Here is a 57671-nt window from a genome sequence, read left to right on the forward strand (position 1 = left end):
AGGCGGGCTTCTTCCAGGGCCGGGACGGCAAGGGCGACTGGCGGGTGGAGTCGTCCGAGTACGACCCGCGCGTCTGGGGTTACGACTACACCGAGACCAACGGCTGGGGTTACGCCTTCACCGCGCCCCAGGACTCCCGGGGCCTCGCCAACCTCTACGGCGGCCGGAAGAAACTCGCCGACAAGCTGGACGAGTACTTCGCCACACCGGAGACCGCCTCGCCCGAGTTCGTCGGCCACTACGGCGGCATCATCCACGAGATGACCGAGGCCCGGGACGTACGGATGGGCATGTACGGGCACTCCAACCAGGTCGCCCATCACGCCACCTACATGTACGACGCGGCCGGACAGCCCTGGAAGACGCAGGAGAAGGTCCGCGAGGTGCTCTCCCGCCTCTACACCGGCAGCGAGATCGGCCAGGGCTACCACGGCGACGAGGACAACGGCGAGCAGTCCGCCTGGTACCTCTTCTCCGCGCTCGGGTTCTACCCGCTGGTGATGGGCAGCGGCGAATACGCCATCGGTTCCCCGCTGTTCACCAAGGCGACCGTGCAGATGGAGAACGGCCGCAAGCTGGTCATCGAGGCGCCGAAGAACAGCGCGAAGAACGTGTACGTCCAGGGGCTCAGGGTCAACGGCCGTACGTGGAAGTCGACTTCGTTGCCGCACTCGGAGATCGCGAAGGGTGGGACGCTGGAATTCGAGATGGGCCCGAAGCCGTCCTCCTGGGGCACCGGCAAGAATGCCGCGCCGGTGTCGATCACCCAGGACGACGAGGTGCCGACGCCCCGGGCCGACACCATCGAGGGCGAGGGCCCGCTCTTCGACAACACATCGTCGACGAAGGGCACGATCACGTCGGTGGACCTGCCGACTGGCAAGGCCGTCAAGGCGGTGCAGTACACCCTGACGTCCGACGACCGCACCGGGGCTCCGGCGGGCTGGAAGCTCCAGGGTTCCTCGGACGGCACCACCTGGAAGACCCTCGACGAACGCTCCGGTCAAACCTTCGCCTGGGACAAGCAGACCCGTCCCTTCTCGGTGAAGGCACCGGGGTCCTATGAGCACTACCGGTTGGTGCTGGACGGGGAAGGGACGTTGGCGGAGGTGGAGTTGCTGGCGTGAGGTGAGCGAGCACCCCGAGAGCCGCCGCCCCGGGTTGCCGGGGCGGCGGTTTCGTGACCTGACATCAGCTGCCGCTTGATCGACGCCGGCGCTCCTGCGGTTCCGCTGCGTGTGCCGGTCCAGGACCGCAGCCACCGGACGCATCCGGCGCCGCGCGCGCCGCACTGCGCCCGGTCTCACTCCACGTCCGCGATGCTGATCCACGTCTTCCCGGCCCGTTCACCGGCTCCGGCGAAGGCCTGCTGGGCCTGGGTCAGCGGGTATCGCGCCTCGATGACGGCGCCGGGCCGGGACCGGTGGAGTTCCGCGACGGCTTCGGTGAAGTCCCGCGGGTGGTCGTAGATCATGGACCCCCGGACCACGAGCTGCCGGCGCACCACGTCCTCGACGGTGAGCGGCAGAGGATCGGAGTTGAGGCCGATCAGCACCACGGTGGCGCCGGGGGCCGCCCGGTCCAGGGCCGGGCCGAGTGCGGGAGCGTGGCCGGAGGTCTCGAAGATCCGGGTGAAACCGGTGCGGCCGTCGTCGGGCAGCGCGCCCAGCCGCCGAGCACGGGCGGCCCGCGGCGGATGCGGCTCGACGACCAGCGGCCGGGCGCCGAGACGGGCCAGGATGAGGCAGACGAGCAGACCCTGGGCCCCGGCGCCCACGACGAGGCAGCGGTCCCTCGCGGTGGTGCCGCTGCGCCGCACCGCGGACCGGGCCACGGTGTAGGGCTCGGCGCAGGCGAGGTCGGCGCCGGACAGGCCGTCCGGGACGGGGTGGGCGAAACGCGCCGGAACGGCGGCACGCTCGGCGAGGACCCCCGGGGCGTTGAGGCCGACGATGGTCCGGTGCGGGCATGCCGAGGTCAGACCGCTGAGGCAGTCGGCGCACTTGAGGCAGGCGTAGTTGGGTTCGATCACCACCCGCTGTCCGATCCGGCGGTCCCGCACCGCGGACCCGCAGGCGACGACGCGTCCGAAGCCCTCGTGTCCCATCACCCACGGGGTGGCGGGCGGGATCCGGCTGCCGCGGAAGACGGCGAGGTCGCTGCCGCACAGCCCGACGCCGGCCATCTCGACGATGACGTCGTGCGGACCGCAGTCGGGCTCGGGCCAGTCCCCCACCGTCTCGACACGGGACGTCCCTGTCAGAACAGCTGCTCTCATCAGACCCTCCTTCGGTCCATTGAGTGGATCTTATGGTCCGCTGTGCGGTTCAACAAGGGATGAGTGAGGCGTCCCCGGCGAAGAAAAAGGCCGCCGCACGTCCTCGGTCGGACGTGCGGCGGCCAGGCATTTTCCATCGACCGCTACGACCCCGGGCCGCCCGTGGGCAGCGATGGGACGGCCGGGGACGGCCACGGACGGCTCAGACGGTCGATCGCACGGCTTCGGGCCGTGTCTCGGAGTGCGCCTCGGTCCGGCCGCCGCCCATGCGCAGGGCGACCACCAGGGAGATCAAGCAGCCGAGCGTGAAGTAGCCCGCGACGAGGTACCAGCCGCCGCCCGCCCACAGCACCAGCGAGCTGAGGACGAAGGGGGTGAAGCCGCCACCGACGACGCTGGCGAGCTGGTAGCCGACACCGGCACCGCTGTAGCGGTACTCCGGTCCGAACATCTCCGTGAACAGGGACTGCTGCACGGCGACGGCCATGTCGTGGGCGCCGTTCACCAGGAGCACCGCACACACGATGATCAGGACCATCGAGCCGGACTCCAGGGCCCAGAAGAAGGGGACCGACCCGGCCACACCCAGCACCGCGCCCCATACGTAGACAGACCTGCGGCTGTAGCGGTCCGCGAGGTAGGCGAAGGCCGGGATGGTGACGATCGCCAGGCCGCCCACGGCGAGGTTGATGTTGAGGAGGTTGTCACGGTTCAGTCCGAACTCGGCCGTGCCGTAGCTGAGGGCGAAGTTGGTGACCCCGTAGAAGGTGAACAGCTCCACCAGGCGCAGGCCGATGATGGCGAAGAACCCCTTGGGGTTGGAACGGATCGCGGCGATCAGCGGCATGCGCGGCTTGTCGTCCTTCGCGAGGCCCGCGACCTCGCTGGTGAAGACCTCGGACTCCTCCACCTTGGCCCGGACGACCAGGCCTATGACCACGATGACGGCACTGACCAGGAAGGGCACCCTCCAGCCCCAGGAACGGAAGGCCTCGTCCGACAGCGAACCGGACATCACCTTGGTGATCATGGTGGCCAGCAGCAGGCCCACCGAGGCACCCACCTGGACACCGCTGCTGTAGAGGGAACGCCACTTCGCGGGCGCGTTCTCCACCGCCATCAGCGCCGCCCCGCCCCACTCGCCGCCGACGGCGAAGCCCTGGGCGGCACGCAGCACCACCAGCAGGAAGGGCGCCCAGAGTCCGGCCTGGGCGTGGGTGGGCAGCACTCCGATCAGCGTGCTGGCCAGGCCCATGATCAGCATGGTGAGGACCAGCATCTTCTTGCGGCCCAGCCGGTCGCCGAAGTGCCCGAAGACGATGCCGCCCAGTGGCCGGAAGAGGAAGCCGACGCCGAACGTGGCCCACGCGGCCAGGGTCCCGACGGCGGGGCTGACGTCCGGGAAGAACAGTTCGTTGAAGAGCAGACCGGCGACGATTCCGTAGAGGAAGAAGTCGTACCAGTCCACGACCGCTCCCATGAAGCTCGCGATCGCCGCTCTCCGCGCCGCGCCTGCGCCTGCGGCCCCGGACTTGGCTGCCGGGCTTGGGATGCTGTTCAACTCACACACTCCATTGGATGCTGCGTCTCACCGGCCTGGCCAGAGCAGACCGCGCTCACAGTGCGGCTCGGCCGGGGAAACGGACGACGGGGACGAAAAGCGGTGAACGGTTGGCCGGGGCGGCTGCCCTCGGGCGGATGCGGCCCGCGATGGACCGGCGGTGTGGCGACGGGACTCCGGGGGTGGGGAGCCGGCCGTCGGACGGGTTGGGGTCCCCCGCTCGAACGGAGCCGAGAGCCGGGGGAGGGAAGGGTCACGCCGTGGTACAGGCGGTGCCCCTCGACCAGTCAGGTCCATGTGACGGATCGCATGAACCGAGTAGCGGGAAGATAAGGCCCTCCACAGGCGCCAGGCAAGAGTTACCGCGGGATTTCGTCGGTGCTTCAGGTACCGGCGGTCCGCACAACGGACTACCGTCGTATCCGAGCGGGCCACGATCCGGCCCGCCGGGCGGCGTTGTCCTGCGCCGCCCGGACACAGGGTGATCAGCGGGAGGGCGTCACGTGGACAGCGGGGCGACGGGGGCCGATGCGGAGCGCGAGCCGAACGGCACGGGCGTGCGGAGCGTACGGCGCGCCCTGGACATCCTCAATCTGCTGAGCGAGGAGCGGCCGGCCATCACCTTGCGGGAGATCACCGACGCCACCGGTCTGCCGAAGACCACGGTGCTGCGCCTGGTCCAGACGCTGGAGGAGAGCGGCCTGCTGTGGTCGGACAACGGCGGGTTCATCGCCGGCCCCGGCCTGTGGCGCTGGGCCTACCTCGCGCGCAGCCAGTGGGAGATCCCGCGTGAGACGCGCAAGGTCATGCGGGACCTCGCGGACCGGCTGGGCGAGACGGTCAACATCTTCGTCGCCCGCGACCTCCACCGCGTCTGCGTCGCCCACGAGGACAGCCCGCACCCCTTGCGGCACGTGGTCGACATCGGTGACGAACAGCCGCTGTGGGCCGGCGCGTCCTCGAAGATCCTGCTGCGCGACGCCCCCGACGCCCTGCTGCGCCGCGTCGCGCTCGCCTCGCCGCACGGCGAGGGGCACGTGGAGCAGCTGCGCACCTCGGCGCAGGAGGCCGCGCGGCGCGGCCACGCGGTGAGCAACAGCGAGTGGGACGAGGGGCTCACCGCCGTCGCGGTCCCGATCGCCGGGCCCAAAGGCGCCGTCATCGCCTCGCTGTCCGTGAGCGGACCCGACCACCGCTTCTCCTACGAGGCGATCGAGCGCTTCGCCGCGGACCTGAAGGAAGCGGCGCGACTGATCTGGGAACAGGGCTTCAACCACCCCCTCGGCCCCGGGCGCCGCGGCGACAGGGCGTAGGGGCCGCCTGACACGAGGCCGCACGCGCCCAGGTCACAGGCGCGGCGCGGGACAGGACGAACCCACGCGGCCCCGCGCGGCACAGCGCGGGACGACATCGCGCGGCCCGGCGCGGGACGGCGCACGACAAGACGAACCCACGCGGCACGGCGCGAGAGCACCGCGCGGCCCGGCGCGGGACGGGACGGCATCGCGCGGCCCGGCGCGGGACGGCGCGGGACGGGACCAATTCGCGCGGCACGGTACGGCGGCGCGGCACGCACGCACCCCGTCCGCTCGCCGTGCCATCGCCGTCCACGGCGAGCGCGGGACCCGGCCGGCGCGGCGCACTGCCGCCGACGGCCACCATGGGGGCCACCGCGAGATCGCAGCGCTCGGTCATCCAGCGAGCCTCGGGCCGAGGGCCTGGTCTTCCGGTCTTCGATCTTCTCGGTGGCCCAGTGATCCAGTGGTCCCAGTGGTCCATCCCGTGGGACGAATGCTCCGCTCAGCGGAACAATTTGCCACCCAGGCCTTGCCCTGACACCGCGCTCCGCGTACTTTCCCTCCAACTCGGACCAATAGGTCCAGCATGCGGACCGTACAGGCTCCACCAGGGAGGTTGGCAATGAGCCGAAGTGACAGATCCGGTCCAGGCCCGGGCGCGGCCATCGGCAGTTTCGTCGGCGCCGTCGCCGACTGGTACGACTTCTTCCTCTACGGCATCGTCGCCGGTCTGCTCTTCGACGAGTTGTTCTTCCCCGCGGCCGACCCGGCCGTCGGAACCCTGGCCGCCTGGTCCACCTTCGGCGTCGGCTTCCTCTTCCGTCCGCTGGGCGGCATCGTCTTCGGTCACTTCGGCGACCGGCTGGGCCGCAAGAAGATGCTGATTCTCACCATGGTGATCATGGGGCTCTCCTCCACCCTGATCGGAGTGCTGCCCACCTACGCCGAAGCCGGCGTCTGGGCCCCCGCCCTGCTCGTCACCCTGCGCGCCACTCAGGGCTTCGCGGTCGGCGGGGAATGGGGCGGAGCCGCGCTGATGGCGGTCGAGAGCGCCCCCGCCAAGTGGCGTTCCCTCTACAGCAGCGGTGTCCAGGTGGGAGCCTCCGTCGGACTGCTGCTGGCGACCGCCGCCGTCAAGTACACGTCCGTCCGCATGTCCGACGAGGCCTTCCACGACTGGGGCTGGCGTGTGCCCTTCCTCGTCAGCGGCGTCATCGTCGTCATCGGACTGATCGTCCGGGCCCTGGTCGACGAGTCGCCCGTCTTCGGCGCGCAGGTCGCCGCCCGCCCCGCGGCGGGGCGAAGACGGCCGCCGCTCCTCACCGCCGTCAGGGAACACCCGGCGGGCTTCCTCGCCATCATCGGTCTGCGCCTGGTCGAACTGCTCACCTTTTACTGTGTGACCACGTTCGCCCTGAGCTACGGCACCCGGGAGTACGGCCTCGACCGCGACGCACTGCTCGACATCAACCTGGTCGTAGGTGCGCTGGCCATCGTCACCATCCCCCTCTTCGCCTATCTCGCGGACCGGTACACCCGCCGCTCCGTCTATCTGTGGGGCGCGGGCATCGGTGTCCTGTGCGCGCTCCCCTTCTTCGTGGCGCTGCGCTCGGGCTCGATGGTCCTGCTCCTGGTGGCGGCGATCCTGCTGGTCAACGGTGCCCACGATATGGCGGTGGCGGTCCAGCAGCCCTTGTTCACCGATATGTTCGGCCCCGAGTTCCGCTACAGCGGCGCGGGTGTCGGCTATCAACTGGCCAGTGTCATCGGCGGCGGCTTCACCCCGCTCATCGCCGGAACCCTGGTGCTGTGGGCGGGCGGCGACTGGGTCCTGGTCGCCCTGTATCTCCTGATCGGCTGCGGCATCTCCTTCACGGTCGCCCTCAACCTCCATTCCGGCCCGCCGAGTTACCCGGACATCCGGAAGACACCGGCCCGGGAGGGCACCCGGGTCTGACCGATCCCTCGTCGCCCAACGGATCCTCATCGCCCCGCGATCCCTCGTCGCACCACGAAGCCCTCGTCACGATCTCGGCGCGGGCGGCGAGGGGCGGGCGGGCCGACTCCGTCCCCGCACCGCGACGTGTGTCCAGCACCTTCTGGTGCCGGACGCACTCATGCACTCATGTCCGGTTCAGTCCCGGACCGCCGACCGCGCCAACGGCGCCAACCGCGTTCCGGGCCCGCGGGGCGTCAGCCGGGCCGGCGGGATATCAACCCGGCCGGCAGGGCAGGCTCGTGGACGCACCACCGCCGGAGCCGGAGACGACGTACCCGAAGGTCGTGCTCCTGCCCGGATCCAGCGAGCCGTTTCAGTCGGCGTTGTGCACCATCACCGCCTGTCCCTGGGTGGTGTGTCTGCCGCCCCAGAGATTGGTGATCGACTGGCCGGCGGGCAGACCGAAGTCCACCATCCAGCCGAGCATCGGTACGTCACCGGTGTTGGTGACGGTGACCTCGGCCTGGTAGCCGCCGTTCCAGCTGCCCGTCGCCCTGCGGGTGGCGGTGCAGGCACCCGGCGGGGACTCGGTTGGGTTGCCCGGGTCGTGAATGCCCGTGACCTCGCCGTTGCCGCCGTCGAAGACGACGTCGGAGCAGGAGTAGAAGGTCTCCGTGCTGTCGGAGCGCTGCCACACCATGTAGATGACATGGCGCCCTGACTTGCCGTCAGGAAGCCTGCCGGTCCAGGAGTAGTTGGCCTCGACGCTGGCCGGGTTGACGGGTTTGATCTCGCCGGTGTCGGTCAGTGCGTCCCGCCAGCACAGGAACGTACGGCTGCCCGGCTTCATCGGGGTGCCGTGGGCCTCCGCCCGGCCGCCCGCCGTGAACACCAGGCCGAGCGCGGGGACGGTGGTGACCAGGGCGAGCAGGACGAGGAGCAGGGCGCTGTGCCGGGTGGACAGTAATCCCAACCTTGTCGAGAGCATGACAAGTCCTGCCCTTCGGTCGGTGGACGTTGCGAGAGCGGGCGAGCGTGAGGCGGGAGCGTCCGGGGCGGGTTCCGGTCCACCGTGATGGGAGCGCTCCCACCTCACTTCTGTGCGAACGTAGCGCGCGACGCGGAAGCTGTAAACGCTCGGCGCGGGGGCATTCCGGACATGCCTCGAATGCGGCGCCCAGCCCAGGGGCCTCTGCGCGCCTCCAGTTCGTCGCGATGCCTTCGGGACGCCTCGAGACTCCGCGGGATCCCTTCGGATTCCCCGATCCTTTCTCCGGATCCTTCGACGAGCGGACGACTGTGACGCACGACGAGCGACGGCAGTGACGCGCGAACCTGAGGCGTAACCGAAGTCCGAGCAGACGGTGACAACCCATATGGCGGGTTTGTTCAGGTATGCGATTCTGGTGTGTGGGTGCCCCGCTGCTCATGGGGTGCGGTCCGGCGCCGCCGGGTCCGGCGTCCGCGCCGTCGCCGCCTGCGTTCCGGGGGCCTCCACCTGCCGGCACCTGCGGCATGGACGGGAGGTAGGTGCGGAAATGCCCCATCACGGCGGTGCCCGGACCGCGGTCTCGGGGCTGCGGGCGTTCGGGGCCGGGGCGGAAGACACCGGTCCGCCCTCCGTGGCGTCGGAGCCCGCCGCACGGGAGCGGGTCCTTGCGTACGCCGGGGCGGCACTGGCCGCCGTCTACGCACACTGCGACGGCGGCGAGGAGCTCCGGCTGGTCGAGACGGCCGGAGGCGCCCGTACCCGGTACGGGCTGCCGGAACGGTTCACGCTGTCCGGTGACTCGCCCGTGGCCGACGCGTTCCGCGTCGGCGGGCCGCTGTGGCTGAGCCCCGCGGCCCTCGCCTCCCACCACGAGGGTGAGCGGGCGACGCTCTGGGCCGGCATGTCTCTCGGGGTGCTGCCGCTCATCGCGGAGGTGGCGGCGAGCGAAGCGCTGGGCTGCCTCGTCGTCGTGGGGGACGACGCCGAGGGCTTCGGGGACGAGCAGCGCAGCTTCCTCGAACGGTACGCGGCCGCGATCGCCGACAAGCTCCGGGGCGAGACCGCGCCGTCGAGGCCGACGCCCCTGCTGGACCCGGCACTGCAGGCCCTGCGCGTCGGTTCGTTCGTCCTGGTGCCGGACACCGGCCTGATCGAGGCGGACACCACCCTGCTCGAACTGCTCGGCATCTCGGAGGACGACTTCGACGGCAAGACGGACACACTGCTCGCGCAGACCGTCCCGGAGGACCTGCCCGCGCTGATGTCGGTGGTGGAGCCGTCTGCGCAGGCCGCCGGCCGCCGGGAGCTGGAGTTCCGGATCCGCCGGAACACCGGTGAACTGTGCTGGCTGCGGATGGGCTGCCGGGTGGTCAAGGGCAGTGACGCCGTGCCCGAGCAGGTGCTGGGCGTGGTGACCGCGGCCTCCGTGCTCCGCAAGAGCGCCGACGACGTCTCCAAGCTGCAGTGGCTGACCACCGCGCTCGACGACGCCACGTCGGTCCGGGACGTCAGCCGGGTGGTGGTCGCGGCCCTGCGCGAGCCGCTGGCAGCCGACCGGGTGGCCCTCGCCGAACTGCAGGACGACCGGCTGGCGGTCACCGTCCTCGATCCGCCGCAGGCCGGCGCCTGGCCGCAGCTGTGGCGCACGGAGTGGCGTTCGGAGTGGCCCGAAGCCCCCGTCAGCGCTCTGCCCACGCTTCAGGCGGCGCTGAGGGACGGGCGGATGGGCCTGTGGCCCGCGGGCGCCCCGCTCGAACCCGGGCTCGCGGGCGTGGGCCCCGGCGGGCTCGCCGTACTGCCGTTGCCGGCCAAGGGCCGGGTCGCCGGTGTGTGCCTGGTCGGCTGGGACCAACCGCATGACTTCGTTCCGGAGGAGAGGTCGCTGCTCACGGCGACGGCGGGGCTGGTCGGGCAGGCGCTGAAGCGTGCGCACGCGTACGACGCCGAGCAGGAGCTCGCCACGATGCTGCAGCGCAGTCTGCTGCCGCGTCGTCTGCCCGAACTGCCCGGGGGAACCGCGGTCGCCCGCTATCTGCCCGCCAAACGGGGGCTTCAGGTGGGCGGTGACTGGTACGACGTCATCGCGCTCTCCGAGGGGCGGGTGGCCCTGGTCATCGGTGATGTGCAGGGGCACAGCGCCGGCGCCGCGACGATCATGGGCCAGATGCGCACCGCCGTCCGGGCCTACGCCGTGGAGGGCCATCCGCCGGACGTCGTCGTCTCGCACGCCAACCGCCTGCTCGTCGGCATGGAGACCGACCTCTTCGCCACCTGCTGCTACGTCGAACTGGACATGGAAGAGGGCAACGCGCTGTTCGTCCGGGCCGGCCACCTGGCACCGCTGATGCGCCACCCCGACGGAAGCTCCGAGGAGATCCAGGTCGAGGGCGGGCTGCCGCTCGGCGTACTGGAGGAGGCGGACTTCCCGCTGACCGCGGTGGCGCTGACCCCGGGTACGGTCCTCGCCCTGGTGACCGACGGTCTGGTGGAGTCCGCGGGGCTGCACCTGGACGAGGGCATGCGCCGTACGCGCGTCGCGCTGGCCGTGGCCGACCCCACGGACCCCGGGCGGATGGCCGACGAACTGCTGGGCGACGAGGGCCGTCGTGAGGACGACGTGGCGGTGCTACTGCTGCGCTACGACGGGATGAAGGTCCGGCCGGTCCGGGCCGGCTGGGTGGTCTGGCGGCTGCCCGACGCCGTGATGCACGCCCGCCGTTTCACCGCGCGCACCCTGCGTTCCTGGCGGATCGCGGAGGCGGCCGATTCGGTGCTGCTCGTCGTCTCGGAGCTGGTCACCAACGCCCTGGTGCACACCCAGGGGGCGGTGCGCCTCGATCTCACGCTCGCCGCGGACCGGGTGCGGGTCACCGTGAGCGACTCCTCGCCGCGGGCACCCGCCAAGCCGGTGATCGTGGACTGGGAGGCGACCGGTGGCCGGGGTCTGCTCCTGGTGGAGGCGATGTCGGCGTCCTGGGGCACGGTGCCGGTCGGCGGAGGCAAGCAGGTGTGGAGCGAGATCGTCGTACCGCCCCGCGAGCCCGGTCCCGTCGAGGCGGACGACCTCCCCGCGGGCCTGGCGCCCGGACCGGGCGACGCCGCGCCGCCCGGGTTCCGGGCCGGGCCGGGCACCGCGCCGCCGGGGCCCCGGGCCGAGTCGCGCGAAACCGGGCTGCCGGGCCCGCGGGACGATCCCCACGCACCCGGTCCGGCCGGTGACCCGGTCCGGGACAAGAGGCGCCGTGCCGGCCGGAGAGAGCGAGGGGGTCCGCGATGGGGATCCTGAACACCCTGTGGACCCTCAGGCGCAGCGCGCTCGCCGCCGTGTGCGCGGGCCTCCTGGCCGTGACCCTGGCCGGTTGCCAGGAGGACGGGGCGGCGGGGGGCGGGAACGGCATCACCGTCGGGCTGCTGATGCCCAACCGGGGAACCCCCCGCTGGGAGGCCTCCGACCGGCCCCTGATCGAGAAGAGGGTGAAGGAGCTGTGTGACGACTGCTCCTTCGTGTACGCCAACGCCGAGAACGACGTGACCAGTCAGCAGCGGCAGATGACGTCCATGATCACCAAGGGGGTCGAGGTCCTCATCCTCACCGCCACCGACCCCAAGGCGCTCCGCTCGTCGGTCCAGGCGGCGGACAACGCGGGCGTCCCGGTCGTCGCCTACGACCGGCTCGCCGAAGGCCCGATCTCGGGCTTCGTCAGCTTCGACGGTGCGCAGGTCGGCAGGCTCCAGGGCGAGGCGCTGCTCAGAGCCATGGGAGAGCAGGCGCACGACGGTCAGATCGTCATGATGAACGGCGATCCGACCTCCCCCAACGCGGCCTGGTTCGCCGACGGGGCCCGGTCCGTCCTCCAGGGCCAGGTGAAGATCGGCAAGTCGTACGAGACCCCGGGCTGGCGGGCGGCGAACGCCCACGCCAACATGTCGGCCGCCATCAGTGCCCTGGGCCCGGACCGGATCGACGGTGTCCTGGCGGCCAACGACACCATCGCCGCCGGTGTCATCTCCTCCCTCAAGAGCGCCCGGATCACGCCGCTGCCACCCGTGACCGGCCAGGACGCCGAACTCGACGCTGTGCGGCGCATCGTCCGGGGCGAGCAGTACATGACCGTGTACAAGCCCTTCGAGACGGAGGCCGACGCGGCCGCCGCCATGGCGATCGCCCTGGGACGCGGCGAGGGGCTCGACGGCATCGCCACGACGACGTACGACAGCCCCACCACCGAGGACGTCCCGGCCGTGCTGCTCACCCCGGTCGCCGTGACGGTCGACAACATCCGCCGGACGCTCGTCGACGAAGGCGTGTACACGATCGACGAGATCTGCGTCCCCCGTCTCCGCTCCGCCTGCGACGAAGCCGGACTCACCCGGTGAGGGGCGAGGGAGGGACGAGGGAGGTGGTTCACGGTGGCGTTCCCGCCCGTGCTGGCGCTGCGCGGTGTATCCAAGCGGTTCGGCGGCGTGCAGGCCCTGATGGATGTCGAGCTCCAGATCCGGGCCGGAGAGGTGGTCGCCCTGGTGGGCGACAACGGCGCCGGAAAGTCCACCCTCATCAAGGTGATCTCGGGTGTGGGCCCCGCCGACAGGGGCGTCATCGAGTGGGAGGGCCGGCTCGTGTCGATCAGGCGCCCGCACGACGCCCACGCGCTGGGCATCGCGACCGTCTACCAGGACCTCGCGATGTGCGACAACCTCGACGTCGTCGCCAATCTCTTCCTCGGCCGGGAGATCGACAGGGTCGGCATTCTCGACGAGGTGGAGATGGAGCGCCGCGCCCGCGAACTGATGCGGGCCCTGTCCATCCGTGTCCCCGATGTACGCATGCCGGTCGCCGCCCTGTCCGCGGGGCAGCGGCAGGCCGTCGCGATCTCCCGCTCGCTGATGGGCTCGCCCAAGGTCCTCCTCCTCGACGAGCCCACCGCCGCGCTAGGTGTCGAACAGACCAGCCACCTCCTCGACCTCATCGAGGAACTGCGCGACCGCGGCCTCGCGGTACTCCTCATCAGCCACAACATGGGCGACATCAAGGCCGTCGCGGATCGTGTCGCGGTCCTGCGCCTCGGCCGCAACAACGGTCTGTTCGACGTGAACACCACCCCGCAGGAGCAGATCATCTCCTCGATCACGGGCGCCGCGGACAACGCCGTGGCCCACCGCACCACGAGCGGCGAGGAGGCGTGGCCGTGAGGAGCGCGGACGGCTCGGCGACCTCTTCCGGGATCCGGAGCGGTGACGCGGGGCACGAGTGCGGCGCTGTCGGTTCTGCTTCGCCGGTTCGCGGGAGTTCCACGGTGAACTCCGTACGCCCCGGGGCGCTGTCCGCGTGGATGCGCCCTCCGTGGGCCGCCGTGTCCGAGCTTTTCGCCGCCACCGCCGAGGACATGGCCTGTTGCCGTCGGTACCGGTCAAGTCGCCGATGGTCGACGGGTGCCGGGCGATGCTTCCGCTGACCGCGTCCTCGACGGGCGGCTACTGCGCGGTCGTGGTGTGGCACTCGGCGGTGGCCGACGCCCTGCAGAAGCTCTTCGAGATGGCCTGGCAGCAGGCGACTCCGCTCGGGCAGCCGGCCGACGACGATGAACTCCCGGAAAGCGAGCGGACGTTGATCCGGCTGCTGGCGGCCGGAATGAAGGACGAGGCGGTGGCCCGCCATCTGGGGGTCAGTCTCAGGACGCTGCGGCGGCGGGTGAGCGAGTTGCAGGAACGGCTCGGGGCGGCGAGCCGGTTCCAGCTGGGAGTGCGGGCCGCGCAACGCGGCTGGGTGTGAGCACCGGCACCGGACATGGCGAAGGGCCGCGCCCCAGGAGGAGCGCGGCCCGGCCGCCTTACCCGATCGCCTACTTGCGGATCAGGCTGCGCAGCACGTACTGCATGATGCCGCCGTTGCGGTAGTAGTCGGCCTCGCCGGGGGTGTCGATGCGGACGACCGCGTCGAACTCGACGCCCGTGTCGGTGGTGACCTTCACGGTGCGGGGGGTGGTGCCCTCGTTGAGCTCGGTGACACCGGAGATGGAGAAGGTCTCCTCACCGGTCAGGCCGAGCGACTGGGCGGAGGCGCCCTCCGGGAACTGCAGCGGGAGCACGCCCATGCCGATGAGGTTGGAGCGGTGGATGCGCTCGTACGACTCGGCGACTACGGCCTTCACACCGAGCAGCGCGGTGCCCTTCGCGGCCCAGTCGCGGGACGAGCCGGAACCGTACTCCTTGCCCGCGAGGACGACGAGCGGGATGCCCTGCTCGATGTAGTTGCGGGAGGCGTCGTAGATGAACGACACCGGTCCGCCGTCCTGGGTGAAGTCACGCGTGTAGCCGCCCTCGGTGCCCGGCGCGATCTGGTTGCGCAGGCGGATGTTGGCGAACGTACCGCGGATCATGACCTCGTGGTTGCCGCGGCGGGAGCCGTAGCTGTTGAAGTCGCGGCGCTCCACACCGTGCTCGGTGAGGTACTTGCCCGCCGGGGTGTCGGCCTTGATGGCACCGGCCGGGGAGATGTGGTCGGTGGTGACCGAGTCACCCAGCTTGGCGAGCACCCGGGCGCCGGAGATGTCGGAGACCGGGGTGGTCTCCATCGTCATGCCCTCGAAGTACGGGGGCTTGCGGACGTAGGTGGACTCCGGGTCCCACTCGAAGGTGTTGCCGGTGGGGATCGGCAGCGCCTGCCACTGGGCGTCACCGGCGAAGACGTCGGAGTAGGACTTGTTGAACATGTCCTCGCCGATGGCGTTCGCGACGACGTCGTTGACCTCGGCCTCGGACGGCCAGATGTCCTCGAGGTAGACCGGCTTGCCGTCCTGGTCGGTGCCCAGGGCGTCCTTGGTGATGTCCACCTTCATGGAGCCCGCGATGGCGTACGCGACGACCAGCGGCGGGGAGGCCAGGTAGTTCATCTTGACGTCGGGGTTGATCCGGCCCTCGAAGTTGCGGTTGCCGGAGAGGACCGAGGTGACGGCGAGGTCGTGGTCGTTGACGGCCTGGGAAACCTCCTCCGGCAGCGGGCCGGAGTTGCCGATGCAGGTGGTGCAGCCGTAGCCGACGAGGTTGAAGCCGACCTTGTCCAGGTACGGGGTCAGGCCCGCCTTGTCGAAGTAGTCCGTGACGACCTTGGAACCCGGGGCGAGGGTGGTCTTGACCCACGGCTTGCGGGTCAGGCCCTTCTCGACCGCCTTCTTGGCCACCAGCGCGGCGGCGACCATGACGTACGGGTTGGAGGTGTTGGTGCAGGAGGTGATCGCGGCGACGGTGACGGCGCCGTGGTCGATCTCGTACGTCGAGCCGTCGGGGGCGGTGACGGTGACCGGGTTGGACGGGGCGCCGTTCGGGGCGACGGCCGGGGCGTCGGAGGCCGGGAAGGACTCCTGGCCCGCCTCGTCCACGACGTCCACGTAGTTGCGGACGTCCAGCTTGAACTGCTCGGCGGCGTTCGCGAGGACGATGCGGTCCTGCGGGCGCTTCGGGCCGGCGATCGACGGGACGACCGTCGACAGGTCGAGCTCGAGCTTCTCGGAGAAGTCGGGCTCGGCGGCCGGGTCGAGCCAGAGACCCTGCTCCTTGGCGTAGGCCTCGACGAGCGCGAGCTGCTGCTGGGAACGGCCGGTGAGCTTCAGGTAGTTGATCGTCTCGGCGTCGATCGGGAAGATCGCGGCGGTCGAGCCGAACTCCGGCGACATGTTGCCGATGGTGGCGCGGTTCGCGAGGCTCGTGGCGGCCACACCCTCGCCGTAGAACTCGACGAACTTGCCGACCACGCCGTGCTTGCGGAGCATCTCGGTGATCGTGAGCACCAGGTCGGTGGCGGTGGTGCCGGGCTTGAGCTCACCGGTGAGCTTGAAGCCGACGACACGCGGGATGAGCATGGAGACCGGCTGGCCGAGCATCGCGGCCTCGGCCTCGATGCCGCCGACGCCCCAGCCGAGCACTCCGAGGCCGTTGACCATGGTGGTGTGCGAGTCGGTGCCGACGAGGGTGTCAGGGTAGGCCTGCCCGCCCCGCACCATGACGGTCCGAGCGAGGTGCTCGATGTTCACCTGGTGGACGATGCCGGTGCCGGGGGGTACGACCTTGAAGTCGTCGAAGGCGGTCTGGCCCCAGCGCAGGAACTGGTAGCGCTCGCGGTTGCGGCCGTACTCCAGCTCGACGTTCTGGGCGAAGGCGTCGTTCGTGCCGAACTTGTCGGCGATGACGGAGTGGTCGATGACCAGCTCGGCCGGGGAGAGCGGGTTGACCTTGGCCGGGTCGCCGCCCAGCTCCTTGACGGCCTCACGCATGGTGGCGAGGTCCACGACACAGGGCACACCCGTGAAGTCCTGCATGATCACACGGGCCGGGGTGAACTGGATCTCCTGGCTGGGCTGGGCCTGCGAGTCCCAGTTGCCGAGGGCCCGGATGTGGTCGGCGGTGATGTTCGCGCCGTCCTCCGTGCGGAGCAGGTTCTCCAGCAGGACCTTGAGGCTGTACGGAAGGCGAGCCGAGCCCTCCACCTTGTCCAGCCGGAAGATCTCGTACGACTCGTCGCCCACGCGCAGCGTGCTGCGGGCGTCGAAGCTGTTCGCCGACACGACAGTCTCCTTCATTGATGTGCGCGTACCACACCGCATCCTGCCGCCACGCCCTCTGGGCCGATCCGCTAAGGTAAGGCTAAGTTAGGTAAGCCTTACCGAAAGGTGGCGTGCAGTACGCCCCGGCAGATATCTCGATGTCGAGATAACTCTAGTACATGGGGGCGGACTGGTCATGCCCGGATACCGTCGCGCTGCTCACAGGGACCCGGGCGGACACACACCGGCCCGGACCGGCCGACCCCTGAGCCCCTGCGGCAACAGCCGCCCCTGCACACACACGAGCGCGGCTCCTACCCGGCCGCACTTCGGGCGGTAGATGCCACGGTGAAGAATTGCCTGTCCGTTGACCATTTCTTGACGAGTGCACGCCTTCCCTTTGGAGAAGTCTTTCAGCGTCATTCAGTGTTTTCCGCTGTCACGCCACTGGATCTTCGGCCGACCGGGCCCCCAGGCCGAAGGGCAGCGAGAAACGAAGCGGAGTGAAAATCTCCGCATAGTCACAGCCAAATCGCAGCCCGTGGAGAAGCGCCCGGGCGCGGACGGCCTTATCCCTCAGCTCAGGACTCGTCGCGGTCTGCGACGCGTGCTGGGAAAGCAGTTCCGTCTTCTCCTCGATGAAATCGCTTATGTCGACGGCGATACCGGTGGACAGCACCGGCGATCTTGGCGACTCGAAGAGAAGGACGTTCCGCTGGCCACGCGCGGCGATCCTCATCGCCCGGTGCGTCTCGACGTGGTCCTGGTGCGTGTCCTCCGGCAGATGCGTGTACACCACGTCAGGGGCGGTGTCGGTGATCACCTGCTCCAGGAGCGTGACGAGGTGCGTGAGGGAGCCCAGATCCCCGTCGGGCAACCCGAGCGGCACCACCTTCGCCCCCAGCAATTCCGCGGCTCTCGCCTGCTCCGCAGCCCGCACCAGGGGTTCCCCACCACGGGCCCCGTCACTGACGACGACGGCGGTTATCTCGGCCCCCTGTGCGGCATGCCGCAATAGAGTCCCACCGCAGCCGAATTCGATGTCGTCCGGATGGGCTCCCACGGCGAGCACCCGCTGCCACATACTTTCCCCTCCCCTGTCACGCGCCTGCGTGCCTACGAATAGGCAGACTATGCACTGACACCGGGTTCCTGGCTACCGGGTGGCCGTTGGGCGCACTTTGGACCGGGCGCAAACGTGATGACAATTCCGCGGGGTGAGTGTCCGTCACCGAAAGAACGACCTGTCATCGGTCGGGAGAACGCACGGATGTCCGGGCGGTCCCGAGTGCTTCCCGCAGTTGGGGGTACCCGCAGCACGAAGCGAGACCTCGGCGAGGCAACGCCAAGGCGCGGAGAAAGGGAAGACGCAGCAAGAGGGAGGCAACCATGCCACTCACGTTCCGCAAGAGCCTACGGATCCTGCCCGGCGTGCGCCTGAACATCAACAGGCGGTCCTGGTCCATCACGACCGGGGGCAGTCGCGGGCCCCGGCACACGCACAGCAGCACGGGCCGGCGCACCACCTCCATGGACCTCCCGGGCCCCTTCGGCTGGCGCCGGACCACCAGCAGCAAACGCCCCAAGCGCCACTGAGGGGTCGTCACCCATCCGGACCCCCCGCAGTGCCCCATCTCATATCTGAGATAACCTGCCCCCATGGCAGACGACTACCTCGTACGCATCGGCAAGCTCATCCGTGACGCCAGGCAGCACCGGGGCTGGACCCAGTCCCAGCTCGCCGAAGCGCTCGGGACCAGTCAGAGTGCGGTGAATCGCATCGAACGTGGCAACCAAAACATCAGCCTTGAGATGATCGCCCGAATCGGTGAAGCCCTGGACAGTGAGATCGTCTCGCTGGGCTACGCAGGCCCGATGCATCTGCGGGTGGTCGGCGGTCGTCGTCTGTCCGGCTCCATCGACGTCAAGACCAGCAAGAACGCCTGTGTGGCGCTGCTGTGCGCGTCCCTGCTCAACAAGGGCCGGACGGTACTGCGGCGGGTCGCGCGCATCGAGGAGGTCTACCGCCTGCTGGAGGTACTCGGCTCCATCGGCGTCCGCACCCGCTGGATCAACGACGGCACCGACCTGGAGATCGTCCCCTCGGGCGAACTGCGGATGGCGGCGATCGACGCGGACGCGGCCCGCCGCACCCGCTCGATCATCATGTTCCTCGGCCCGCTGCTGCACCGCATGGACCACTTCAAGCTGCCGTACGCGGGCGGCTGCGACCTCGGCACCCGCACCGTCGAGCCGCACATGATCGCGCTGCGCCGGTTCGGCCTGGAGATCACCGCGACCGAAGGGCTCTATCACGCGCAGGTGGACCGCTCGGTCGTGCCCGACCGCCCGATCGTGCTGACCGAGCGCGGCGACACCGTGACCGAGAACGCCCTGCTGGCCGCCGCCCGGCACGACGGCACGACCGTCATCCGCAACGCGTCCTCCAACTACATGGTCCAGGACCTGTGCTTCTTCCTGGAGGCGCTGGGCGTGCGGGTGGAGGGCATCGGCACCACGACGCTCACCGTGCACGGCGTGCCCTCCATCGACGTGGACGTCGACTACTCCCCCTCCGAGGACCCGGTCGAGGCGATGAGCCTGGTGGCCGCCGCGGTGGTGACCGAGTCCGAGCTCACGGTGCGCCGGGTGCCGATCGAGTTCCTGGAGATCGAGCTCGCGGTGCTGGAGGAGATGGGCCTCGACCACGACCGGTCGGCGGAGTACTGGGCGGACAACGGCCGCACGCGGCTGGTGGACCTGACCGTGCGGCCCTCCAAGCTCGAGGCGCCGATCGACAAGATCCACCCGATGCCGTTCCCGGGCCTGAACATCGACAACGTCCCGTTCTTCGCCGCCATCGCCGCCTCCGCGCAGGGCAAGACGCTGATCCACGACTGGGTCTACGACAACCGGGCGATCTATCTGACCGATCTGAACCGGCTCGGTGGACGGCTCCAACTCCTCGACCCGCACCGGGTCCTGGTGGAGGGTCCGACTCGCTGGCGCGCGGCCGAGATGATGTGCCCGCCGGCCCTGCGACCGGCCGTGGTCGTGCTGCTCGCGATGATGGCTGCCGAGGGCACGTCCGTACTGCGGAACGTCTATGTCATCAACCGCGGCTACGAGGACCTGGCGGAGCGGCTCAACTCGGTCGGGGCGCAGATCGAGACGTTCCGGGACATCTGAGCGGAGGATTCCGCCGCCCCTGTTTGACCTGCATGCCCCCGCGCTGAGCGGCCACGCTTGACGCCGGCCCGCTCCCGGCCGGCCGGTCCGGCACGCGCGGACCACTGCCGGGGCCCGGCAGATCACCCGGATGGCGAGCGCCGTAGCCGCCGTAGCTGACGCACGCAAGCCGGGCCGGCCCGTCCGGTGCGTCGGCTCGACGGGGCCAGTGGCCGCCCAGCTGCGGCCGGGCCGTGGCGTCTCCCGCCGTTCCGCCGCTGCGGCCTTGCCGCTGACGTCTCATCATCTTCAGGGCGGAGACAGAAGTCCCGGGCGCTCCCCGTGCGTCCGAGACGGCGTCCAGGCGTTCGGGGACGGCGTCCAGGCGTTCGGGACATCGGAGGCGTCCCGTGCCGCCGCGTGGGGTTCCGCCGTCCGGGCGACGTGGTGGAACCCCGGGGCCGTTGACCCGAGTCGGCGACGTCCGTCTCTGCCGCGTACGGGAGTTGTCCGGGTGTTGTCACGCTTGTCGCCTCCCGCTGGCGATGAGTTCCGGGCGCGCGCATCGTCTTAAGTACAGCGAGGCGACGACAGAGCCGCCCGGCACTCGAAGCCACCTTGGAGGTGCGCCATGTGTACTCACCAGCCCTCGTGCGCCGCGACCGACAGCGACCGCCCGCACATCGTCGCCGCCCACCCCGAGCAGGGCTGGAACCTGCTCTGCAACGGCGCGATCGTCTTCGACGACACCGGTGAACTGCTCCCCGACGGCCAGGTCGTCGCCCCGCACCGCGTCATGGTCGCCGAGTTGGCCGTCGCCGCGTGAAGACCCTGTTCCGCCGGCTGATCCCCTACGGGAGCACCGCGAACCCGTCCAGTTCCACCCGCGCCCGTTCGTCCCAGAGGCGCACCACTCCGACGACCGCCATCGCCGGATAGTCGCGGCCCGCCAACCGCTGCCAGATACGGCCCAGTTGCGCGGTGTGCGCGCGATAGCCGGCGACATCGGTGGTGTAGACGGTCACCCGGGCCAGATCCGCGGAGGTGCCGCCCGCGGCCCGCAGGGCGGCCAGCAGATTGGCCAGGGCCTTCTCGAACTGCTCCGGGAGCGTGTCGCCCACGATCCCGCCTGCCGCGTCCAGCGCGGTCTGGCCGGCCAGGAAGACCACGCGTGAGCCGGTGGCGACGACCGCGTGCGAGAAGCCGGTCGGCGGGGAGAGACCGGGCGGGTTGACGCGTTCGGCGGTCATCGGGCGCCCTCCCTGTCGGACTCCCGGTCCCCTGGCTCCCTGCCCGGATCCCTACCGGGCTCCCCATCCGGATCCCTACCGGACGCCCCGCCCGGATCCCTGGCAGGCGCCCCGCCCGGATCCCTACCGGGTACACGGCCCGGATCCCTGTCCGACTCCTTGTACAACTCCTTGGCGATGATCGTGCGTTGGACCTCGCTCGCCCCCTCGTAGATGCGCGGTGCGCGCACCTCGCGGTAGAGGTGTTCGAGGAGATGGCCGCGGCGCAGGGCGCGGGCGCCGTGCAGTTGTACCGCCGCGTCCACCACGTACTGGGCCGTCTCGGTGGCCAGCAGTTTCGCCATCGCGGCCCGTTTGGGCATGTCCGGGGCACCCGCGTCGTGGGCGGTCGCCGCCGCGTGGACCATGAGCCGGGCCGCCTCCGTACGCAGTGCCATCTCGGCGACCTGGTGGGACACGGCCTGCAGATCCTTCAAAGGCCCGCCGAAGGCCCGCCGTCCGGCGGTGTGCGCGACCGTCGCGTCCAAGGCTGCCCGCGCCATCCCGACCGCGAAGGCGCCGACGCTCGGGCGGAAGACGTTGAGGGTGTCCATGGCGACGCGGAAGCCACGGTCCACCGCGCCGAGGACGTCGTCCGCCGTCACCGGCACCTCGTCGAAGCGGAGGGTGCCGATCGGGTGCGGACAGAGCATGTCGATGGTGGTGCCGGTGAGCCCGGGCCGGTCCGCGGGCACCAGGAAGGCGGTCACCCCGCGGGCGCCCGCGCCGGGTGTGGTCCGCGCGAAGACGGTGTAGAAGTCGGCGTCGGGAGCGTTGGAGATCCAGCACTTCTCGCCGGTGAGCCGCCAGCCCCGGACCGCCCCGGCACGGTGGGGCCCGGCCCTCAACTCCAGGGCCGCCGCGTCCGATCCCGCCCCCGGCTCGCTCAGCGCGAAGGCGGCCACCGCGCTGCCCTCGATCACCCGGGGGAGCCAGCGCTCCCGTTGGGCGGGGGTGCCGTGCGCGTGGACCGGGTGTGCGCCCAGGCCCTGGAGGGCGAGGGCCGTCTCGGCCTCCGTGCACGCGTACGCGAGGGACTCCCGCATCAGGCACAGATCCAGCGCGCTTGAGGAGAACAGCCGCTCCAGCAGGCCGAGTCGGCCCAGTTCGACGACGAGGGGACGGTTGACGCGGCCCGGCTCCGACTTCTCGGCGAGCGGGCGCAGCCGGTCCGCCGCGAGGCCGCGCAACCTGTTGCACCACGCCTCCTGGTCCGGATCGAGCGAGAAAGCGGTCATCGGCCGTTCGTCCTCTCTCCCTGGCGGACTCAGCTCCGACGTTATCGCGCATGATTGACTGTCGTCACCAAGTCGATACGCTCCAAGGGCGAGCCCACCACGACAAGGGGGCGCACCGCTATGGAATCCAAGGACGGCACCGTCGGCACGACCGGCACCGCCTCGGCCCACATCGACACCTTCGCGCGCGACCGTCTGCCACCCCCGGACCAGTGGCCGGAGCTCCGCTTCGACCTGCCGGAGCTGCGCTATCCGGACCGGCTCAACTGCGCCGTGGAGCTCCTGGACCGCACGGTCGAGCGGTTCGGCCCCGGGCGGCCGGTGTTCCGCACGTCGACCGGGGACCCGTGGTCGTACGGAACCCTCCGACGGCACGTCGACCGGATCGCCCACGTCCTCACCTGCGAACTCGGTGTCGTGCCCGGAAACCGGGTGCTGCTGCGCGGTCCCACGACCCCCTGGCTGGCGGCCTGCTGGCTCGCCGTGCTGAAGGCCGGCGCCGTCGCCGTCACCGTGCTGGCCCAGCAGCGCCCCCACGAGCTGGCCACGATGTGCGGGATCGCCCGGGTCACGCACGCACTGTGCGACATCCGCTCCGTCGACGACCTGGTGAAGGCGGAGGTCCCCGGACTGCGCATCACCACGTACGGCGGGGACGCACCCGACGACCTGTTACGCCGGAGCGCGCCCGAGGAGCCGTACCCGGCCGTCGCGACCGCCGCGGACGACGTCGCGCTCATCGCCTTCACCTCCGGCACCACCGGGCGCCCGAAGGGGTGCATGCACCTCCACCGTGACGTCCTCGCCATCGCGGACACCTTCTCGCGGCACGTGCTGCGCCCGCATGCCGACGACGTCTTCGCGGGCAGTCCCCCGCTGGGCTTCACCTTCGGGCTCGGCGGTCTGGTGGTGTTCCCCATGCGGGCCGGCGCGAGCGCGCTGCTGCTCGAACAGGCAGGCCCCGGGCAGCTGTTGCCCGCGCTGGCCGAACACCGGGTGTCGGTACTGTTCACCGCGCCGACCGCGTACCGCGCGATGCTGTCCGACCTGGACGCGCACGACACCGGCTCGCTCAGGCGCTGTGTCTCGGCCGGTGAGAACCTGCCCGCGGCGACCTGGCAGTCCTGGTACGAGCGGACCGGGCTGAGGATCATCAACGGCATCGGCGCCACCGAACTGCTGCACATCTTCATCTCCGCGGCCGACGAGGAGATCCGGCCGGGGACCACGGGAGTTCCCGTGCCGGGCTGGCACGCGCGCGTGGTCGACGGTTCGGGTGCGCCGGTCCCGGACGGCGAGCCGGGACTGCTCGCGGTGAAGGGCCCCGTCGGCTGCCGCTATCTGGCCGACCCCCGGCAGCGGGAGTACGTACGGGACGGCTGGAACATCACCGGCGACACCTACATACGCGAACCGGACGGCTACTTCCGCTATGTCGCCCGCGCCGACGACATGATCATCTCGGCCGGGTACAACATCGCGGGCCCGGAGGTCGAGGAGGCGCTGCTGCGCCACCCCGACGTGATGGAGGCCGCGGTGGTCGGGCGGCCCGACGAGGCGCGCGGGCAGGTCGTGGTCGCGTACGCCGTACTGCGCCCGGGAACGCCCCGGGACGCGGACGCGCTGCGCGCCTTCGTCAAGGCGGAGCTGGCACCGTACAAATGCCCCCGCGAGATCGTCTTCCTGGACGCCCTGCCGCGGACCGCCACGGGGAAGCTGCAGCGGTTCCGGCTGCGCACTGACGGTGCGAAGGGCACGGACGGCACGGAGCGTCCGGAGGGTACAGACGGTACTGACGCTAGGGACACCGCCTCGTTGTCCACAGGCGACGGGAGCGGGTTGTCCACAGGCGACCGTCCCGGGTGACCTACGAGCCCTAGAGTGATCACGTGTCCGAGCAGCACGCCCCCCGGTCCCTCATCGTCACCTTCTACGGCGCGTACGGCCGCTTCATGCCCGGTCCGGTGCCCGTGGCCGAGCTGATCCGGCTGCTCGGCGCCGTCGGGGTGGACGCGCCGTCGGTGCGGTCGGCGGTGTCGCGGCTGAAGCGCCGCGGACTGCTGGTGCCGGCGCGTACGGAGACGGGCGCCGCCGGGTACGCGCTGTCGCCCGAGGCACGCCAGCTGCTCGAGGACGGCGACCGGCGGGTGTACGCGACGGCATCACCGAAGGACACGGGCTGGGTGCTCGCGGTGTTCTCGGTCCCGGAGGCCGAGCGGCACAAGCGGCACGTCCTGCGCTCGCGGCTGGCCGGGCTGGGCTTCGGCACCGCGGCCCCCGGCGTGTGGATCGCCCCGGCCCGGCACTACGAGGAGACCCGGCACACCCTGCGGCGACTGCGCCTGGACGGGTACGTCGACCTCTTCCGCGGCGAACACCTCGGCTTCGCGGCGACGTCCGAGGCGGTGGCCCGCTGGTGGGACCTGCCCGCCATCGCAGAGCAGCACGAGGCGTTCCTCGACCGCCACGCACCGGTGCTGCGGCGGTGGGAGTCCCGCGCGGACACCCCCGCGGACGAGGCGTACGCGGACCATCTGCGCGCGCTGGACTCCTGGCGCCACCTCCCGTACGCCGACCCCGGACTGCCCGCGGGCCTGCTCCCCGGCAGCTGGCCGGGCTACCGCTCGGCGGCGGTCTTCCGGGCGCTGCACGAGCGGCTGCGGGAGGCGGGCGCGGAATTCGCCGGCGCGCAGGCCGGCACGGCGGCAGCCGGACGGGTGTGAGATGTGACCTGGTCAGGGCCTGTGCAGCGGCCGTGTAAGAAGTCTCACAGCCGTGACCTCAGTGACATCCGCGGTCGCTAAGACAACCCTTAGGTTTCTCCTTCCGTCTTCTCAGAATTCTTACCTAGGGTCGTGACGCATGAGTCTGATGCGCAGTCTGAACCGGGCGCTCACCGCCACGACAGGGCTCCAGGTACGGAAGGCCACTCCGGCCGCTCCGGCTGCTTTGCCGAAGTCCGGGGCCACGTCCGCGGGGCCCGCCCAGGGGCCTGCCGCGGCGTACCGATGTCCGGCGCCCGAGGACCTCCGGACCGACCGGCTGCTGCGTCAACCGGTCTTCATCATGTCTCCGGTGCGCTCGGGCTCGACCCTGCTGAGGATGCTGCTCAACGCCCACTCGCGGCTGCATTCCCCGCACGAGCTGCACATACGCCGCCTGGAAGTCGGCTACGGCAGCAAGCTCTCGCAGAAGGCCATGACCGCCCTGGACCTGGAGCGCGGCGATCTGGAACATCTGCTGTGGGACCGTGTCCTGCACCGCGAGCTGGTCAAGTCCGGCAAGGACTTCATCGTCGATAAGACGCCCAGCAACGCCTTCGTCTACCAGCGTCTGCGCGACTGCTGGCCCGACGCCCGCTTCGTTTTCCTGCTGCGCCACCCCGTCTCCATCGCCCGGTCGTGGCACGAGGGCGACCCCGACAAGCGGACCTACGAGGAGGCGGCGGCCGACGCGCTGCGCTACATGAAGGCCGTCGAGAAGGCCCGGGGCGGGCTGACCGGCTTTCACACCCTGCGCTACGAGGACCTCACCCAGGGCCCCCAGGCCGAGCTGCGCCGGATGTGCGCCTTCCTCGACGTCGACTTCGAGCCCATGATGCTGGACTACGGCAAGCGCGACGACTCCCAGGTGGTGAAGGGACTCGGCGACTGGCGCGACAAGATCCGCTCCGGCACGGTGCAGGCCGGGCGCGCGCTGCCCCGCGAGGAGGAGATCCCCGAGATCCTGCGGCCCATGTGTGCCGCCTGGGGCTACTCGTCGTGAAGTCGCATGCGGAGGTCGCGGAGGTCTGGCCCCGCGACGGACTGGTACGGCTGGTCGGGCACATCTACGGACGGCCCGTACGGGACGAAGACGAATGGCGGCTTTTGCTGGTGCTTCGCTGCGGCGAGCAGCGGCTGCACTACCAGGTCGCGCTGGAGGAGAACCGCTTCGAGAGCGAGCTGCCGATCACCGACCTGAGGAAGGCGGACCCGGCATCCGTAGAGGAGTGGGACCTCCATCTCACCGAAGGCACGGCCGAACTGCGGGTGGGCCGCCACCTCGACGACATCCGCGGCAAGAAGAGGATCATGGTCTATCCGGAACAGCGGCTGGCGGACTTCAGCGTCCGGCCCTACTTCACCGTCAACGACAACCTCTCCCTGGAGTGCCGCACGGAGGTCGCGTCATGACGGCCGACCGCCTGCCCGTCCGGCCGGCCGACGGCCCGCCGCGCCATCGTCCGAAGGTCCGCTATCTGCTGCTGCACGCCTACGGCCGCGGCGGCACCATCCGCACCGTGATGAACCAGACCAACTCGCTGGTCGCCGCCGGCTGGGAGGTCGAGCTGGTGAGCGCGATCCGACGCCGCGACGACCTTCAGTTCCCCCTCGACGAACGCGTCCGCGTCTCCACCGTCGTCGATCTGCGCGACGACGCTTACGTCCGGCCCATCGGCCTCATCGAGCGCTGGCAGGAGTGGCGCAAGGGCCGACTGCTCGCGGAGCCGCCCCGGGCCGTCCCGCCCGGCGAGTTCGGCTACCGCCATTTCAACCGTTACGTGGAGCAGCAGCTCGCCCGCTATCTGAGGACGCTGCGGGACGGCGTGCTCGTCACCACCCGGCCCGCGCTGAACCTCCTGGCCGCCGAGCACGCCGCGGGCGGGGTGATCCGGGTGGCTCAGGAGCACATGAACCACGGCACGCACAAGCGCGACGTGCAGGAACGCATCCGGGAGAGCTACCCGAGCTTCGACGCGGTCGCCGTGCTGACCGAACGCGACCGCGAGGAGTACGCGCGGCTGCTGCCCGGCACCCGGGTGGTGCGCATACCGAACGCCGTGCACTCACTGGACCAGGTCCCCTCCGACCACCGGTCGAAGATCGCGGTCGCGGCCGGGCGGCTCTTCCCCCAGAAGGGCTTCGACATCCTCATCCCGGCGTGGGCGAAGCTCGTGGAGACGTACCCGGACTGGCAGCTGCGGATCTACGGCAGCGGCGAGAAGAAGGCGCAGCTGCGGGAGCTCGTCGACAAGCACCACCTCTACAACCACGTCTTCCTGATGGGCCACACCGACCGGCTCGACGACGAACTCGCCAAGGCCTCCTTCTACGTGCTCAGTTCCCGCTTCGAAGGGCTGCCGATGGTGATGATCGAGGCGATGAGCCATGCGCTGCCGGTGGTCGGCTTCGACTGCCCGACCGGGCCGTCCGACGTGCTCACCCACGGCGTCGACGGTCTGCTCGTCCCGCCCGAGGACCCCGACGCCCTCGCCGAGGCCATGGGCAAGCTCATGGGCGACCGGGCGCTGCGCGCCGACATGGGCATGGCCGCCGTGATGACGGCCGCCTCCTACGGGCCGGACGCCGTGCACCCGCGGTGGGAAGCCCTCTTCACCGAACTCCACCGGCTCCACCGGCTTGACCGGCTCCCCGAAGGGCGCGGCGCACGGGGCGACGCCACGGCAGGGCGGCAGGCGCACGCCGCCGCGGAAGGACCGCTCGCATGACCACCACGGCAAGGGCGCAGGGTGCCACCGTCTGGCTCACCGGCCTGCCGAGCGCGGGCAAGACCACGATCGCCCGGACGCTCGCGGCCGGCTGCGGTCCGAGGGCCACCGCGTTGAGGTCCTCGACGGCGACGAGATCCGCCGCTTCCTGTCGGCCGGGCTCGGCTTCAGCCGCGAGGACCGCAACACCAATGTCCAGCGCGTCGGGCCGGTCGCCGAGGTTCTCGCCCGCAACGGGGTGCTGGCGGTGGTGCCGGTGATCGCGCCGTACGCGGACAGCCGGGAGGCGGTGCGGGGGGGGACACGAGGCGAGCGCCACACCGTACTTCGAGGTGCATGTGGCCACCCGGTCGAGGTGTGTGCCGAAGGCGATGTGAAAGGGGCTGTACGCGCGCCAGGCCGCGGGTCAGCCGATCGGGCTCACGGGCGTCGACGACCCCCACGAGCCCCCGGTCGACCCCGCGGTCGCGCTGCACACGCGGCACCAGACGCCGGAGGAGTCCGCGGGGCTGGTGTACCGGGCGCCGGCCGACCGGGGGATCGTGTGTCGGGCCATTCGCCCGCCGCGCACCGGCCCGCCCACGAAGGCGTCAACCCCCCAGTGTGAGCCGGGGTTTGGGAGTGTCGGTGCGCCCCGTCCGCGGGCGTCTGCTCCCGGCGCGGTAGGGCGCGGGCCAGGTGACGCCCGGCCCGGTGTAGCCCTGCTCGGCCGCCGCGTGCAGCGTCCAGTTCGGGTCGTAGAGGTGTGGCCGGGCGAGGGCGCACAGGTCCGTACGGCCCGCGAGGACGAGCGAGTTGACGTCGTCCCAGGACGAGATGGCGCCGACGGCGATCACCGGGACGCCGGTCTCGTTGCGGATGCGGTCGGCGTACGGGGTCTGGTACGAGCGCCCGTACTCGGGCCGTTCGTCCGGGACGACCTGGCCGGTCGACACGTCGATGGCGTCGGCGCCGTGCGCGGCGAAGGCCCGGGCGATCGCGACGGCGTCCTCGGCGGTGGTCCCGCCGTCGGCCCAGTCGGTGGCGGAGATCCGTACGGTCATCGGCCGTTCCTCGGGCCACACCGCCCGTACTGCGTCGAAGACCTCCAGCGGGAAGCGCAGCCGGTCGGTGAGCGTGCCACCGTAGGCGTCCGTGCGCCGGTTGGTCAGCGGGGACAGGAAACCGGACAGCAGGTAGCCGTGCGCGCAGTGCAGTTCCAGCAGGTCGAAGCCACAGCGCACGGCCCGCCGCGCGGCCGAGACGAACTGGTCCCGGATGTGCCCGAGTTGGCGTTCGGACAGCTCGTGCGGTGTCTGGTTCCCGGGCCGGTAGGGGATCGGGGAGGCGGCCACGAGCGCCCAGTTGCCCTCCTGGAGGGGTTGGTCGATGCCCTCCCACATCAGCCGGGTGGAGCCCTTGCGCCCGGAGTGGCCGAGCTGGACCCCGACGGCGGTGTCCGGGGCCCGGGTGTGCACGAAGTCGACGATCCGGCGCCAGGCCGTGGCCTGTTCGGGGGTGTAGAGCCCCGCGCAGCCCGGGGTGATCCGCCCTTGCGGGCTGACGCACACCATCTCGGTCATCACCAGTCCGGCGCCGCCGAGAGCCCGGGCGCCCAGGTGCACGAGGTGGAAGTCGCCGGGTACGCCGTCCACCGCCGAGTACATGTCCATGGGGGACACGACGACCCGGTTCCGCAGGGTCAGTCCGCGCAGCCGGAAGGGGGTGAACATCGGCGGGGTGTCCGGCGGACAGCCGAACTCGCGCTCCACGGCGGCGGTGAAGCGCCTATCGCGCAACTGGAGGTTGTCGTGAGTGACGCGGCGGCTGCGGGTGAGCAGGTTGAAGGCGAACTGACGCGGCGGCTGGTCCAGGTAGAGCCCGAGGTTCTCGAACCACTCCAGGCTGGCGCGGGCGGCCCGCTGGGTGGAGGCGACGACGGGCCGCCGTTCCTCCTCGTAGGCGGCCAGGGCCCGCTGAAGGGTGGGGTGTTCCCGTAAACAGGCGGCCAGCGCCAGCGCGTCCTCGACGGCGAGCTTGGTGCCCGAGCCGATGGAGAAGTGGGCGGTGTGCGCGGCGTCCCCGATGAGGACGAGATTGCCGTGCGACCAGCGTTCGTTGACGACGGTGCGGAAGGTGGTCCACACCGAGTTGTTGGACCGGAGGGGTCGGCCGCCCAGCGCCTCGGCGAAGATCTTCGCGCAGCGTTCGACGGACTCGGCCGTCCCGAGTTCCGCGAAGCCGGCCGCCCGCCAGACCTCTTCGCGCATCTCGACGATGACGGTGGAGGCGCCGGATCGGTTCTGTATCCCGGAGGGACTCGTTGCGGGGCGGTGGTCGGGCGACGGGCGGGAGTACGGGTATCCGTGCAGTTGCATCACGCCGTGTTCCGTTTCGGCGATCTCGAAGCGGAAAGCGTCGAAGGCGAAGTCGGCGGCGAGCCAGATGTAGCGGCAGCGGTGCCGGGTGACCGAGGGCCGGAACACCTCGGCGTACGCCTCGCGGGTGGTGCTGTGCACGCCGTCGGCGGCGATGACGAGGTCGTACGTGCGCGTGAGCCGGGCCGGGTCCGGCGCCCGCGTCCGGAACCGCAACTCCACACCCAGCGAGCGGCACCGTTCGTGGAGGATCCCCAGCAGCCGGCGCCGGCCGAGCGCGGCGAAGCCGTGGCCGCCGGAGGTGTGGCGGGCTCCGCGGTGCACGACGTCGATGTCGTCCCAGCGCACGAACTCGTCCCGCAGCGCCGCGTACACCACCGGGTCGGCGTGCTCGATCCCCCCGAGGGTCTCGTCGGAGAGGACGACGCCGAAGCCGAAGGTGTCGTCGGGCGCGTTGCGCTCCCAGACGGTGACCTCCCGGGCCGGATCGAGCCGCTTGAGCAGGGCGGCGGCGTACAGGCCGCCGGGGCCGCCACCGACGACGGCGACGCGCGGCGGACGCCCGCCGCCCCCGGGCGGCACGGCTACCTCCCCCGCCACTTCGGGGCACGCTTCTCGGTGAACGCCGCGTGGAACTCGGCGTAGTCCTCCCCGTTCATCAGCAGCGCCTGGGTCGCGGCGTCCAGTTCGACCGCGGCCGCGAGCGGCATGTCGAGTTCGGCGGTGAGCAGTGCCTTGGTCTGGGCGTAGGCGAGCGCGGGGCCCTCGGCGAGCCGGCGGGCGAGGGCGTGGGCCGCCTCGTCCGCGTGCCCGTCCTCGGCCAGTTCGCTGATCAGGCCGATCCGCTCGGCCTCCGGAGCACGCACCGGTTCGCCCAGCATGAGCAGCCGCGTGGCGTGTCCGAGTCCGACGACCCGGGGCAGCAGATACGCGGCCCCCATGTCGCCGCCGGAGAGCCCGACGCGGGTGAACAGGAACGCGAACCGGGCGGAGGGGTCGGCGACCCGGAAGTCGGCCGCCAGCGCGAGCACCGCCCCGGCGCCCGCGGCCACCCCGTGCACCGCGGCGATCACGGGGAACGGACACTCCCGCAGGGCCCGTACGACCTGCCCGGTCATGCGGTTGAAGTCGAGCAGACGGGAGGTGTCCATCGACAGCGTGGCGCCGATGATCTCGTCGACGTCGCCGCCGGAGCAGAACCCGCGCCCCTCCCCTGCCAGGACCAGCGCCCGCACGGACTTCTCTCGGGACAGTTCGGCGAGCAGATCGCGCAGGTCGGCGTAGGCGCCGAAGGTGAGCGCGTTGAGCTTCTCGGGGCGGGCGAGGGTGACGGTGGCGACGCCGTCGGCCAGGGCGCAGCGCAGGTGCCGCCAGCCGGGGGTGCGGGCGGCCGAGCCGGTGAAGGGACTCATCAGGTGCGGCCTCCTCGGCGCTCGGGCGTGCCGGCGGCCGCCGGTGGGGGCGGCGTTCGGGCGGGGCGGCGTTCGGGCGGGGCGGCGTTCGGGCGGGGCGGCGGTCCACGGGGGCGGTCCAGGCAGGGGTCCAGGCAGCGGCGGCCGGCCTCGACCACGGCCGGCTTCGAAGGTATCACCGTTCTGTGACTATCGTCAGGAGCACGCAATAGGACTGAGGGAGCCGTCATGGCCCTGTCGAGAAACCGTCAGGGGGTCACGGCTCGTCGACATCCCGGTAACGGTGCATCGAACGGCGCTGGGCGGGGCGTTGTCCTGGGTACGGAGCCGGTACCGGACAGGGCGGCGGCGGCCGGGCCAGAAGGTCGATGAAGATCTTGTAGGGCGGAACGTCCCGAATGCACCCCGCCGATCGCCTCTGTCCGGGTGCGCCGTACCATCACTGAACGTCGAAAGCAGGACCACCTGCTCCATGAACGGACCGACCTTGCACGAACCCTCCGCTCCCGCCTCCTGGCGCATCGCGCTCCCGCACACGGCCGCGGCCGTGCCCGTCGCGCGCGCCCTGGTCCGTACGGCCCTGGCCGACCTCGAGTACGCCGCGGACAGCGACACCGCCGAGCTGCTCACCGCCGAACTGGTCGCCAACGCCGTGGAGCACACCTCGGGCGACGCCCCGATAGAGCTGGTCGTGGAGATGCTGCCGTACGGCTGCCAGGTGGAGGTGCACGACCCCGACCCCGCGCCGCCCGGCGACCTCACCGTCCCACTGCCGTCCGGCGAGCCGGATCCGTGGCAGGAGCACGGGCGGGGCCTGCTGCTGATCCGCACCCTCAGCGCGTCCTGCGGCCACCGCCCCACCGAGTCGGGCAAGGCGGTGTGGTTCCGCCTGCCCTTCGTCCCCCGGCAGCGCGGGCCTCTGTAGGCGGGCCGCAGCGCGGGCCCCTGTAGGCGGGCCGCGGGCGGACGCCGCCCCGGCATCGGGTCAGGCGAGCGTCGCCACCATGATCGCCTTGATGGTGTGCAGCCGGTTCTCCGCCTCGTCGAAGACGACGGAGTGCGCCGACTCGAAGACCTCGTCGGTCACCTCCAGCGAGTCCAGGCCGTGCCGTTCGTGGATCTCACGGCCGACCTTGGTGCCGAGGTCGTGGAAGGCCGGCAGGCAGTGCAGGAATTTGACGTCCGGGTTGCCGGTGGCCCGCAGCACGTCCATGGTCACGGCGTACGGGCCCAGCGCCACGATCCGCTCGTCCCACACGTCCTTGGGCTCACCCATGGACACCCATACGTCGGTGGCGACGAAGTCCGCTCCCCGCACACCCTCCTCTATGGACTCGGTGAGCGTGATCCGCGCACCGCTGGTCACCGCCAGCTCACGCGCCCGCGCCACGACCGCGTCGGCGGGCCAGTAGGACTTCGGCGCGACGATGCGCACGTCCATGCCCAGCAGGGCCCCGGTGACCAGGTAGGAGTTGCCCATGTTGAAACGGGCGTCGCCCAGATAGGCGAACGCCGTCTCACCGAGGGGCTTGGCACAGTGCTCGGTCATGGTGAGGACGTCGGCGAGCATCTGGGTGGGGTGCCAGTCGTCGGTCAGACCGTTGTAGACGGGGACCCCTGCGTATGCGGCCAGTTCCTCGACGTGTCCCTGGCTGTCGCCGCGGTACTCGATCGCGTCGTACATCCGGCCGAGCACCCGGGCGGTGTCCTTGACCGACTCCTTGTGCCCGAGCTGGGAGCCGGAGGGGTCGAGATACGTGGTCGAAGCGCCCTGGTCCGCGGCCGCGACCTCGAAGGCGCAGCGGGTGCGCGTCGATGTCTTCTCGAAGATCAGCGCGATGTTCTTTCCGGTCAGCGACCTGGTCTCGGTCCCGGCCCGCTTGGCCGCCTTCAGCTCTGCGGCCAGCTCCACCAGCCCCCGGAACTCGTCCTGGGTGAAGTCGAGCTCTTTGAGGAAGTGGCGGCCGGTGAGGGCGCGCGGGGCTGTCGCCATGGGGCGCTCCAGGGTTACGAAGACAGGGAACGCTGGAATACTATACGACGCCTTACATTTCTATACAGACGTTATGCAGGACCCGTCTGACCCATGGCGCGACGTTCCCGGAAGCCCAGGCGGAACCGGGCCTTCTGGGACCTGAGCGGGTGTCCGCCGATCCCGGCGGGGACCCGAGCGGGTGTCCGCCGATCCCAACAGGGACCCGAGCGGGTACCCCATCCCGGCGGGACCGGGAGCCGGTACCCGTACCCGCCGGTCCCCGCAGGACCGGGAGCCGGTACCCGCCGATCCCCGCGGGGTCCGCTCGGCGGCGCCGCCTTCTCGCGCGGGAGGCGGGCGGCTCCCCGAGCCGCCCCCTACACCGCCTCGCGCTCCACGGGACAGCTCATACAACGCGGCCCGCCCCGGCCGCGCCCCAGCTCGCTGCCGGGGATCTCTATCACCTCGATGCCCTGCTTGCGCAGATGTGTGTTGGTGGTCGCGTTCCGCTCGTACGCCACCACGACCCCCGGCTCGACCGCGAGGACGTTGCAGCCGTCGTCCCACTGCTCGCGCTCGGCCGCGTGCACGTCCTGCGTGGCGGTCAGCACCCGGATCTCGTTCAGGCCGAGGGCCGCGGCGATGGCGCGGTGCATGTGCTCCGGCGGATGGTCGGTGACCTTCAGCTCCTTCTCCCCCACCCCCGGTTCGATGGTGTACGAGCGGAGCATCCCGAGACCCGCGTACTGGGTGAAGACGTCACCGTCGACCATCGTCATCACGGTGTCGAGGTGCATCAGCGCCCGCCGCTTGGGCATGTCGAGGGCCACGATCGTCTGCGCGGACCCGGCCGCGAAGAGCTTGTGCGCGAGCATCTCCACCGCCTGGGGCGTCGTCCGCTCGCTCATGCCGATGAGCACCGCGCCGTTGCCGATGACGAGCACGTCCCCGCCCTCGATGGTGGACGGGTAGTCCACCTGCCCCTCGGACCAGGTGTTGAAGAACTCCGCACGGAACAACGGATGGTGCCGGTAGATCGCCTCGAAGTGCACGGTCTCGCGCTGGCGCGCGGGCCAGCGCATGGCGTTGATGGCGACGCCGTCGTAGATCCAGGCGGAGGTGTCCCGGGTGAAGAGGTGGTTGGGCAGCGGCTCGAGGAGGAAGTCGTCGAGCTCCATGACGTGGAAGCGCACCGAGGTGGGCTCCGCATGGGCCTCCAGGAACTCCCGCTTGGTCATGCCCCCGACCAGCGCCTCCGCGAGCTCGGCCGACGGCAGGCTCTCGAACGCCTCCCGCAGGTGGTCGGTGGCCAGCGGACCGTACTCCTTCTCGTCGAAGACACGGTCCAGCACCAGGGATCTGGCGGCCGGGACCGCCAGGGTGTCGGTGAGCAGATCGCCGAAGAGGTGGACGGTGACGCCGCGGTCACGCAGGACGTCCGCGAAGCCGTCGTGCTCCGCGCGGGCGCGGCGCACCCACAGCACGTCGTCGAAGAGCAGGGCGTCCTTGTTGCTCGGTGTGAGCCGTTTCAGCTCCAGATCCGGCCTGTGCAGGATCACGCGGCGCAGCCGGCCTGCTTCGGAGTCGACGCGGTATGCCATGGGTACATCCTGGCCGCCACATGTTTCGTTCACCCGTCGGTGGCGGGTTTTTTTCCACCCGGGGCGGAGCGTGGCCCCTCAAAGCCGCGGGTCCACCGGCTCCGACTCCAGCGCGAGCACCGCGAACACCGCCTCGTGCACCCGCCACAGCGGCTCCCCCGCCGCGAGACGGTCCAGCGCCTCCAGGCCCAGGGCGTACTCGCGCAGTGCCAGCGACCGCTTGTGGCCGAGGTACCGGCCCCGCAGGCGGACGAGGTTCTCGGGCCGGGTGTACTCGGGACCGTAGATGATCCGCAGGTACTCGCGGCCACGGCACTTGATGCCGGGCTGGAGCAGCCGGCCCTGCGCGTCATGGATCGTCTCCCTGGACGGCTTGACCACCATGCCCTCACCGCCCCGCTCGGTCATCTCCAGCCACCAGTCGACGCCCGCCCGCACGGACGCCTCGTCGCCGGTGTCGACGAAGAGCCGCCGCGTGGTCTGCAGCAGACCGGTGCCGTCGTGCTCGACCATGCGGTCCACCAGCTTGAGCTGGGCGTCGTGCGACAGGGTGGCCAGGCTGCGGCCCTGGACCGCCAGGATCTGGAAGGGGGCCAGCCGGACACCGGAGAGGCCGTCGGTGGGCCAGCAGTAGCGCCGGTACGCGTCCGTGAACGCGGCGGCGTCCGCGGCGCGGTCCCGCTGGCGGGCCAGGAGATCACCCACGTCGACACCCCGCGCGGCAGCCCCCTCGAGCGCGGCGAGCGCACCCGGGAACACCGCACCGGACGCCGCGCCCACGGCCGCGTACTGCGATCGCAGCAGCCCGGACGCCTTCAGCGACCACGGCATCAGCTCGGCGTCGAGCAGCAGCCAGTCGGTGGCCAGGTCCTCCCAGAGGTGGGCGGCGGTCACCGCGGAGCGCAGCCGGCCGAGGATCTCCTCGACCACGGTCGCGTCGTCGAAGAAGGGGCGGCCGGTGCGGGTGTAGAGCGAGCCCGTGGGGCCCGACACGCCGAAGCGCTCGCGCGCCACCTCCGCGTCCCGGCACACCAGCGCCACCGCCCGCGACCCCATGTGCTTCTCCTCGCACACGACCCGCTCGACGCCGTCCTCCCGGTACTGCGCGAACGCCTCGACCGGGTGCTCCAGGTAGCCCTCGACCCGGGACGTGGGGGTCGGGGCCATCGTCGGCGGGAGGTACGGGAGCAGCCGCGGGTCGACCGCGAAGCGGCTCATGACCTCCAGGGCGGCCGCCGCGTTCTTCTCGCCCACGCCGACCCGGACCGCGCGCCGGGTCTCGACGACCCGGCGGCCGAGCACGTCGGTGAGATTGAGGGGCCGCCCGTCGTGGCCGCCGGGTGCCTCGGTCGCGAGGGGTCTCGTGGGCTCGTACCAGACCCTCTCGGCGGGTACGTCCACCAGCTCGCGCTCCGGCCAGCGCAGCGCGGTGAGCCGGCCGCCGAACACGGCGCCGGTGTCCAGGCAGATGGTGTTGTTCAGCCAGGTCGCGTGCGGGACGGGGGTGTGGCCGTAGACGACGGCCGCCCGGCCGCGGTACTCCTCCGCCCACGGGTAGCGCACCGGCAGGCCGAACTCGTCGGTCTCGCCGGTCGTGTCCCCGTACAGGGCGTGCGAACGGACCCGGCCCGAGGTACGGCCGTGGTACTTCTCCGGCAGACCGGCGTGGCAGACCACCAGCCGGCCGCCGTCGAGGACGTAGTGGCTGACCAGTCCGTCGATGAACTCCCCCACCGCGGCCCGGAACTCCTCGCTCTCCCCTGCCATCTGCTCGACGGTCTCGGGAAGGCCGTGCGTGAGCTGGACCTTGCGGCCCTTGAGGTACCGCCCGTACTTGTTCTCGTGGTTGCCGGGCACGCACAGCGCGTTGCCGGAGGCCACCATGGACATCACCCGGCGCAGCACACCGGGGCTGTCCGGGCCGCGGTCGACGAGGTCGCCGACGAAGACCGCCGTGCGGCCGTCCGGATGCACTCCGTCCGCGTAGCCCAACTTGCCCAGCAGCGACTCCAGTTCGGCGGAGCAGCCGTGGATGTCGCCGATGATGTCGAACGGGCCTGTGAGGTGGGTGAGGTCGTTGTAGCGCTTCTCGGTTACCACCGCGGCCGCATCGATCTCCTCCGCCCCCCGCAGGACGTGCACCTTGCGGAAGCCCTCGCGCTCCAAGTGCCTGAGGGAGCCGCGCAGTTCGCGGATGTGGCGCTTGATGACGCGGCGCGGCATGTCGGCCCGGTCGGTACGGGCCGCGTTGCGGCGTGCGCACTCCTCCTCGGGCACGTCGAGGACGATGGCGATGGGCAGCACGTCGTGCCGCCTGGCCAGGTCGATCAGCTGGTAGCGGCTCTCCTTCTGGACGCTGGTCGCGTCGACGACCGTGCGCCGGCCCGCGGCGAGCCGCTTGCCCGCGATGTAGTGCAGCACGTCGAAGGCGTCACTGCTGGCGCTCTGGTCGTTCTCGTCGTCGGCGACGAGGCCGCGGCAGAAGTCGGACGAGATCACCTCGGTGGGCTTGAAGTGCTTGCGGGCGAAGGTGGACTTGCCGGATCCGGAGGCGCCGATCAGCACCACGAGGGAGAGGTCGGTGACGGGCAGGGTGCGCGCCCGGACCGGGGCGTCCTGGGCCTGCCGGCTCTGGCTGTTCTGACTCTCCGTCATGCCGCTGTCTCCTCCTTCTCCTTCGGGTCCTGCGAGTTCTGTGAGTCGTGCGAGTCCTGACCCGTCGAGTCCGTCGAGTCCGTCGAGTCCGTCGAGTCCGTCGAGTCCGTCGAGTCCGTCGAGTCCGTCGAGTCCTGCACGTTCTCGGTGGTCTTGGTGTTCCTGGCGTTCTTCGAGTTCTTCGTGTTCTTCGTGTCCTTGAAGGTGCCTGTCTTCAGGGAGAACACGGCCATCTGAGTGGGCGGCCCGACGTCGGGGTCGTCGGGCCCGACGGGGGCGAACTCGACGTCGTAGTTGTGCCGTTCGGCCACCGTGTGCGCCCAGTCGCGGAACTCCCGCCTGGTCCACTCGAAGCGGTGGTCACCGTGCCGGGAGTGCCCGGCCGGAAGGGTTTCCCAGCGCACGTTGTACTCGACGTTCGGTGTCGTCACGACGACGGTCCCGGGGCGGGCGGAGCCGAACACCGCGTACTCCAGGGCCGGCAGCCGGGGCAGGTCGAGGTGTTCGACGACCTCGCTGAGCACGGCGGCGTCGTACCCCTTGAGCCGGTGGTCGGTGTAGGTGAGCGAGCCCTGGAAGAGCTTGACCCGCGCCGCCTGCCGCTCCCCCATCCGGTCCAGTTTGAGGCGCCGCGCCGCGATGGTGAGCGCCCGTACCGACACGTCCACACCCACGATCTCGGTGAACCGGGCGTCCTTCAGCAGTGCCTGCACCAACTGGCCCTGACCGCATCCGAGATCGAGGACGCGCGTGGCCCCCGAGGGGTGCAGTGCGGCGAGGATGGCCTCACGCCGCCGCACGGCCAGCGGTACCGGCCGGTCCTCGGTGTCCGTCTGCTCGTCGACCGCGTTGTCGATCTCCTCGACCTCGCTGTCGTCGGTCTCGGCGAGCCGCAGCAGTTCCATCCGCTCCATCGCCTGCCGGGTCAGAGACCAACGCCGGGACAGGTAGCGGCTGGTGATCAGCTTCTGCTCGGGATGGTCCGGCAGCCAGCCCTCACCGGCACGCAGCAGCTTGTCGACCTCGTCGGCGGAGACCCAGTAGTGCTTGGCGTCGTCGAGGACGGGGAGCAGGACGTACAGATGGCGCAGGGCTTCGGCGAGGGTCAGGCTCTCGGCCTCCAGGACGAGCCGTACGTAACGGGAGTCGCCCCACTCGGGGAACTCTGCGTCCAGCGGCACCGGCTCGACGGTCACCGTCCAGCCCAGGGGCTCGAAGAGCTTGCGTACGAGTTCGGCGCCGCCACGTGCTGGCAACGCGGGCACGTCGATGCTCAACGGCCTGCTCTGCGCGGGCAGTTCGGGTTTCGCGTTGCACTGGCCCTTCATCGCGCTGGAGAAGACCGAGCTCAGCGCGACCGCGAGCAACGAGGAGGCGGCGTACGGGCGGTCGTTGACGTACTGTGCGAGCGCGCCGTCGGGCGCTCCGCCGCGCCCCTTGCCCTTGCCGCGCCGGACCAGCGCCACCGCGTCGACCTCCAGCAGCAGCGCGGCCGTGCACCGTTCGGCGCTCGCCTCCGGGTAGAGGACGTGCGCGATGCCGTAAGACAGCTTGGTCGAGAACGGGTTGCCAGGGTGCTTATGGAGGAGAAACCCCAGGTCAGTAGCCGGGTACTGCTCGTCGCCAATAGTCGAGATCGTCAGGAACACGTGTCCGAGTATGGGTGCCCGTGGGCCCACGGCGATACTGGATTACCTGGGGACAGCAGAGGACCCCCACCAGTCAGTGAGGTTTTCTCAACGATGATCACTTCCAGATTCCGTTGAGGACGAGGGCTGCTCGGGCGATGTCGCCGATCCGGCTGGGGCTGAGCGTGACGTGCTGCAGGGCGCGCCATCGCTGTTTGAGCTCGGCGGCGGTGCGCTCGCCGAGTGCCCGCACATGCCGTAGCAGCGTGTTGAACATGCGGGTGTCGACGTTAAGGGGTCCTTTCGGACTGACCCTTTGGGCGGCGGACGGGGATAGGGATGCCGATGCCCGCGCCGATGTAGCCCTTGTCCGCCAGGGTCGGCAGGCCGTCGGCCGCCGCCTTGTACAGCGCGGGCAGTGCGTGGATGCGGGCGGCGGTGATGTCGGGGGTGGAGCCGGGCTCGACGTCGGAGACCCACAGCGGGGTGCCGTCCGGGGCAGCGAGGAACTGGATGTTGCCGCCGAATGCCTTGTGCTTCTGGCTGAACCACAGGTCGTTGCCGTTGTCCCGGACGCCGGCGAGGCGGTCCGATTCGATCAGCGTGCCGTCCAGGATCACGTGTGTCGTACCCTCGCGCTGACAGCGGCTGAGGACCTTGTGCAGATCGGGGGCCCGGTTGGCCAGGACGTCGATGCCCTCGTGCAGGTAGCGGTAGCCGGTGGCCTGGGAGATTCCGGCGTCACGGGCCAGGCAGTGCACACAGCCGCGTTCACCGAGCCCCCTTCGGGGGCAAGCGTGAGGCCCGTGGTATGTCGCCCGGGTGCGCACACGCCCCTTTTACGTCGTCGTGCTGGCTCCCTCCGCCGCAGCCGTGCAGACCAGGGAGGCCGAGCGCCCGAAGGCCGGGTATGGCGTCTGGACGGTCGAAGCCCTCGATCAGGCCCTGCGCGAGGAGACTCCGCGCATCGGGCTCTGGCTGGACACCTCGGAGCAGACCCACGTGGCCCAGGGTTCGGTACATGGGGGTGTCGTCCTCCGGGCCGCCGTCGCCGGAGTCACCGGTGCCGCCGCCCTTCGGCTGGGTGCCGTGGCAGGTTGTCGAATGGCTCGACACGGCTTCCACGGTCTGCGCGCCGGCCGTCGAGCCCTGGAGTCCGCCGAGAGCCAGGACTGCGACCGCCACGGCCGCGATCGCGCCGGGCCTGGCGGGTGTTCGCTTGGCCATGCGTCCCTCCGGCTCTTCGCCCCATGTGCGGTCGCCCGGGTGGGCGGGACCGCGATCGGTACTGAAACGCCGGAGAAGGGCGCGGCGTTCGGCCCGTGGCCCGGAGATGTCACACCCTCGCCGTTCTCACCTCTTCCGTCGCGTTCCCAGGGTCGTGCGGGGGTTGCGCCTCTTGAGCCTCGCCCGTCTCTGGGGGCCGCGGGCGGCCGGGGTCAGGCGCCAGTATCCGTACGGGTTGTGGAAGAAGTCGTCGTCCTCGAATCGTTCGCACTCCACACGGTTCATGATCCAGCGAGAGGCGTCCGGGGTGATGCGGAAGCCCTCGCCGTTCTGGACGCCGTGGTCCGGCTGCTCGGTCAGCAGGTAGTACCCCGCGACCTCCATGGTGGTCACCCACTCCAGCAACAGCTCCGGCTCGGGCGCCGCGGTGCGTCCGGGGGCCAGCTCCACATCGGCCTCGCCCAGGAGGTGCATGCCGCAGCTGTAGTAGACCTCCCCGTCGTCAATCACCGGCACGACCCAGGCCTGGACCAGGGCGCCGGCCAGGTCGTCCACGTTCTCGGCGGCCGCCGCCTCGCTCGCCAGGGCCAGCCACCGCTCCCGCCCGCAGGCCACCCCGCTTGACTCGTTCTTCACCGCGGTGGCCCCATTGGTCAGCAGGGCCGCGGTGACGGCCAGCGCCCGGCGGGACACGTCGAGGCCGGTGGCCTGGGAGATCGGCGGTGACAGGACGTAGGCGACCGAGTCGTGCGCGTCCACCGCGGCCCAGTCGTCGTCGCCGAACTCGTCGACGCCGGTGATCCGGCGGGAAGCCACCGCCGCGTCGAACGCCTCTCGCATCCGGGGGTCGGGCTCCCGCTGGAACTCGTCGAGCGTGAAGTCCCCCGCGCCCGCCTCCTCGACCACCCGGCTGATGACGTCGGGATCCAGGCCCACGCCGACCGCGCACAGCACGTGCCTCGGCGTCACACCGGACGCCGGGACCACGAAGCGCGTGCCATCGATGACGTGTCCTTGCCATATCTTGCTCATCTGCCCAGCATCGCAGATGTGCGTACGACGTCGTGATCTCTGTGGCACCAACAGACATTGAGCTTTCGCGACGTCCGTGCCCGGCGGATCGCGTCGGCGGTGACGACCATGCCGCGCACGCGGACACGACTCCGGGACGATCTTCAGTCTCCCAGAAGCCTCGATCATCTGACGTCGCGTCTCTTACTTCCACTCCGGCAAACCGCTCATCAGGCCCCAGGGCCGACGAACCGCCCTGTCCCCCAGGTGAGAGGGCATCAACCCTGGGAGCGCAGGCCACGCGGTGTGGTGGTGTTCGGCGCAGCCGCGGCGTATCGCAACGAAGCTTCGTGTGCAGGTGACCTTCCCGAGCCGCCTTCACCCGGCGGAGGGCCACGGCACCATCATCACTGCTCCGATGTTGAGGCGTCCGCGGGGCTGGAGGACTGGGCCGGGTCCGAGTCCGCGGGGCCGGTCGGCGAGTGGCCGGTACCGAAGTACGCGACCGAGCCGTCCACGGTCGGCACCGGGAAGTGCACGCCGTGCAGGCCGTTGGCCGCGCCGGACAGTTCCTGCACCACCGTGCCGCCGTCCCCCTGGAGCTTCCACTCGAGGATCTCCCCGGGGCGCCAAAGGACGCGGTGGGCACCAGCCGCCCCGCATGGGGGCGAAGGACATCGTGGTGTTGTCGCCTCCCCAGCACTGGTCCCCGGATGCCTTGAGGACCTTGTTGCCGCCGCTGTCCAGGAGCGTGCCTCGCTTGCGGGGCGGCGTGGCTGGCCGCGTCGTGCCGCCGCGGTCTCGGCTGTCTCATCGCCGCGTCGGTACCCCGGGTTCGGCGAGCCCTTCTGTGACGGCCCTGCTCGGAGCCGAAGAGGGCCGTCAGCAAGCTGACGGCCCTCAACGAGCGATCGAGGCTAGTTGCGCAGGTTCCACTTCTGGTTGGAGCCGCCCCAGCAGCTCCATAGCTGGAGCTTCGTGCCGTTCGCGGTCCCGAGACCAGCGGCCTCCAGGCACAACCCTGACAGGGCGCTGGTGATCGTGCCGTCGGCGTTGAGGTTCCACTGCTGGTTCGCTGCCCCTGTGCAGTCCCAGATGGCGGCCGGAGTGCCGTTGCTGGTGCCCCAGTTGTAGGCGTCCAGGCACTTGTTGCCGTACACCCTCAACTGCTTGCCGGACGTGTAGGTCCACCGCTGGTTGGAGTTGCCGTTGCAGTCCCACAGGTTCACCTGGGTACCGTTGTTCGTGGTCGCGCCCGGCACATCCATGCACCGGCCGGACCCGGCACCCACGATCTCCTGGCCGGTCTCCGCGTAGCCGGCGGCGGTGATGTTGGCCTGGACCGCGTCCTCGGTGGCGTCCGACGGGTAACCGGAAGTCATCACGCCTTCGTAGAAGGTACCGGCGCCCCAGATGCTGTTGTCGCCGCCGATGCCGAGGACGATGGCCCCCTCCTTGTGCATCGGGTTGTAACCCGGGTCGCTGGGGCGCGGTCCGCAGTAACCGGTCGACAGGCCGCCCGACTGCGCGTTGCCCATCCGGATGGCCCAGAGGTTCGCCGTGCCCTTGTGGGTGCGGGCCGCGGTCAGGTCGTGTGCTCGGCCGGGCAGGGTCGCACTCCGCGAGGGTGCCGTCCGGCAGCACGTAGTCGGGCTCGGCTTCGCGCAGGGTCCGCAGCAGCCCGGGCGCCCGGTCGGCGAGCAGGTCGATGACAGCTGCCGTGTAGGCGTGGGCGGTTCCGACGGAGATGCCAAAGCCGGCCGCGAGTTGGGCGAGGGTGTCGTGCCGCCGCAGGTACACCAGGCCGACCAGGGCACGTTGGTGCGGTGGGAGCTTGCAGCGGAGGTCACCCTCGCGGGTGGCAATGAGCATGGTGACCCACTCGACCAGGGCATGAGGCAGGTCGAGTGCGTCAGGATAGGCAGCCAACAAGGCTCCGGCGCAAATGAGTTGAGGCGTCGAACATCTCCCTCAACGGCATAGGAGCCTTGCTCGTTGCGGAGGCCGACGTCGTCACCCGATCAATGACCACACTGAAAGACCTCACTGGCCGGGGAACCGTTTGTCTCGCTCAGCCCTGCATGCCCAGCCCGGTCGACGGCAATTGCCAGCCTCTCGCCTTCGTCTTGGCTGACGGACTGGCCCTACTCAGACCGTTGTTGAGTATGTTCGCTCATACCTGGTGCTTGTTGCGTGGCCAGGATTGGTGCAGCGGCGCAACAAGGAGCGCCGGTCTGATGCAGCTGATCCTGTCGGGGGAATTTCTCATGTCGCGTCGTATCGTTCTGTCCGTGACCGCCGGTGTTGTCGTCCTGAGCGGTGCCGGGGCCTTCGCTCTGGCCTACGCCGGGGGCCAGCCTCCGGTTCTGGCGCACAACACGGCCCGTTACGCTGCCCCCGAAGGTGATCGGGCCGGCTCGTTGGCCTTCACCACTGATGTCACGGCGTCCTCCGGCGTGAAGAACGTGAAGGTCCTGGCCTGGCCGGCGAAGTCGTCGTTCGCGAAGAAGGGACTGACCGTCAAGGAGATGGCGGCTGCGGAGACGGCGGTGTGCAAGCCGGCCGGTGGGGACACCATGCGCTGCACCTACAAGGTCCCCATCACGCGCGCCGATGCCGAGGCGTCCCCGCGCGGTCTGTGGCACGTCGCCGTCCTGGCCACCGACAAGGACGGCGACACGACGCTGGACACGAAGGCGGCCGACTTCACCGTAGTGTGATCCACGCGTAACTGGACGACGGCGCCGACGCGACAGCGATCGGGCCCCGCTGGCTTGACACGACCGAGCGGGAGGCATGGCATGCCCTGGTCGGGATGCTGCTGCGGCTGCCCGCCGCCCTGGACGGCCAGATGCAGCGCGACGCCGGTATCACGCACTTCGAGTACGTGGTCCTCGCCGCCCTGTCCGAGTCCCCGCACCGCACCCTGTGGATGAGCGATCTCGCCTGCCTCAGCACGGCGTCCCTCTCCCGGCTCTCGCACGTCGTGAAGCGCCTGGAGGAGAGGGGCTGGGGCCGCCGCGCCCCCTGCCCCGACAACGGCCGCTACACCGTCGCCCGTCTCACCGACGAGGGCTACGCCAAGGTCGTGGCCTCCGCCCCCGGCCATGTCGAGACGGTCCGCGACCTGGTGATAGACGCACTCAGTCCTGCCCAGCTCACCCAGCTGCGGGACATCTCGCGGACGGTAGTGGGCCGCATCGCCGGAACCTGAGTCCGCCGGCCCGGGACACCTTCGCCCGGCCGACGGACGCCACTGACTCCCTAACCCAGCTGCGACTGCACGGCGGTGGAGATCAGCTCCAGGTGGTCCAGATCGTCCAGGTCGAGGATCTGGAGGTAGAGCCGCCGCGATCCGATCTCGGCATAGCGGCCCATCTTGTCGACCACCTCGTCCGGAGTACCGGCCAGGCCGTTGGTCTTGAGCTCCTCGACCTCCCGGCCGATGGCGGCGGCCCGGCGGGCCACCTCGGCGTCGTTCTTGCCGACGCAGGCGACCAGCGCGTTCGAGTACACCAGCTCGTCGGCCTTGCGTCCGGCCTGCTCGGCGGCGGCCCTCACCCGGCCGAACTGTCGCTCGCTCTCCTCGATCGAGCCGAACGGCATGTTGAACTCGTCCGCGTACCGCGCGGCAAGCCGCGGGGTGCGCTGCGCTCCGCTGCCGCCGATGAGGACGGGGACCTTCGCCTGGGCGGGCTTGGGCAGCGCGGGCGACTTGCTCAACTGATAGTGCGTGCCCTCGTAGTCGAAGGTCCGGCCGACCTCCGTCGCCCACAACCCGGTGATGATCGCCAGCTGCTCCTCCAGCCGGGCGAACTTCTCCTTCGGGAACGGGATGCCGTACGCCGTGTGCTCCTCCTCGAACCAGCCGGCACCTATGCCGAGTTCGACCCGGCCGCCGGACATCTGGTCCACCTGCGCGACCTGGATCGCGAGCACTCCGGGCAGCCGGAAGGTGGCTGCCGTCATCAGCGTGCCGAGGCGGATGCGCTTGGTCTCACGGGCAAGGCCGGCCAGGGTGATCCAGGCGTCGGTGGGTCCGGGCAGACCGTCGACCGAACCCATGTGCAAGTAATGGTCCGACCGGAAGAAAGCCCCGAAACCGAGGTCTTCGGTGGCCTTGGCCACGCTGAGGAGGGTGTCGTAGGTCGCGCCCTGCTGGGGTTCGGTGAAGATACGAAGTTCCATGCGTCCATCCTGCGCGCCGAACATCCGTGCAGCCCCTCCGCCCCGCCCACCGTCAAGATCACCCCGGGGCGGAACCCCGCTCCATCGCCTGCTCGCGCTGCTGCTCCCGGGCCGCGAGCCTGCGCAGCATCTCGCGCACCCGGTCCCTGGCCTCGTCGGCGGCGTCGATCGCCTCCATGCACTGCCAGTAGATTCCCTCGCCCTCCGCCGCACAGGCGACCACGACCAGGGCGATGCCCACCTCGCCGAGCAGGGCGCCCAGGCCCTGTAACGCCTGGCGGGCGTCACCGAGCTCCGTGAGCTGGGCGGCCCGCAGGTCCGGGCCCGGGGTGCCCAGCACCACACACCCCCTGCCCGCCAGCTCCGTCAACCCCAGTGCCTCGCCCCGCAGTTCAGGCGGTCCGGACACCGCCAGCCGACTACCGACGGCCTGGGCCAGGGACTGCGCCTGCCAGGCCTCCGCCATGACCTCCGGCGCCTCGTCGCTCGCCGCCAGGGCGCGTCTGCTCGCCAGGATGAGCCGCACCGCGTCCATGCGCTGCCCCCGCTCTGCTCCGACGTACTTGACGCACGTCTACCCGCCACTCCGACTCCACTACCCAGAGTGAAGGGCTCCGGGACGAAAAGCCAGAGGAAGTCTGAAATCTGTGGACACCGAATTTAATGCGTACAGCAACATAACTCCGGAGAGTAACCAGACCCTTCACCCTCCCCGCCCCGCCGGGCAGCCGCCGGCGCGGATGGCGACCGCACCCCCACGACCGGCAGCCGCGATCCGGCGCAAGGGGACGCACGGAAATCCCCGCCCCGCAGCGGCTGACGACCACCCCACCCACCGACCACACCCCCACGCCCGGCAGCCACCAGCCCGGGCGACGACCGCACCCCCACGACCGGCAGCCGCGATCCGGCGCAAGGGGACGTGCCGGAATCTCCGCCCGCAGCGGCTGGCGCTCGGACCAGTCAGCCCTGGCGTAAAACACGAAACGCTCCCCCACTCTCGGCTCCGCTCGAGCGGGGGGACCCCCATGACCGAGGACGGAGAATCCGGCGCGGCCCCGACCCAGCCACCGCCGGCAGGCGCAAACGGCCACCAACCTCCGGCACGGCAACACAGTCGGCACGGCAACACAACCGGCACGGCAACAACCCCTCCTCGACAGCACCCCAGGCAAGGGCAACACCTGCCACAGACCACCACCCCCGCAAGGCACCCTCACACCGGAAACCTCCCCTCATTCCGCTCGATCTTCGCCGCGAGCGCCCCGAGCGCGTCAATCCCCAGCACCTCGCACAACTGCAGCAAGTACGCCAGAACATCAGCCACTTCATCCGTCACCCGGGCCGCCGTGTCCGCCGACTCCATGACCCGCGCCGACTCCTCCGGCGTCAGCCACTGGAAGATCTCCACCAGCTCCGCCGCCTCAACGCTCAACGCGGAGGCCAGGTTCTTCGGCGTGTGGTACCGCCCCCACCCGCGCACCTCGGCGAACCGAGCCAACCGCCGCTGCAGCTCCGCCACATCAAGTTCCGTCACGCCCCAGGTGTACCACCGACACCCCGGGCACCCCGGCCGCCCACGAAGCGTCGCTCGACGCCCCCACGAGCCGGACGTGCCCCCGCTCGCACATCCGCCCGGCCAACATCGCCAGCGCCCGCGCCTGCCGGGCGTCCAGACAGCGGTCGAACCCGTCGGCCAGTACCGTCAGGGTCTGCAGCGCGGCCGGGACTTCCCCCACGGCGTCCACCTCCAGCACACCGGGCCCGGTCAACATCACCAACGCCAGCGCCAGATACCGCAACTCCCCGTCGCCCAGCCGCCCGAGTACCGTCCCGACCCCGTCCCCGCGGTCGAGCACCCCGCGCACGGTCCCGTCGATCAGTTCCTCCGCCAGCACGTCCGATACGGCCCCGACGCACCCCTCGCGCACCGCCGCCACGAACAGCCCGTGCCGACGCCCGCACTCGGACCGCGTCCGCCACAGCACTTCGGCGAGGTTGTCGCATCCCCGCAGCAGCCGCCCCGCGCCGACCGGAACCGCCGCGCGCATCCGGGCGGGCCGGGGGTCGCAGGCGAAGACGGACCGCAGCGCGACCACCATCTGCTCGGCGGCGGCCAGCACCCGGCGCTGGCCGTCCGTGCTGCCCGCGACCCGCAACGGCAGCAGCGCGGTCCCGAGCCGGTCGTCCGGCAGCGGTGCGCGGGTGACAGCCGTGGCACCGCCCGTGTGCCAGGCCGCCTGTACGGTCCGCTGCCTGGGGTCCCGCAGCGCCGTCTGGAGCAGCGTCAGCCCGCCGCCGGTCAACCGCTCGCCCACGATGCGCAGTTCGGGCTCGGTCTGGACGGCGAGATCGAGCGTCACCGGTCCGGCGGGGCCGTCCGCCCGGCAGCCGATCCGGAAGCCGCGCCGCCGCGCGGAATCGGGCCGGGCCCGCTCCGGTACACAGGCTCCCGGATCGGCGAACACCTCGTCCACCGAGGCCCCACCGCCCAGTCGTGCCAGCGCCTCGTACGCCCGCAGCACGGAGCTCTTGCCACTGCCGCTGCGCCCCACGAAGAAGGTCAGCGGTCCCAGTGGGAAGACGGCCCGCCGGTGCATCGCGTAGGCGTGGAGCCTCAGTTCACCGACACGGGGCCGGCCCGGCGTGCAGCCCTCGGCCCCGGCGGGTACCTCCTCAACGAAAACGGTCACGACCGGACGGTAGGTGCCGCCCGGGGGGCGGCCCGCCGTACTCCGGCAACCTTCCTACGAACGAGGGATCACACTCGATTCAAGGTGCCCGACTCGGATCCCGAGGAACGACCCCAAAACGAATCCGGCGCAAGGACGACCCCGACTCGAATCCGGAGGAACGACCCCGACTCGAAATCCGGAGAGCGACCCCGAATCGAATCAGGAGGAACGACCCCGAAGAGGAAAATCCCCTCAAACCCCAGGAACCCCGGCCCCCTCCATCAGCCCCCGCACCTCGGTCCCCCGGGGCGTGAGCAGGAACACATTGCGGTCCACGCGGTGCATCCCGGCGGCCAGCCCGAAGACCACACCCGTGCTGAAGTCGAGGACCCGCTTGGCGACCTCGGTCTCCGCGCCCGTCAGGTCCAGCAGTACCGGTACGCCGGCCATGAGGGTCTCCGCGACGTCGCGCGCGTCGGCGAAGACATTCACGCGTAACACGACGAAGCGGCGTCGCGCCTCGGTCTCGGCCTCGGGCACGGAGCGGTGGTTGACCGCGGACGGCCAGGCGTCCCGGCCGCGCAGGGGTACGACCTGGGCGAGCCCTTCCCACTGCTCATCGGTGACGTCGTGGCTGTTCAACGGCCCACCCCGTCCTGGCTCGCACTCACTGTCCGCATCGGCCAATTCTTACGCATGGTCACCCGTTCGGCCCACCAACGACACGGACGGCATTCGTCCCTCCCCGCTCCCGCAGGCTCCTCACATGCCGCTTCCGGCCACTGTGTGAGGTGCGTAACGGCCCATGATCGCCCCATGTGACGAAGGCGTAACGGCGGATTCGTACGCTTCCGGAGTCAACCGTCGACCACAGCCGTACTCCTTACCGACAGCAGCGGTTCTTCGCACCGATCTGTCACCCGAAGGATCTGCAAGCCGAAGAAGCAACGCGCGGGAAAACAACCCGCAAGAGCAACACGAAGAGAAACAAGCCGCAGAGAAGCACCGCGAAGACAAGCACCGCGAGACAACCCCAAGAAGCAACACGAAGCGAAGCAACACGAGGAAGCAACCCCAAGAAGGAGGGCCCGCCCGTGACCGCCCAGCGCCCGCAGCCCGCCGCCACCGGGACCGCGCCCGCGCCCCGGAGCGGCGTCGCCCAGGTGCGTACGGTCTGCTCGTACTGCGGTGTGGGCTGTGGCATGGTCCTCGACATCGGTATGGGCCCGGACGGCCGCCGTACGGTCCTCAAGGCGTCCGGCGACAAGGCGCACCCGGCGAACCACGGCAGGCTGTGCACCAAGGGCGCGACCACCGCCGATCTACTCTCCGCGCCGGGGCGCCTGACGACCGCGCTGGTCCGGGGCGGGCAGGGGGAGGAACTGGAACCGACGCCCGTTGACGCGGCGATCACCGCGACCGCGCGCCGGCTCCGCGCGATCATCGACGAGCACGGCCCGGACGCCTTCGCCCTGTACGTCTCGGGGCAGATGAGCCTGGAGGCCCAGTACCTGGCGAACAAGCTCGCCAAGGGCTACATCCGCACCAACCAGATCGAGTCCAACTCCCGGCTGTGCATGGCCAGCGCGGGCACCGGCTACAAGCTGTCGCTCGGTGCCGACGGCCCGCCCGGGTCGTACGAGGACTTCGACAAGGCGGACGCCTTCCTCGTCATCGGCTCCAACATGGCCGACTGCCACCCCGTCCTCTTCCTGCGGATGATGGAGCGGGTCAAGGCGGGCGCGAAACTGATCGTGGTGGACCCGCGCCGCACCGCCACCGCCGACAAGGCCGATCTGTTCCTGCAGATCAGGCCGGGCACGGACCTCGCGCTCCTCAACGGCCTGCTGCACCTGTTGCACGAGAACGGACACACCGACCCGGAGTTCATCGCCCGGCACACCGAGGGCTGGGAGGCGATGCCCGCGTTCCTCGCCGACTACGGGCCCGCGGCCGTCGAGGAGATCACCGGGATACCGGAGGCGGACATCCGCCGGGCCGCCGCGATCATCGGCGAGGCGAGCGCGTCGGGCGAGTGGATGAGCTGCTGGACCATGGGCCTGAACCAGTCCACGCACGGCACCTGGAACACCAACGCCCTGGTCAATCTGCACCTCGCCACCGGCGCGATATGCCGTCCGGGCAGCGGCCCGTTCTCGCTCACCGGCCAGCCCAACGCGATGGGCGGGCGGGAGATGGGCTACATGGGGCCGGGGCTGCCGGGGCAGCGGTCCGTCCTGGTGGACGAGGAGCGTGCGTTCGTCGAGGAGTTGTGGGGGATCGCGCCGGGGACCATCCGGAAGGACGGGGTGGGCAAGGGCACAGTGGAGATGTTCGAGCGGCTCGCGGACGGCACGATCAAGGCCTGCTGGATCATCTGCACCAACCCGGTCGCCTCGGTCGCCAACCGCAAGACGGTGATCGAGGGACTCGAGGCCGCCGAGTTCGTCGTCACCCAGGACGCCTTCACCGAGACCGAGACCAACGCCTACGCAGACGTCGTCCTGCCCGGCGCGCTGTGGACCGAGGGCGACGGCGTCTTCATCAACAGCGAGCGCGATCTCACCCTGACCCGCCAGGCCGTGGACCTGCCGGGCGAGGCGCTGCCCGACTGGCGGATCATCGCGCGGATCGCCTGCGAGATGGGCTACGAGGACGGCTTCTCGTACGGATCCGCCGAGGACGTCTTCGAGGAGATCAAGCGGGCCTGGAACCCGAAGACGGGCTACGACCTGCGAGGTGTCACCTACGAGCGGCTGCGGTTGACTCCCGTGCAGTGGCCGGCCGCGCAGGACGGCCCGGACCGCAACCCCATCCGCTATCTGGCCGGCGCGCCCGCCGGAGAAGGCCCGACGTTCCCCACGGCGTCCGGCCGCGCCGTGTTCTTCGCCCGGCCGCACCTCGCGCCCGCCGAGATGCCCGACGACGACTTCCCGTTCGTACTGAACACGGGCCGCCTCCAGCACCAGTGGCACACGCTGACCAAGACGGGGAAGGTCGCCCGGCTCAACAAGCTCAATCCGGACCCGTTCGTGGAGGTGCACCCCGAGGACGCGGAGTCGCTCGGGATCACGGACGGCGACCTGGTCGAGGTCTCCTCGCGCCGTGGGCGGGCGGTCCTGCCCGCGGTGGTCACCGACCGGGTGCAGCGGGGGTGCTGTTTCGCGCCGTTCCACTGGAACGACCTGTTCGGGGAGTACCTGAGTGTCAACGCGGTCACCAGCGACGCGGTGGATCCGCTGTCGTTCCAGCCGGAGCTGAAGGTGTGCGCGGTCGCCCTCACCCCCACCGGGGGCTCCGCGCGCAAGGCCGCGGCCCCGGCGGTTGTGGTGGACACGGCTGCCGCACAGCCCGCAGGGGTCGACGTCTTCGGTCTCACGCCCGCACCTCCGCCTGTCCTCACCGCCCCCGAACGCCAGTACCTCGTCGGCTTCCTCGCCGGTATCGACAAGGGCGCCCCCGGTGTCCCCGTCCTCCCGCCCGGCGCCCCCTTCTCCCCCGAGCACGCCCTCTGGGTCAACGGAGTCCTAGCGGGCCTGTACTCCCGGACCTCCGTTGCCGCTCCCGCTCCGGGCCCCGCGGCCGAGGCGCCCGGCCGCGAGGTCCTCGTGCTGTGGGCCTCCCAGACCGGCAACGCCGAGGAGTTCGCCACGGACGTCGTCGACCGGCTGGCCGCGACCGGGTACAAGGCGAGCCTGGTCGGGATGGACACCGCCGATGCGGCCGCACTGCCGCCCGCGGCGGATCTGCTGCTGATCACGAGTACTTTCGGCGACGGCGAGGCCCCGGACAACGGTTCCGGTTTCTGGGACACCATCGCCGGCCCCGACGCGCCCCGTTTCGAGGGCGTGCGGTACGCCGTGCTGGCGCTCGGCGACTCCTCGTACGACGACTTCTGCGGGCACGGCCGCCGGCTCGACCGGCGGCTCGACGAACTCGGCGGGGTGCGGCTCGCCCCGCGCACGGACTGCGAACCGGACTACGAGACGTCCGCTCAGGCATGGCTCGACGAGGTGCTCACGGCCCTCGGCGGGACCACCCTGACACCCCCGGCACCCGGGACGGTCTCCGCGCCGCCCGCCGCACGCCGGGCGAATCCGGTCACCACCGCCCGTCTCACCGGCAACCGGCTGCTCAGCCTGCCGGGCGCCGGCAAGGAGGTGCGGCGCTTCACCTTCGACACCCGGGAATCGGAGGTCCCGCTGACCTACCAGGCCGGCGACGCGCTCAGCGTGCGGCCCGTCAACTCCCGTTCGCTGGTGGACGAATGGCTGACTGTCACCGGACTGGACGCGGCAACTCCCGTACAGGTCAGGGACATGGGCGAGGTTGCCTTCGAGGAGGCCCTGTACCGGCATCTGGACATCACCCGCATCACCCCGGACCTGCTCCGTTTCGTCTCCGAACGAGCTCGGGACAACCGGGAGTTGAAGAAGCTGATGCGCCCCGACAACAAGGACGGGCTGGCCCGCTGGTCCTGGGGTCGGCAGGCCGTCGACGTGGTGGCCGAGTACGCGGTGCGGGCCTCGGCCGAGGAGTGGGCGGGGGTGCTGAAGCGGTTGCAGCCACGGCTGTACTCCATCTCGTCCAGTCCGCTCGTCGACCCGTTCGAGGTCTCCCTGACGGTGTCGGTCGTGCGCTACGAGAACCTCGCCGGCCGCGCCCGCGGCGGTGTGTGCTCGCCCTTCCTGGCCGACTGTGAGGCGGGTACTCCGGTGCCGGTCCACGTCCGGCGCTCGCCCGACTTCCGGCCGCCGGCGGACGGTGCGACACCGATGGTGATGGTGGGTCCGGGTACCGGGGTGGCACCGTTCATCGGGTTCCTCGAGGAGCGCCGGGCCCTCGGCCACCGGGCCCCCAACTGGCTGTTCTTCGGCGAGCAGCACCGCGCGACGGACTTCTACTACGAGGAGGAGCTGACGGCGTTTCAGAAGGACGGCACCCTCACGCGTTTGGACACCGCGTTCTCCCGGGACCAGCGCATGAAGGTGTACGTCCAGGACCGGATGCGCGAGCACGGTCCGGAGCTGTGGCACTGGCTGCAGGACGGCGCCCGCTTCTTCGTGTGCGGTGACGCGTCCCGGATGGCGGCGGACGTGGACCGGGCGCTGCGGGACATCGCGGTGGCGCACGGCAGCCTCGGCGAGAGCGAGGCGGCGGCCTGGGTCAAGCAGCTGGCGGCCGACAAACGGTATGTCAGGGACGTGTACTGAGGTCCCCGTGACGGACCCGCTCAGGGCCGGCGGTAGATCGTGATGGAGTGACCGACCTCGTCGACCGGTTCGCTGCTGCGGACCAGCCGCTCCACCGGGCCCCCCGGTTCCGCCTTGGCGGCCGCGGAGTCCGACACGACGAGCAGTCCGTGCACGTCGTTCGCGGGCACCCGCAGCGGGTCGGCGGCGTCGATCCCGTAGTACGCGGGGACTCCGCTGCCCTTGTAGACGAGCCAGACCCGTTCGCCCGGGTAGCGGTCGTCGAGCCGGTCGGCGAGGCGCCCGAGGTCCTGGCCCCAGTCGACGTTGGAGTCGTGCAGTCGCAGACGGGTCTTGGCGGTACCGCCGAAAGCCTCGTTCGAGTACGGGATGTAGTAGGGGTAGGTGCGCAGCGAGCTGACCGCGACGAACAGGATCAGCGCCGCCGTCGCGGGGTAAGCCCACCGGCGCGCCGCGCTTCGGCGCAGGGCGAGCACGCAGGACGCGACGACGGCCAGGAACATCGGCATGAAGATGGCGTAGCGGGTGCCGAAGTCGCGGGACCCGTCCAGCAGGACGGCCATGAGCAGGGTCGGCGGCACCAGGATGTACGGGATCGCCGCCCGCAGCCGCGGCACGGCCACGACGGCGGAGGTCCCGGCGAGCCACAGGGCGAGCATGCCGAGCGGTGTCTTGATCAGCAGTGCGACCGGCAGGTAGTACCAGAGAGAGCCGAAGTAGCGGCGGCCGAGCAGGAACCCACCGCCCTTCGTGGAGTACTCGATGCCGAACTGGACGCGCATGCCGTCGCGGTAGGGCTCCGGCAGCGGTAACCAGTGGGCGACGAACCCGCGTACCCCGCGGATGTCGGGCACGGTCGGCGGGGTGGTCCAGCGCAGCCGGGGGTCGACGGCGAGATAGGCGGCCCATACGACGGCCACGGCGATCACCGCCATCGCCACGGCGGCCGCGGTGGCGCGGACCGGCAGCCGCATCCGTCCGTGCCGAGCCGGCCCCGGGGTGAGGTGGGCGTGCCAGTACGACAGGGCGCCGAGGAGCAGCAGCACGGGCACCAGCGGCAGCACGCTCATCCGGGTGGCCACGGCCGCACCGAGCGCCACCCCGGCGAGCGGCAGGTACAGGCGGGGCCGTCGCCTGGCACGCCACAGCAGCCAGGCGGTGGTCAGCAGCAGACCGGCCGCCGGTACGTCGAGGGTGGCGAGTGAGCCGTGGGCGATGACGTCGGGCGAGAAGGCGTACAGGGCGAGCGCCGCGAGTCCGGCCACCCGGCCGAGGAGGTCGGACGCGAAGGCGAGCACGACCAGTCCGGTCAGCAGGGTCACGGCGATCACCGGCAGCCGCGCCCACAGCATCAGCCGCCAGGGGTCGTTGCCCGACTCGTAGAGCAGGTGCCGGCCGAGCCGGGTCTGGTCGCCGGTGAAGCCGGGGTCGAGGTGCGGGTCCGCGAGCGTCGTCCCGACGGCGATGAGCAGTTTGCCGAGCGGCGGGTGCTCGGGGTTGTAGCGCAGGCTGTGCTGCTGCTCGTAGACGACGGCCGTGCCCACGTAGACGGGCTCGTCGATGGTCGGGGTCTGCTGCACGGCGGTGGTGACCATGGCGAACGCCATCTGGGCGAGCAGGGCGACGACGGCGAGCACGAACAGCGGCCGCCGGTGCCGCCGCAGCCGTGCGCACAGAGCCTTGCGGACCGTCGACAGGGGCATGCCCCTTGCTACGTCCAGGGGGACGCAGCGGCTCGGGGAACGCGCGAACGTTTCCCAACCCTTAACCCGGGGCCGGGGTCGTTTTAACCCACCGACCCACCGGTTCACTGACCCGCTGTGCCGTCCTGCCGTGCGGCGGGTCCTACCCAGATGCGCAGCTTTCCGGAAGGGTGGGACGGCCAGTCGCGGGCGAACGCGGGCGGGGTCCCGTGCGCGGTGGTCAGCACGGCGAGCGGGGTCCGCTCCGCGACCCGCAGGAGGTCAGGGCGAGTGATGTTGGTGTTGTGCCCCTTGGTCTGCACGGACCCGCACCCGGCGTAGAAGGCGATCGGGATGGCTAGATGTCCGGACAGCAGGCAGGGCGGGCGTACGCCGAGACGGTGCAGGTCGTCGGCGGTGCGCGCCCACCCCTGGTGTGAGGCGGTGGTGCGGGTGACGGTCTTGTGGAGCACCGCGTACTGGACGGCGAGGTGCCCGGCGAGACCGGTCGCGACCAGCGCGACGGCCACCCGCCGCGCGGTCCGGTTCGGCACGGTGACCAGTCGGACGAACACGTCGGCGACCGGGATCGACAGTAGCGCGTAGCAGGGCAGCAGGAAGCGCGGGGCGGCGTACCCGATCATGAGCAGATACGGGATGCCGGCCGTGACGGCGCAGGTCAGGGGCACCAGTGTGGTGGTCGGACGCCGGGCCCTGAGCGCGAACACCGCACCGAGTGCGGCGAGCAGGGGCAGGGCGAGGAACCAGGCGTACACCGGCAGGGGCGGGAGCGGCACCGTGCACGGGCGGCACAGGGATTTCCCGGCCAGGCTGCGGATCTGGTCCAGTACGGCGATGTTCCAGCCGAGCCCGCCCTGGATCGCGGACGCGTCGGACAGCCGCTGCTCGAGGCCGCCGTAGCCGATGTAAGCCTCCACCACCCATTCGCCGGCCCCGGCCACCAGCCCGGCGAGGATCGCCACGAGCAGCCGCGGGCTCCGGAAGCTCCGCACCGCGAGCAGCAGCACCAGCAGGGGCAGGGTCACCCAGACGGCGTCGGTAGGCCGCATCCACGCCATCAGCGCCACGCTCGCCGCCACGCCCCACGGCGCCGTGCGGTCGAAACGGTCCGCCCGGGCCCGCAGGAAGTGCCCGATACCGGCCAGCGCACCGATCGCGACCCAGTAGTTGGGCATGGCCTGGGGACCGTAGAAGAGGGTCACCCACAGGCTCGCGAACAACGCGCCGGCCAGCGCCATCACCCGGGCGGAAAACAGCCCTCGCCAGGCCCGCAGCGCGAGGTACAGGCCGAGGCCGGACAGCACTGCCAGATAGACGCGCAGCAGCTCGGTGGACGAGGACCAGGAGGCGATGGGTGCGACCAGCAGGGAGACCCCCCGCGCGCGGGGCGCGCTGAAGAAGGCCGCGGGGGCGTGCGAGCTGACCTGGCTGACGTACACCGACTCGTCCCAGCCGAGGCCCATCCCCGGTCGCACGAGGGCGAGTTGGGCGAGCGTGAAGGCGCAGGCCACCAGGGCCGGCAGTTGAACACCGCGATTCCGCCACCTCGGGCTCGCACCGGTGGGCGGCTCGTACCGGTGCGCCCCGACGAGTGTGCGGTGGGAGCTGGCCATCGTTCCCCTCTGGTCGCCTGCGGAACCGCGCATTCCCTACACCCTGTAGGGTCAACTTATGAAACCCTACAATCCGTAGGGTTCATGTAAAGCGCCGCCGAGGGCGAGCCGCCCACCGCACACGTCTGGGCGCACCGCCCTACAGCTTGTAAGGTGCTATTCATGGTCGGCAGAGACCCCCACGGCAGGGCGGAGCGGCGCGCCGCGGGCGAACTGGAGAGTGAGGTGCTCTCCGCGCTCTGGGCCACGGACCGGCCTCTGACGCCGGCCGAGATCCAGTCCGGACTCGGCGGCGGCCTCGCCTACAACACCGTGCACACCATCCTCAAACGCCTGCACGACAAGGGGCTGGTGCTGCGCGACGCAGGCGGACGGCGCGGGGCGTACCGGCCCGCGAAGAACGCGGCCGAACTGGCCGCCGAGGCGATGCGCGAGGCTCTCGACCGGGCTCCGGACCCGATCGCCGCACTCCGGCAGTTCGTCATGGGACTGAACCCCGAGGAGGAGACGGCACTGCGCGAACTCCTCGGCGGGGACGAGCCACGGCGCAACCCGGAAGGCCCCCGCCCCGGCGGAGCCGCGCACCACCACGGCAGGGGCGGGACATGGATCGCACCTTCCCG

At 70.7% G+C, this 57671-nt stretch carries 46 protein-coding genes and 3 pseudogenes (2 of these 49 running past the window's edge); 23 read left to right on the forward strand and 26 right to left on the reverse strand.

Translation table 11 applies throughout. The features are described 5' to 3' along the window. On the forward strand, positions 1-1127 hold the end of the coding sequence (locus EF387_RS02565) for a GH92 family glycosyl hydrolase (protein WP_128374816.1). The gene continues 2671 nt to the left of window position 1, outside the view; the window shows 1127 of its 3798 coding nt (coding positions 2672-3798); its start codon lies beyond the left edge, outside the window; it ends in the stop codon at positions 1125-1127. Between the two features lie 176 nt (positions 1128-1303). On the opposite strand, the gene EF387_RS02570 is transcribed toward EF387_RS02565, so the two are convergent. Together EF387_RS02570 and shiA (EF387_RS02575) are read right to left on the reverse strand one after the other, a co-directional pair. After that, positions 1304-2278 (reverse strand): zinc-dependent alcohol dehydrogenase, encoded by a 975-nt coding sequence (locus EF387_RS02570; RefSeq protein WP_128374817.1) that lies wholly within the window; start codon positions 2276-2278, stop codon positions 1304-1306. Positions 2279-2480: 202 nt separating this feature from the next. Further along, complete coding sequence (gene shiA, locus EF387_RS02575) at positions 2481-3839, reverse strand: shikimate transporter (protein WP_238431303.1); 1359 nt, start codon at positions 3837-3839, stop codon at positions 2481-2483. Positions 3840-4342: 503 nt separating this feature from the next. On the opposite strand from shiA (EF387_RS02575), the gene EF387_RS02580 reads away from it, so the two are divergent. Together EF387_RS02580 and shiA (EF387_RS02590) are read left to right on the forward strand one after the other, a co-directional pair. Next, a complete protein-coding gene (locus tag EF387_RS02580; RefSeq protein WP_238431304.1) occupies positions 4343-5152 on the forward strand; it encodes an IclR family transcriptional regulator in 810 nt (269 codons plus the stop codon). 607 nt (positions 5153-5759) lie between these two features. Further along, the gene (shiA, locus tag EF387_RS02590) at positions 5760-7094 is read left to right on the forward strand and encodes a shikimate transporter (RefSeq protein WP_128374818.1); all 1335 of its coding nucleotides are present in this window, start codon (positions 5760-5762) and stop codon (positions 7092-7094) included. 256 nt (positions 7095-7350) lie between these two features. On the opposite strand, the pseudogene EF387_RS49355 reads toward shiA (EF387_RS02590), so the two are convergent. After that, positions 7351-8064 (reverse strand): annotated as a pseudogene (locus EF387_RS49355) (cellulose binding domain-containing protein). A 550-nt stretch (positions 8065-8614) separates the two neighbouring features. On the opposite strand from EF387_RS49355, the gene EF387_RS02600 reads away from it, so the two are divergent. The 4 genes from EF387_RS02600 to EF387_RS02620 all read left to right on the forward strand — a co-directional run bounded on the left by EF387_RS02600 (position 8615) and on the right by EF387_RS02620 (position 13837). Then, the gene (locus tag EF387_RS02600) at positions 8615-11353 is read left to right on the forward strand and encodes a SpoIIE family protein phosphatase (RefSeq protein ID WP_238431305.1); all 2739 of its coding nucleotides are present in this window, start codon (positions 8615-8617) and stop codon (positions 11351-11353) included. Beyond that, positions 11341-12444: a sugar ABC transporter substrate-binding protein gene (locus EF387_RS02605; RefSeq protein WP_128374820.1), complete on the forward strand. Its 1104-nt coding sequence runs from the start codon at positions 11341-11343 to the stop codon at positions 12442-12444. The genes EF387_RS02600 and EF387_RS02605 overlap by 13 nt, the downstream gene beginning before the upstream one ends. A gap of 33 nt (positions 12445-12477) precedes the next feature. Beyond that, positions 12478-13257, forward strand: coding sequence for an ATP-binding cassette domain-containing protein (locus tag EF387_RS02610; protein ID WP_202918124.1), 780 nt, complete (start codon positions 12478-12480; stop codon positions 13255-13257). Positions 13258-13459: 202 nt separating this feature from the next. Next, positions 13460-13837 (forward strand): helix-turn-helix domain-containing protein, encoded by a 378-nt coding sequence (locus tag EF387_RS02620; protein ID WP_238431306.1) that lies wholly within the window; start codon positions 13460-13462, stop codon positions 13835-13837. Positions 13838-13907: 70 nt separating this feature from the next. Here EF387_RS02620 and acnA read toward each other — a convergent pair whose 3' ends face one another. Together acnA and EF387_RS02630 are read right to left on the reverse strand one after the other, a co-directional pair. Further along, a complete protein-coding gene (acnA, locus tag EF387_RS02625; RefSeq protein WP_128374821.1) occupies positions 13908-16625 on the reverse strand; it encodes an aconitate hydratase AcnA in 2718 nt (905 codons plus the stop codon). A gap of 418 nt (positions 16626-17043) precedes the next feature. Further along, positions 17044-17688, reverse strand: coding sequence for a PIG-L deacetylase family protein (locus tag EF387_RS02630; RefSeq protein ID WP_128374822.1), 645 nt, complete (start codon positions 17686-17688; stop codon positions 17044-17046). Positions 17689-17993: 305 nt separating this feature from the next. Between EF387_RS02630 and EF387_RS02635 the strand changes: the two genes are divergently transcribed. The 3 genes from EF387_RS02635 (at position 17994) to EF387_RS02645 (ending at position 20598) form a co-directional block, all read left to right on the forward strand. After that, positions 17994-18200, forward strand: a complete 207-nt coding sequence (locus EF387_RS02635; RefSeq protein WP_128374823.1) for a DUF4236 domain-containing protein — start codon at positions 17994-17996, stop codon at positions 18198-18200. Between the two features lie 63 nt (positions 18201-18263). After that, entirely contained in the window at positions 18264-19793 is a 1530-nt protein-coding gene (locus EF387_RS02640) for a helix-turn-helix domain-containing protein (RefSeq protein ID WP_128374824.1), read from the forward strand. Between the two features lie 610 nt (positions 19794-20403). Next, complete coding sequence (locus EF387_RS02645) at positions 20404-20598, forward strand: DUF5999 family protein (protein ID WP_128374825.1); 195 nt, start codon at positions 20404-20406, stop codon at positions 20596-20598. A gap of 25 nt (positions 20599-20623) precedes the next feature. Here the strand turns inward: EF387_RS02645 and EF387_RS02650 are convergent, their stop codons facing one another. Both EF387_RS02650 and EF387_RS02655 read right to left on the reverse strand, forming a co-directional pair. Next, a complete protein-coding gene (locus EF387_RS02650) occupies positions 20624-21022 on the reverse strand; it encodes a RidA family protein (protein WP_128374826.1) in 399 nt (132 codons plus the stop codon). Then, the gene (locus EF387_RS02655; RefSeq protein WP_128374827.1) at positions 21019-22299 is read right to left on the reverse strand and encodes an acyl-CoA dehydrogenase family protein; all 1281 of its coding nucleotides are present in this window, start codon (positions 22297-22299) and stop codon (positions 21019-21021) included. Before EF387_RS02655 ends, EF387_RS02650 begins: the two co-directional genes overlap by 4 nt. A 120-nt stretch (positions 22300-22419) precedes the next feature. On the opposite strand from EF387_RS02655, the gene EF387_RS02660 reads away from it, so the two are divergent. The 7 genes from EF387_RS02660 (at position 22420) to EF387_RS02685 (ending at position 28397) form a co-directional block, all read left to right on the forward strand. Next, positions 22420-24165 carry an AMP-binding protein gene (locus tag EF387_RS02660; RefSeq protein ID WP_128374828.1) on the forward strand — a complete coding sequence of 582 codons (1746 nt, stop codon included), beginning with the start codon at positions 22420-22422 and terminating at the stop codon, positions 24163-24165. Between the two features lie 23 nt (positions 24166-24188). After that, entirely contained in the window at positions 24189-25022 is an 834-nt protein-coding gene (locus tag EF387_RS02665; RefSeq protein ID WP_128374829.1) for a PaaX family transcriptional regulator, read from the forward strand. A gap of 139 nt (positions 25023-25161) precedes the next feature. Beyond that, positions 25162-26064 (forward strand): sulfotransferase family protein, encoded by a 903-nt coding sequence (locus EF387_RS02670; RefSeq protein WP_128374830.1) that lies wholly within the window; start codon positions 25162-25164, stop codon positions 26062-26064. After that, complete coding sequence (locus EF387_RS02675; RefSeq protein ID WP_128374831.1) at positions 26061-26474, forward strand: hypothetical protein; 414 nt, start codon at positions 26061-26063, stop codon at positions 26472-26474. The genes EF387_RS02670 and EF387_RS02675 overlap by 4 nt, the downstream gene beginning before the upstream one ends. Continuing rightward, positions 26471-27790 carry a glycosyltransferase family 4 protein gene (locus tag EF387_RS02680; RefSeq protein WP_202918126.1) on the forward strand — a complete coding sequence of 440 codons (1320 nt, stop codon included), beginning with the start codon at positions 26471-26473 and terminating at the stop codon, positions 27788-27790. Before EF387_RS02675 ends, EF387_RS02680 begins: the two co-directional genes overlap by 4 nt. Then, the gene (locus EF387_RS49360; RefSeq protein WP_274388918.1) at positions 27787-28050 is read left to right on the forward strand and encodes an adenylyl-sulfate kinase; all 264 of its coding nucleotides are present in this window, start codon (positions 27787-27789) and stop codon (positions 28048-28050) included. Before EF387_RS02680 ends, EF387_RS49360 begins: the two co-directional genes overlap by 4 nt. Then, entirely contained in the window at positions 27939-28397 is a 459-nt protein-coding gene (locus EF387_RS02685; RefSeq protein ID WP_274388919.1) for an adenylyl-sulfate kinase, read from the forward strand. The genes EF387_RS49360 and EF387_RS02685 overlap by 112 nt, the downstream gene beginning before the upstream one ends. Here EF387_RS02685 and EF387_RS02690 read toward each other — a convergent pair. Together EF387_RS02690 and EF387_RS02695 are read right to left on the reverse strand one after the other, a co-directional pair. Next, positions 28381-30747, reverse strand: coding sequence for a bifunctional salicylyl-CoA 5-hydroxylase/oxidoreductase (locus tag EF387_RS02690; RefSeq protein WP_128374832.1), 2367 nt, complete (start codon positions 30745-30747; stop codon positions 28381-28383). The genes EF387_RS02685 and EF387_RS02690 overlap by 17 nt on opposite strands. Further along, entirely contained in the window at positions 30732-31559 is an 828-nt protein-coding gene (locus tag EF387_RS02695; protein ID WP_128374833.1) for an enoyl-CoA hydratase family protein, read from the reverse strand. The genes EF387_RS02690 and EF387_RS02695 overlap by 16 nt, the downstream gene beginning before the upstream one ends. 472 nt (positions 31560-32031) lie before the next feature. Between EF387_RS02695 and EF387_RS02700 the strand changes: the two genes are divergently transcribed. Then, entirely contained in the window at positions 32032-32484 is a 453-nt protein-coding gene (locus EF387_RS02700; RefSeq protein ID WP_128374834.1) for an ATP-binding protein, read from the forward strand. A gap of 60 nt (positions 32485-32544) precedes the next feature. On the opposite strand, the gene argF is transcribed toward EF387_RS02700, so the two are convergent. The 6 genes from argF to EF387_RS02730 all read right to left on the reverse strand — a co-directional run bounded on the left by argF (position 32545) and on the right by EF387_RS02730 (position 40179). Then, the gene (argF, locus tag EF387_RS02705; RefSeq protein ID WP_128374835.1) at positions 32545-33552 is read right to left on the reverse strand and encodes an ornithine carbamoyltransferase; all 1008 of its coding nucleotides are present in this window, start codon (positions 33550-33552) and stop codon (positions 32545-32547) included. Between the two features lie 359 nt (positions 33553-33911). Next, on the reverse strand, positions 33912-35135 hold the full coding sequence (locus tag EF387_RS02710) for an arginine deiminase (RefSeq protein WP_128374836.1): 1224 nt from the start codon (positions 35133-35135) through the stop codon (positions 33912-33914). A gap of 78 nt (positions 35136-35213) precedes the next feature. Continuing rightward, entirely contained in the window at positions 35214-37790 is a 2577-nt protein-coding gene (locus EF387_RS02715; RefSeq protein WP_128374837.1) for a polynucleotide kinase-phosphatase, read from the reverse strand. After that, positions 37787-39439, reverse strand: coding sequence for a 3' terminal RNA ribose 2'-O-methyltransferase Hen1 (locus tag EF387_RS02720; RefSeq protein WP_128374838.1), 1653 nt, complete (start codon positions 39437-39439; stop codon positions 37787-37789). Before EF387_RS02720 ends, EF387_RS02715 begins: the two co-directional genes overlap by 4 nt. Before the next feature lie 97 nt (positions 39440-39536). Next, positions 39537-39695, reverse strand: a complete 159-nt coding sequence (locus EF387_RS47345; RefSeq protein WP_128374839.1) for a hypothetical protein — start codon at positions 39693-39695, stop codon at positions 39537-39539. A 13-nt stretch (positions 39696-39708) separates the two neighbouring features. Next, positions 39709-40179 carry a transposase family protein gene (locus EF387_RS02730; RefSeq protein WP_202918127.1) on the reverse strand — a complete coding sequence of 157 codons (471 nt, stop codon included), beginning with the start codon at positions 40177-40179 and terminating at the stop codon, positions 39709-39711. Between the two features lie 43 nt (positions 40180-40222). Here EF387_RS02730 and EF387_RS47970 point away from each other — a divergent pair. Next, positions 40223-40417, forward strand: a pseudogene (locus EF387_RS47970) (phosphotransferase); the annotation flags it as partial. A gap of 354 nt (positions 40418-40771) precedes the next feature. On the opposite strand, the gene EF387_RS47975 reads toward EF387_RS47970, so the two are convergent. The 4 genes and pseudogenes from EF387_RS47975 to EF387_RS47355 all read right to left on the reverse strand — a co-directional run. Beyond that, positions 40772-41677, reverse strand: coding sequence for a hypothetical protein (locus EF387_RS47975; protein WP_238431307.1), 906 nt, complete (start codon positions 41675-41677; stop codon positions 40772-40774). Between the two features lie 386 nt (positions 41678-42063). Then, positions 42064-42237 carry a hypothetical protein gene (locus tag EF387_RS46545; protein WP_155589729.1) on the reverse strand — a complete coding sequence of 58 codons (174 nt, stop codon included), beginning with the start codon at positions 42235-42237 and terminating at the stop codon, positions 42064-42066. A 336-nt stretch (positions 42238-42573) separates the two neighbouring features. Further along, a complete protein-coding gene (locus tag EF387_RS47350) occupies positions 42574-43194 on the reverse strand; it encodes an arabinofuranosidase catalytic domain-containing protein (protein WP_338058078.1) in 621 nt (206 codons plus the stop codon). Positions 43195-43263: 69 nt separating this feature from the next. Continuing rightward, positions 43264-43528: pseudogene (locus tag EF387_RS47355) on the reverse strand (helix-turn-helix domain-containing protein); the annotation flags it as partial. 395 nt (positions 43529-43923) lie between these two features. On the opposite strand from EF387_RS47355, the gene EF387_RS02750 reads away from it, so the two are divergent. Both EF387_RS02750 and EF387_RS02755 read left to right on the forward strand, forming a co-directional pair. Next, positions 43924-44376 (forward strand): DUF5707 domain-containing protein, encoded by a 453-nt coding sequence (locus tag EF387_RS02750; protein ID WP_128374841.1) that lies wholly within the window; start codon positions 43924-43926, stop codon positions 44374-44376. A 95-nt stretch (positions 44377-44471) separates the two neighbouring features. Beyond that, on the forward strand, positions 44472-44870 hold the full coding sequence (locus EF387_RS02755) for a MarR family winged helix-turn-helix transcriptional regulator (protein ID WP_128374842.1): 399 nt from the start codon (positions 44472-44474) through the stop codon (positions 44868-44870). Between the two features lie 50 nt (positions 44871-44920). Here EF387_RS02755 and EF387_RS02760 read toward each other — a convergent pair whose 3' ends face one another. The 5 genes from EF387_RS02760 to EF387_RS02780 all read right to left on the reverse strand — a co-directional run bounded on the left by EF387_RS02760 (position 44921) and on the right by EF387_RS02780 (position 49161). After that, on the reverse strand, positions 44921-45844 hold the full coding sequence (locus tag EF387_RS02760) for an LLM class F420-dependent oxidoreductase (RefSeq protein ID WP_128374843.1): 924 nt from the start codon (positions 45842-45844) through the stop codon (positions 44921-44923). Positions 45845-45902: 58 nt separating this feature from the next. Further along, complete coding sequence (locus EF387_RS02765) at positions 45903-46379, reverse strand: DUF6099 family protein (protein WP_128374844.1); 477 nt, start codon at positions 46377-46379, stop codon at positions 45903-45905. Between the two features lie 681 nt (positions 46380-47060). Next, positions 47061-47381: a nucleotide pyrophosphohydrolase gene (locus EF387_RS02770; protein ID WP_128374845.1), complete on the reverse strand. Its 321-nt coding sequence runs from the start codon at positions 47379-47381 to the stop codon at positions 47061-47063. After that, positions 47368-48537, reverse strand: coding sequence for an AAA family ATPase (locus EF387_RS02775; RefSeq protein WP_128374846.1), 1170 nt, complete (start codon positions 48535-48537; stop codon positions 47368-47370). Before EF387_RS02775 ends, EF387_RS02770 begins: the two co-directional genes overlap by 14 nt. Before the next feature lie 234 nt (positions 48538-48771). Then, a complete protein-coding gene (locus tag EF387_RS02780; protein ID WP_128374847.1) occupies positions 48772-49161 on the reverse strand; it encodes a cell division protein SepF in 390 nt (129 codons plus the stop codon). 560 nt (positions 49162-49721) lie between these two features. On the opposite strand from EF387_RS02780, the gene EF387_RS02785 reads away from it, so the two are divergent. Further along, complete coding sequence (locus tag EF387_RS02785; RefSeq protein WP_238431317.1) at positions 49722-53732, forward strand: bifunctional nitrate reductase/sulfite reductase flavoprotein subunit alpha; 4011 nt, start codon at positions 49722-49724, stop codon at positions 53730-53732. A gap of 20 nt (positions 53733-53752) precedes the next feature. On the opposite strand, the gene EF387_RS02790 is transcribed toward EF387_RS02785, so the two are convergent. Further along, a complete protein-coding gene (locus EF387_RS02790; RefSeq protein ID WP_128374848.1) occupies positions 53753-55435 on the reverse strand; it encodes a phospholipid carrier-dependent glycosyltransferase in 1683 nt (560 codons plus the stop codon). A 104-nt stretch (positions 55436-55539) separates the two neighbouring features. Next, positions 55540-57048, reverse strand: coding sequence for a hypothetical protein (locus EF387_RS02795; RefSeq protein WP_128374849.1), 1509 nt, complete (start codon positions 57046-57048; stop codon positions 55540-55542). Between the two features lie 162 nt (positions 57049-57210). Here EF387_RS02795 and EF387_RS02800 point away from each other — a divergent pair, with 162 nt between their 5' ends. After that, on the forward strand, positions 57211-57671 hold the 5' portion of the coding sequence (locus EF387_RS02800) for a BlaI/MecI/CopY family transcriptional regulator (RefSeq protein ID WP_128374850.1). Its footprint extends 55 nt past the window's final position; 461 of the gene's 516 nt are visible here — the first part of the coding sequence; its start codon is at positions 57211-57213; its stop codon lies beyond the right edge, outside the window.

The sequence above is a fragment of the Streptomyces cavernae genome (assembly GCF_004023625.1).
GTDB lineage: Bacteria > Actinomycetota > Actinomycetes > Streptomycetales > Streptomycetaceae > Streptomyces > Streptomyces cavernae.

Bases quoted from the DNA above. Each gene is read 5' to 3' on its own strand.
- EF387_RS02570 (WP_128374817.1), bottom strand. From the start codon at position 2,278: ATGAGAGCAGCTGTTCTGACAGGGACGTCCCGTGTCGAGACGGTGGGG.
- shiA (WP_128374818.1), top strand. From the start codon at position 5,760: ATGAGCCGAAGTGACAGATCCGGTCCAGGCCCGGGCGCGGCCATCGGC.
- EF387_RS02600 (WP_238431305.1), top strand. From the start codon at position 8,615: ATGCCCCATCACGGCGGTGCCCGGACCGCGGTCTCGGGGCTGCGGGCG.
- EF387_RS02605 (WP_128374820.1), top strand. From the start codon at position 11,341: ATGGGGATCCTGAACACCCTGTGGACCCTCAGGCGCAGCGCGCTCGCC.
- EF387_RS02630 (WP_128374822.1), bottom strand. From the start codon at position 17,688: ATGTGGCAGCGGGTGCTCGCCGTGGGAGCCCATCCGGACGACATCGAA.
- EF387_RS02635 (WP_128374823.1), top strand. From the start codon at position 17,994: ATGCCACTCACGTTCCGCAAGAGCCTACGGATCCTGCCCGGCGTGCGC.
- EF387_RS02640 (WP_128374824.1), top strand. From the start codon at position 18,264: ATGGCAGACGACTACCTCGTACGCATCGGCAAGCTCATCCGTGACGCC.
- EF387_RS02645 (WP_128374825.1), top strand. From the start codon at position 20,404: ATGTGTACTCACCAGCCCTCGTGCGCCGCGACCGACAGCGACCGCCCG.
- EF387_RS02650 (WP_128374826.1), bottom strand. From the start codon at position 21,022: ATGACCGCCGAACGCGTCAACCCGCCCGGTCTCTCCCCGCCGACCGGC.
- EF387_RS02655 (WP_128374827.1), bottom strand. From the start codon at position 22,299: ATGACCGCTTTCTCGCTCGATCCGGACCAGGAGGCGTGGTGCAACAGG.
- EF387_RS02660 (WP_128374828.1), top strand. From the start codon at position 22,420: ATGGAATCCAAGGACGGCACCGTCGGCACGACCGGCACCGCCTCGGCC.
- EF387_RS02670 (WP_128374830.1), top strand. From the start codon at position 25,162: ATGAGTCTGATGCGCAGTCTGAACCGGGCGCTCACCGCCACGACAGGG.
- EF387_RS02680 (WP_202918126.1), top strand. From the start codon at position 26,471: ATGACGGCCGACCGCCTGCCCGTCCGGCCGGCCGACGGCCCGCCGCGC.
- EF387_RS49360 (WP_274388918.1), top strand. From the start codon at position 27,787: ATGACCACCACGGCAAGGGCGCAGGGTGCCACCGTCTGGCTCACCGGC.
- EF387_RS02695 (WP_128374833.1), bottom strand. From the start codon at position 31,559: ATGAGTCCCTTCACCGGCTCGGCCGCCCGCACCCCCGGCTGGCGGCAC.
- EF387_RS02700 (WP_128374834.1), top strand. From the start codon at position 32,032: ATGAACGGACCGACCTTGCACGAACCCTCCGCTCCCGCCTCCTGGCGC.
- argF (WP_128374835.1), bottom strand. From the start codon at position 33,552: ATGGCGACAGCCCCGCGCGCCCTCACCGGCCGCCACTTCCTCAAAGAG.
- EF387_RS02710 (WP_128374836.1), bottom strand. From the start codon at position 35,135: ATGGCATACCGCGTCGACTCCGAAGCAGGCCGGCTGCGCCGCGTGATC.
- EF387_RS02715 (WP_128374837.1), bottom strand. From the start codon at position 37,790: ATGACGGAGAGTCAGAACAGCCAGAGCCGGCAGGCCCAGGACGCCCCG.
- EF387_RS47345 (WP_128374839.1), bottom strand. From the start codon at position 39,695: ATGTTCAACACGCTGCTACGGCATGTGCGGGCACTCGGCGAGCGCACC.
- EF387_RS47975 (WP_238431307.1), bottom strand. From the start codon at position 41,677: ATGAGCAAGATATGGCAAGGACACGTCATCGATGGCACGCGCTTCGTG.
- EF387_RS47350 (WP_338058078.1), bottom strand. From the start codon at position 43,194: ATGGGCAACGCGCAGTCGGGCGGCCTGTCGACCGGTTACTGCGGACCG.
- EF387_RS02750 (WP_128374841.1), top strand. From the start codon at position 43,924: ATGTCGCGTCGTATCGTTCTGTCCGTGACCGCCGGTGTTGTCGTCCTG.
- EF387_RS02755 (WP_128374842.1), top strand. From the start codon at position 44,472: ATGCTGCTGCGGCTGCCCGCCGCCCTGGACGGCCAGATGCAGCGCGAC.
- EF387_RS02760 (WP_128374843.1), bottom strand. From the start codon at position 45,844: ATGGAACTTCGTATCTTCACCGAACCCCAGCAGGGCGCGACCTACGAC.
- EF387_RS02765 (WP_128374844.1), bottom strand. From the start codon at position 46,379: ATGGACGCGGTGCGGCTCATCCTGGCGAGCAGACGCGCCCTGGCGGCG.
- EF387_RS02785 (WP_238431317.1), top strand. From the start codon at position 49,722: ATGGTCCTCGACATCGGTATGGGCCCGGACGGCCGCCGTACGGTCCTC.
- EF387_RS02790 (WP_128374848.1), bottom strand. From the start codon at position 55,435: ATGCCCCTGTCGACGGTCCGCAAGGCTCTGTGCGCACGGCTGCGGCGG.
- EF387_RS02795 (WP_128374849.1), bottom strand. From the start codon at position 57,048: ATGGCCAGCTCCCACCGCACACTCGTCGGGGCGCACCGGTACGAGCCG.